Here is a 57,671-nt window from a genome sequence, read left to right as displayed (position 1 = left end):
CCAAGGCACCTCCGAGATCTCCGGCCTGCCCTTCGACCCCGACGACGAGGCGAGCATCAACGCGCTGGTGAACGCGCTCGGGCCGGCGAAGGCCTACGTGGGCGCCACGCTGCGCACGGGCTGCAACCTCACCTCGTTCAACGGCGGTTACATGCAGAACGTGGTGCCGGGCAGCGCGGAGGCGACGGCCGACGTGCGGGCCATCCCTGGCACCGAGAGAGAGGTGGCACGCCGCATCGAGGAGCTGACCGAGGGCATCGAGGTGGGCTGGCTGTCGTCCATGGACGGGTATGAGTCCACCACCGAGGGCTCGTTCGTGGAGGCGATGACGGCCGCGGTGCTGGCCAAGGACCCGGGCGCGCACGTGCTTCCCTACCTGCTCTCGGCAGGCACGGATAACAAGGCGCTCGGCTCGCTTGGCATCGAGGGTTACGGGTTCTCGCCCGTGCGCCTGCCAGAGGGCTTCGACTTCCCGGCGATGTTCCATGGGGTGGACGAGCGCGTGCCGGTCGACTCCCTCGCCTTCGGCGCCGAGGTGTTGCGCGAGTTCATCGACCGGCTCTAAGGAGTTTGCGGTACAGAAAATCGCCGGTGTGAGCTAGGCTTTCAGGTATGGCTAACGAAACACAAGCGGCATTTGATCGGCTGATCTTTGCACTTCAGGAGTTCAACGCGGCGGCGATCTCGGCGCGCGATCCAGAGGATCCTTCCGTCGTGGCGGCGGCCGATGCGCTTGCGGACGCCTACACGGTCTACGACGACGCCCTCTACACCCAGTACGGCGTGGAGACCCCGCTCGATACGTACGACTACGACGATCACGACGACGATTTCGACGAGTCGGACGACGACGATGACGATCTCGACGACGAGCTAGATGATGACGATTTCGACGACGACGATCACTTCGACGACTTCGATGATGACGAGGACTTCGACGAGGACGACCTGGAGGAGTTCAACCTCTAAATCTCGGAGATCGCCTGCGCGACCGGCCCGGGTAGCGGCTCGATCGGCAGGGACAGGACCTGGTCAAACTGGGCGTGCGTGCGCGCGCCGATGAGCGCTGTCGTCACCTGCGGCTGATCGAGGAGCCAGGCGAGAGAGACGTCGGCCGGTGTGCGCCCCAGGCCGTCGGCGGCTTTGGTCACGGCCTCGACGATGCGGCGAGGCTTGTCGGTGAGGTAGGGATCCACGGTCGCGGACAGGTGCTCGGTGGCCGCCCGCGATGTCGCAGGAATCGTGTGGCGATACTTCCCGGTCAGCACCCCGCCGGCAAGCGGCGCCTGGGCGATAATCCCCAGGTCGAACTCACGCGCGACTGCCGTCAGGTCTCCGCCCGGCTGGCGGTGCAGCACTGAATACTTGGCCCCGATCGCGGCGAGCCGCGGCAGGTGAAGGTCAGCCAGGTACTGCGCGGCACGGGCCACCCGCCACGCCGGATGGTTGGCCAGGCCAATGTAGCGCGCGGCCCCGCTTCGCACGATCTGCGCCAGGCTCTCCAGCTGCTCCTCGATTCCGACGCGCGGGTCGGGCGCCGCCACCTGCAACACGTCCACGTACGTGGTGCCGAGCTCGGTCAGCGTGGCGTTGAGCGAGGCGGTCAGGGCCGCGTGTCCGCCGTTAAACCGCACCCCGTCGTCGTGATAAAACTCTCCTGCATGGGCGATGATGACTACCTCTGAGCGGTCCACGCCGCCGGAGAAGATCGAGCCGAGCACCTGCTGGGCCAGGCCGTCGCCGTAGACGGGGGAGACGTCAATCGTGGTGCCGCCGTGGTTGAGCAGAGCCGTGACCATCTTGGTGGCGTCCTCGACGTCCGTGTCGCGCCCCCAGGTGAGGGTGCCGAGCCCGAGGCTGCCCATACGCAGGCCACTGCCGCCCAAAAACGTGTGCTTCATATCCCTGAGCCTAACGTACGATCGCGCCGCAACTGGTTTAGGCTTGGGCGCGTGGGTATTTTCGAAGCCATCATATTAGGAATTGTTCAAGGGCTCACCGAGTTCCTGCCGATCTCCTCCTCGGCGCACCTGCGCATCGTGGGCGAGCTGTTCCCCTCGCTAGGAGACCCGGGCGTCACCTTCACGGCCGTCACCCAGATCGGCACCGAGGTGGCGGTCCTCCTGTATTTCCGGAAGGACATCTGGCGGATCATCGAGCGCTGGGTCACCTCGCTGCCCGGCCCGTGGAAGCGCACGCCCTCCACCGATCCCGACGCCCGCATGGGCTGGATCGTCATCCTCGGCTCGATCCCGATCGTCATGCTCGGCCTGCTCTTAGAGACCTGGATCGACACGACGTTCAGGAACCTCTACATCACGGCGCTCATGCTCGCCGTGTTCGCAATCTTGCTCGCCCTCGCCGACCGCTACGGCAAGCGCCGCCTGAGCCTGGAGCAGATGAGCCTGCGCGACGGCATTACGCTCGGCTTCGCCCAGGCGATGGCCCTGGTGCCGGGCGTGTCGCGCTCCGGCGGCACGATTACGGTGGGCCTCGCGCTCGGCTACACGCGCGTGGCCGCCGCCCGCATCTCCTTCTTCCTAGCCGTCCCGGCCGTGCTCGGCTCGGGCTTCTACCGACTCTTTACCGACGACGGCACCGGCCCCCAGGCCGGCGCGATGTCCACGTTCGTGGCCACCGCGATGGCGTTCGTGGTGGGATACGCCGTGATTGTGGGCTTCCTCAAGCTGGTGGAGACCAAGAACTACCTGCCATTCGTCATTTACCGACTCCTGCTGGCCGGCCTGCTGGTCTTCCTGCTCGGCCAGGGAATGATGAGCGCGTAAGGAGCGTCATGTCTTTGCCATGGGGGATCCTGTTCGACATGGATGGGACCCTGACCGACACCGAAAAACTATGGTTCCAGGCGGAAACCGAGGTGCTAGGCGAGCTGGGTCGGCCCTGGCGCGCCGGGGACGAGATGGACATCATCGGGCTCAACCTCATCGACGCCGCCACCCACCTTGCCACCATGCTCGAGATCGACATCGAGCCGGCCGAGCTGGGGTGGATGCTGACCGAGCGAGTCGCCGCGATTGGGCGCGAGCAGGGGATGCCCTGGCGTCCGGGCGCCTACGAGATACTTGAGTTGGTGGCCCGCCTAGGGATTCCGAGCGCGCTGGTGACCGCCTCCCACATGGCCTTCGCCCAGCTCGCCTTGGAGCAGGCCCCGGCCGGCACGCTCGAGGTGGCCGTGACTGGCGACCAGACCCTCATCGGCAAGCCTGACCCGGAGCCCTACCTCATGGGCATCGAGCGCCTGGGCGTGCCCGCCGAGCGCACGCTCGCCTTCGAGGACTCCGTGCACGGGCTGACCTCCGCGCTCGCCGCCGGGTGCGTGACCGTGGGCGTGCCGCTCAAGGTGGACATCTCCGGCGTGGACGGAGCGATCCTCATCGACTCACTCGCAGACGTGGACGAGGCCTTCCTCCGCGCCGTCATGCCCTAAACCGCCACCCTCGAGCCCTTCACGACGCCGCGACCCGGCTTACAGCCCGCTCAGCCCACCTCGGCCGTCAGCAGGTCCTTCGCCCCGGCCTCGCTCATCTCCGGTGCCTGGTTGCCGAAGGCCGGGCAGATGCTTTGGAAGTGACACCAGTTGCACAGCGGGCCCTTCTTCGCCTCGAAGCCGTCCTCCAGCCGGGCGCGGATGCCGGACCACAGCGCATCGACCTCCATGGCCAACGCGTCCACGTCCGCCGGCACTGGATCGTAGGTGAGCACGCGCCCGTCCTTGAGGTAGATGAGCTGGGTGCGGGTAGGCAGCGTGCCCTCCGCGAAGTAGAGCGCGGCCGAATAGAACCTCATCTGGAAGATCGCCTCGCCCTGGAATCGCGGGGAGGGTGACTTGCCCGTCTTGTAATCCACCACGCGGATCTGCCCGTTCGGGGCCCGATCGATCCGGTCAATGATCCCACGGATCGCCAGGCCCGAGGGCAGGGTGGCGTTCACGAACTCCTCGCGTGCGAAGGGTTCGAGGAAGACGGGGTTTTCCAGCTTGAAGTAGTTCGCGATCAGCGGCCGGGCGCTTCCGAGCCATTCCTCCAGCGCCTGCTCTGAATCGAACAGCTCCCGCGCCTGTGGCTCCTTCTCCAGGTGCGTGGCCCACATCGGATCGAGGAGCTCTTGGGCGCGTTCGGGCGTGCGCTCGAGCGCAGGCGAATCGTACAGGTGCTCGAGCACGGCGTGGATGAGCGTGCCGCGCAGCGCTTCCACCGACGGGGGCTCTCGCAGCTTATCGATCACCCGGAAGCGAAATTTGAGTGGGCAGGACTTAAAATCGTTGGCCCGTGAGGGCGAAATGGCAGCGTGACGTTTCATGCTCCTAACCGTAGCGACTGGCTCCGACAATTTTCCGTAAGATGAATCCAATGAGTACCTATCCACATCCGCTCGGCGCCGACCGCCGCCGCGGCCCGTTCCGCGCTGGCGAGCGCGTCCAGCTCACAGACACCAAGGGCCGCAAGTACACCACGCTCCTCACCCACGACGGCTACTTCCAGTCCCAGCGCGGCAATTTCCGCCACCGGGAGCTCATCGGCAAACCTGAGGGAACGGTCTTCGAGACCGAGACCGGCCACGTGCTCCAGGCCCTGCGCCCGCTGGTGGCCGACTACGTGCTCTCCATGCCACGCGGCGCCACCCCGGTCTACCCCAAGGACGCCGGCCAGATTATCCAGCAGGGCGACCTCTTCCCGGGTGCCCGCGTCTTCGAGGCCGGGGTCGGATCGGGTGCCCTGTCGCTGTCCCTCCTCGCCGCGATCGGCCCGGAGGGCCACCTTACCTCCTGCGAGCGCCGCTACGAGTTCGCCCAGATCGCCCAGGCCAACGTCGAATCCTGGTACGGGCCTGCCGTTCCGCCCTGGGAGCTGCTCGTGGGGGAGGCCGCCGCCGCGCTGGAAGAGATGGCCGAAGAATCCCTCGACCACGTGGTGCTCGACATGCTCGCCCCCTGGGAGGTCATCAAGCCCGCGGCTCGGGCGTTGCGCTCGGGCGGCGTCGTCGTCGGTTACGTCACCACGACGACCCAGCTGTCCCGCTTTGTCGAAAAGTTGCGCGACAGCCAGTACTTCACCGAGCCGGACGCGTTCGAGACCATGCTACGTAGCTGGCACCTGGATGGGCTGGCGGTGCGCCCGAACCATTCGATGGTCGGGCACACCGGCTTCCTCGTGATCGCCCGCAGGATCGCCCGTGGTTCGTCCCCGCTCGTGCCCACGAGGCGCCCGGCCCCGGCCGCCCGCCCGGACCTGCCCGAGTGGGAGAACTGGGACCCGGCCGACCTGCCCCAGCGCGCGATCTCGGAAAAGAAGCTACGCAAGGTCCGCCGCGATGTGGCGCACCGCGCGGACGTGGAAGTTTCCGGATACTCGGAAGCGGGGGACAATAGTGTGAAGATGCGCCGCGAGTTGGATGAGGAGGCGGCCGAGCGCAACCGCCAGCGGGAGGAAGACAAGTGAGCGACCAGGGAGAAATCTTCGGGCTGCAGACCGCGATCGCCTCGCTCGAGGAAAAGAACGACCGGCTTGCCGGCGCACTACAAAAGTCGCGCAAGCGGATCCAGGAGCTGTCCGAGCAGGTAGAAAAGCTTTCCCAGCCGCCGGGCTCCACCGCCACGTTCCTCGGCGCCAACCATGAGCGCCACGAGGTCACCGCGCTCGTCAACGGCCGCAAGATGATCCTGTCCGCCTCCACCCTGGTCGAGCTCGGCCGCATCCGGCCAGGTCAGGAGCTGTTGCTTAACGAGGCGCTCGTCGTCGTCGGCGCTACCACGTATGAGCGCACGGGTGAGATCGTCACGGTCAAGCTGGTGATTGACGCCTCGCGCGTGCTCGTGCAGGTCCATGCCGACGACGAGCGGGTGCTCCGGATCTCCGGCCGCCTCCAGGACCAGGGGGTTCAGGTTGGTGACACGGTGCTGGCGGACCTGCGCTCGGGCTTCATCCTCGAGCACGTGGAGCGCCCCGATGTCGAACACCTCCTGCTCGAGGAAGTGCCGAACGTGTCCTACGAGGACATCGGCGGCCTGGACGCGCAGATCGTGCAGATCAAGGACTCGGTGGAACTGCCCTTCGAGCAGCCCGAGCTCTACCGGGAGCACGGTCTCAAGCCACCCAAGGGTGTATTGCTCTACGGCCCGCCCGGCACGGGCAAGACCCTCATCGCGCGGGCCGTGGCCACTTCGCTGGCGGAGAAGATCTCCCGGCGCGACGGACAGGCAAAGTCCCGCTCCTACTTCCTCAACATTAAGGGCCCCCAGCTGCTGGATAAGTACGTGGGCGAAACCGAGCGCCAGATCCGCGAGATTTTCTCCCGGGCGCGTGACAGGGCGGCGTCGGGAATCCCCGTCGTCATCTTTTTCGACGAGATGGAGGCGCTGTTCCGCACGCGCGGCTCGGGCATTTCCTCAGACGTGGAGACGACCGTGGTCCCGCAGCTGCTGGCCGAGATCGACGGTGTCGAGCAGCTGGACAACGTCATCGTCATTGGCGCCTCGAACCGCGAGGACATGATTGACCCCGCGATCCTGCGCCCCGGGCGCCTCGACATCAAGATCCGCATCGAGCGGCCGAACCAGCACGGCGCGTGGGACATCATCTTGAAGTACCTCACGCCCGACCTACCGATCCACCCCGCGGAGATCGAGGCCCACGGCGACGCCGCGGCGGCGGTCCGCGCGATGGCCCGCGCCACGGTCGAGCGCCTCTTCACCCGGGACTCGGATAACGAGTTCGTGGAGGTCTCCTACGCGGACGGCTCGAGCGAGGTGCTCTACGTGTCCGACTTCGTCTCGGGCGCGATGCTGGCCGCGATCGTGGACCGGGCAAAGAAGCTGGCGATCAAGGACCTGCTGGCCTCCCGCGAGCGCGGGATTCGCACCTCCCACATGCTCACCGCGCTGGCCGAGGAGATGCGCGAGAACGAGGACCTGACCCAGATGACCAGCCCCGATGAGTGGGCCCGCATCCACGGACGCGGTTCGGGCAAGCGGGTCACGTTCGTCAAATCGCTGGTTACCCGGAAGGTCGAAAGTGACCAGGCCCCGGCGCCCGAGCGGCCGGTAACGGAATGGGACGGTGTCGTGAGGAAGGGACTGATATGAGCGTGAGGCGAGGGATCGGGCTCGAGACAGAGTTTGGGATCACGGACGCGGGCAATCCGCGGGCGAACCCCATCGTGTTGTCCACCGAGGTAGTGGACGCTTACGGCGGGCGCGGCAGCGCCTCGGGCGGGGCGGGCGCGATCCGCTGGGACTATCACGGGGAGGACCCGCTCAACGACGCCCGAGGTTACCGGCTCGACCGGGCCGCGGCCCACCCGTCGCTCCTGACCGACGATCCGGCCGCACCCGCCCCGTCGGGCGACGCGTTGGAGCGGGTGGCGCGCCCATCGGAGGCCGAGCTCGCCCTGCCGCACGCGGCCAACGCGGTGCTGACCAACGGCGCGCGCCTCTATGTGGACCACGCTCACCCTGAATACTCGGCGCCGGAGGTGACGAACCCGCGCGAAGCGATCTTGTGGGACCGGGCGGGGGACTACATCGCGGCGGAGGCGATGGACCTGCTGGCCGAGGCCGGCCGCCACGTCGTCATCTATAAGAATAACGTGGACGGCAAGGGCGCGGCTTATGGCACGCACGAAAACTACACGGTGGACCGCTCCCTCGACTTCACCGACATCATCCGCTACATGACGCCGTTCTTCGTCACCCGGCCGATCCTGTGCGGGGCCGGACGGCTGGGTCTAGGGCAAAAGTCGCAGCAGCCGGGCTTTCAGATCTCCCAGCGCGCGGACTACGTGGAAAACGATGTGGGGCTGGAGACCACCTTCAACCGCCCCATCATCAACACGCGCGACGAGCCGCACGCGGAAGCGGCCCGCTACCGGCGCCTGCACGTGATCGGCGGGGACGCGAACCAGTTCGACGTGTCGAACCTGCTCAAGGTGGGCACCACTTCGCTTGTGCTTTGGATGCTCGAGCAGGAGGCGTTGCCGCTCGGCATGGATGCGATGATGCTGCTAGAGCCGGTGCGCGCTACGTGGGAGGTCTCACACGACCCGAGCCTCACCCGCCTCATTGACATGCAGGACGGCTCCCAGCGCACGGCCATCGATATCCAGCAGATTTACCTCGACGCCGTACGCACGGCTCTCGAGGGGCGCTGTGAGGTGGACTTCGACACCCGCGAGATCCTGGCCACCTGGCAGGAGGTGCTCGACCTGCTGCGCACCGACATCTTTGCCGCCTCGGGCAAGGTGGAGTGGGTGGCCAAGTACCAGATGCTCGATTCGATGCGCCAGCGCACTGGCGGCTCGTGGGATAACGACAAGCTGCGCGCCTTCGACCTGCAGTGGCACGACCTGCGCCCGGAGCGCTCGATCGTCAACCGGCTCGACCAGGCAGGACGCATCGAGCGGCTCTTCGGCCCGGAGCAGGTGATGTGGGCGGTGCGCCACGCGCCCGAGTCCACGCGCGCCTACCTGCGCGGCGGGCTCATCCGCCGCTTCCCGGAGCGGGTGGCGGCCGCCGGCTGGGACGGGGTGACGTTGGACGTACCCGGCTACGATTCGCTGGTGCGCATCCCGCTCATGCACCCCGAGCGTGCCACGCGCGAGCTCGTGGGGGAGATCCTCGAGGGCGCAGTCTCGGTCGAGGATTTCCTCGTGAGGCTGACCACGGCCTGAGCGGCGCGCTCGCCCTAGAATTGATCCGGAAAGGAAACTATGTCTGAACAAGAGTTTATGCAGCCTCGCCGCCGCGAGGAGGAAGAGGCCCAGGAGCTGCCGCAGGTGAACGTGCCGGCGGCCGACTTCGACGTCGACGACCTGCTCGACGACATCGATTCGATCCTCGAGGAGAACGCCACGGGCTTCGTGCAGGGCTTCGTGCAAAAGGGTGGTCAGTGAAACCTCGCCGGATCATGGGCATCGAGACCGAGTACGGCCTCCTGTATGCCTCCACCACCACGGGCGAGCAACTGCTCGACCCGGAGGAGACGGCACACCACCTTTTTGAGCCGCTGCTCCACAAAGCGCGTTCCACGAACGCGTTTTTACCCAACGGCGCCAGGCTTTACCTCGACGTCGGGGCCCATCCAGAGTACGCCACCGCCGAGTGCGATCAGCTGGCCGATCTGCTGGCCAATGACCGCGCGGGCGACGCCCTGTACGCGCAGATGGCGGCCGAGGCGGAGGTCAAGCTTTCGGGCGGGCGGATGCACCTGTTCAAGAACAACCTCGATTCCTACGGCAACTCCTTCGGCTGCCACGAGAACTACTTGGTGCGCCGCCGGCGCGACTTTCGCCAGCGCATCGACGGCCTCATTCCGTACTTCGTCACGCGCCAGATCATGGTGGGTGCCGGCTACCTGCACGTGGGCCCGGAGGGCGCCAGCTACCGCATCTCCCAGCGGGCGGACAAGATGAACGACGCCGTCTCGGCGGCCACCACCCGCTCCCGGCCGATGGTCAATACCCGCGACGAACCCCACGGGGACGCAGAGCTTTACCGGCGCATGCACGTGATTGTGGGGGACTCGAACATGTGCGATGCCACGGCCGCGCTCAAGATGGGCGCCACGGAGGCCGTGTTGGACGCGGTGGAGGACGGGCTGCGCCTGCCGAACCGTGCCCTGGCTGACCCGGTGCGGGCGATCCGCGAGGTCTCGGCGGACACGACGTGCGGGGCGGTGCTCAAGCTGGCCGACGGCACCACGATGCGCGCGATCGACATCCAGCGCGAGGTCCATGACCTCGTGCGCGCCCACTTCGAGGCCAACGGCTGGATGGGCCTCGATCCGCTGCGCGCCTACGTTTTTGACCTGTGGGGCCGCACGCTCGACGCCCTCGAGCGCGGCGACCACGACTCGCTTTCCACCGAGATCGACTGGATTGCCAAGCGCAAGCTGTTGGGCCGCCTGGCCGAGCGCCTGGGCACCGGCCTTGACGACGCGCGGGTGCAGCGCCTCGACCTGGCCTGGCACGACATCACGGGCGCCGGCCTGCGCCACAAGCTCGAGGCCAGCGGCGGGCTGAAGAAGCTTATCTCTGACGACACGATCGCCCAGGCGATGGGTATCCCACCGCAGACGACCCGGGCGAAGGTGCGTGGGGACTTCGTGGCGCTCGCCATGGAGCACCGGCGCGATTACATGGTCGACTGGATGAACATCCGCCTGCTCGAGGACGCGGGCGCCCACCAGGTCCTTCTCAAGGACCCGTTCAACCCGGTGAGCGCCGAGGTTGAGGAGCTGATGGAGATCATCGGTGAGTAGGTGGCAGCGCGTCGGGCTGGCGATCTTCGGCGTCATTCTGGGACTCACGATGGGCTTCGCCGTTGCCAGCGCCCAGTACCGGATCGCGTTGGCGCGCGAACCGATCTCGGTGGAGGTGGCCGGCTCGTTCGGCGCCTCGGTGGCGGTGATCGTGAACGGCAACGCGAGTTTTTCAACGGATGAGGGGCTGGCGGACGCCTTCTCGAGTGTCGACATCGCTGGCACGGGTCGCACGATCGAGGAGGGCGGCCAGGTTCTTGCCCGGGTGAGCACGTTCTACCTGCGCGAGGATGGGCTGACCACGGAGACCGGTTCGCGCTATTACACGGGCGCGACCGGCTCGGAGTCGCTGGGCTACTATGCCGGCTACGTGATCGGCGAAGCCGAGGGCAGCCGCATCGTGCTCATCGAGCCCGAGACCCCGCGGGCGGGCATCATCTCGGTTATCGACATCCTTCCCACCGTCCTGCCCGGCGAACCGGGCGACCTCCAGGCGGGCGGAGGCCTGCCCGGCGTCAGCACGGACGAGGCCGGCCGTCCCGTCGTCGTCGCTGGCGGAGGCGAGGTGAGCGCGCTGACCTCTGCGGCGATCATCCGGGGTGGCGGGGAGCAGGTGGAGGCCGGCGACACGGTCGTCGTCAACTACCTGCTGATCTCGGTCGACGGCGCCGTCATTGAAAACACGTGGGACGCGCCGCGCCCGGTGGTCATGCCCGTCGACGATGTCTTCGACGGCCTTCGGGACGGGCTCAAGGACGCCCGGGTGGGCTCGCGCCTGGCGCTGGGAATCCCGGCGGAGATGGCGCAGGGGGACGCGGACGTGGCGATCGTCATCGACGTGCTGGCCAAGATTACGGATGAATGATCACCGCAGAATGAGGTCGTTGCGCGCGTTCGAGGGGAACTGCGCGAGTAGGGCCTCCTCCTGGCGCGCCCAGGTGTCCCAGTGCGCTGACCAGTCGTAGGGGTCGCGAGCGCGCACACGTTCCCGGCGCACGGCTTCGGGGGCCTCAATCCAGACGGTGAGGTCGAGGTGCTCGCGTACGGGCGCGGACGTGGCGCCGCATCCGGTGATGATCACGACGTCGGCCTCGCCGGTCTGCGGGATCCACACGTTTCGTCCCCAGCGGCCCTCGTGCCAGTCCCATGCCCGGGCGGTAGCGTGGCCGCGGCGGAGGTCCCGGGCGAGCTCGGCTACGCGCCCGATGTCGGAGGTGAGTGCGTCCCAGCCGCCGATGAAGAGCTCAACTTCGATGATTTCGACGCGCCGCTCGAGAAGGACCGCGAGCGCGCGGGCGAGGGTGGTTTTGCCCGAGCCGGAGCGCCCGTCGATGCCTACCAGGCACCGCCCTGGCCCGATCTGTTCGGCCACAATGCAGGCGCGGGCGGCGGTGTTCGCTGGGTGGTCGTTCACGGCTCACATCCTAAATCGCGTTACGATAGACGGCAACGAAAGGAGTGGCATGGGGGTTGCAATCAGGGTCATTCCGTGCCTGGACGTCTCGCACGGGCGAGTGGTCAAGGGCGTGAATTTTGAAAACCTGAAGGACGCCGGGGACCCGGTGGAGCTCGCGAGCCGGTACAGCCAGATGGGCGCCGACGAGGTCACCTTCCTCGATGTCTCGGCGTCGGTCGAAGAGCGTGGGACCATGATCGACGTCGTGAAGAAGACGGCCGCCGACGTGTTCGTGCCGCTGACGGTAGGCGGGGGCGTCCGGTCCGTGGAGGACGTGCGCGCGCTGCTCGAGGCCGGCGCGGACAAGGTGGGGATCAACACCGCCGCGCTCGCCCGCCCCGAGCTGCTGACAGAGGTCGCCAGCCAGTTCGGCAACCAGGTCATCACCTTGTCGGTCGACGCGCGGCGGGCCGCCGGCATGCCCTCCGGCTTCGAGGTCACCACGCACGGTGGCACGCGCAGCGCCGGGGTGGACGCCGTGGAGTGGGCCATGCGCACGGCCGAGCTCGGCGCGGGGGAGATCCTGCTCAACTCGATGGACGCGGACGGCACCACCGACGGTTTCGACCTGGAGCTGATTGAGAAGGTGCGCGCCGCCGTCGCCGTCCCGCTCATCGCCTCGGGCGGGGCGGGAACCGCGCAGCACTTCGTAGAGGCCGCGCAGGCGGGCGCCGACGCCGTCCTGGCCGCATCCGTCTTCCACTTCGGCGCGCTCACCGTCCGCGAGGTCAAGGAGGCCCTGGACGCCGCAGGCATCGAGGTGCGCCTGTGATCGAACGCGTGAAGTTCGACGGTCAGGGCCTGGTCCCGGCCATCATCCAGGAAGAGGCCACGGGCGAGGTCCTCATGCTCGGCTACATGAACGACCTGGCCCTCGAGCGCACGCTCATCACCGGGCGGGTCTGGTTTTGGTCGCGCTCCCGCCAGGAATACTGGCGTAAGGGCGACACGTCGGGCGCGATCCAGCTGGTCAAATCGGTGGCCGTGGATTGCGACGGCGACACGCTGCTGGTGCGCGTGCACCAGCGTGGTGCAGCCTGCCACACGGGGGAGCGCACGTGCTTCCTGGCCGGGGGAGAGCTGCCGGTTGCCATCCCCGACCACATCGAGGGGCTGTGAGACTCCCTTTTCGTACACGGCGCGAGCGCCGGTAGAGTGAAGTCAAGGGGAAGGACGAACCATGACAGTGCTCGATGACATCATTGCTGGCGTGCGCATCGACCTCGCCAGGCGCGAGGCCGCCGTCAGCCTGGACGAGCTGAAGGAGCGCGCGGCGAAGATGCCAAGCGCGCGCAACGCCATCTCTGCCCTCAAGCCCCACGATCACCGCTCCGTGCAGGTCATCGCGGAGGTCAAACGCAAGTCGCCGTCAAAGGGAGAACTGGCCGACATCCCGGACCCGGCCTATCTTGCCGGCCTGTACGAGGAGGGCGGCGCGGCCGTGATCTCGGTGCTGACCGAGGAACGGCGATTCAACGGGACGCTCGCGGATCTGGACGCCGTGCGAGCCCGGGTGGAGATCCCGGTGCTGCGCAAAGACTTCATTGTCACGCCCTACCAGGTGTGGGAGGCCCGCGCGCACGGGGCTGACCTGGCGCTCATCATCGTCGCGGCCCTCGAGGACACGGTGCTGACCTCGCTCATCGAGCGCGTGCACTCCCTGGGCATGACGGCGCTCGTCGAGGCCCATAGCCGCACCGAGGCCCTGCGCGCGCTCGACGCCGGGGCGCAGGTGATCGGCATCAACGCCCGGAACTTGAAGACGCTCGAGGTCAACATGCGAACGTTCGACGAGGTGGTCGACGTGGTGCCCGATTCGGTGATCCGCGTGGCCGAATCCGGGGTGGCCTCCGCTCAGGACATGCTGAACTACGCCCGCTCGGGCGCCGACGCGGTGTTGATGGGCGAGGTACTCGTGACCAACGGGGACCCGCTGCGGACGGTACGGGACATGGTGGCCGCCGGCCAGCACCCCTCTCTTTTTTCGATTTAAGAGGTGAACAATGCGACTAGCTGAGGTACAGGGACCCTACTTTGACGAATTCGGGGGCCGTTACATCCCCGAGGCGCTGGTGAAGGCGCTGACCGAGCTCGAGCAGGCCTGGCTCGCCCTCAAGGTGGACCCGGACTTCATCGCCGAGCTCGACCACCTGCACCGCACCTACTCGGGCAGGCCGTCAATCATCACCGAGGCCCCGCGCTTCGGTGCCCAATACTGCGGCGGCGCGCGCATTATCTTGAAGCGCGAGGACTTGAACCACACGGGTAGCCACAAGATTAACAACGTGCTCGGCCAGGCCCTCCTCACCCGCGCGCTTGGCAAGAAGCGCGTGATCGCGGAGACGGGCGCCGGCCAGCACGGGGTGGCCACCGCGACTGCGGCCGCGCTGCTCGACCTCGAGTGCACGATTTACATGGGGGCCAAGGACGCCCGCCGCCAGTCCCTCAACGTGGCCCGCATGGAACTGTTGGGGGCGAAGGTCGTGGCTGTCGACAACGGCTCGCGCACTCTCCGAGATGCGATCAACGAGGCCTTCCGCGACTGGGTGACGAACATCGATTCGACCAACTACATCTTCGGAACCGCCGCCGGCCCGCACCCGTTCCCCACGCTCGTGCGCGACCTGCAGAAGATCATCGGCGAGGAGGCCCGCGCCCAGATCCTGGAGCTCACGGGTGAGCTGCCGGACGCCGTCGTCGCCTGCATCGGCGGCGGGTCAAACGCGATTGGCATGTTCAACGCCTTTCTTGACGACCCCACGGTCCGCATTATCGGCGGCGAGGCCGGGGGCGAGGGCATGGCGACCGGGCGCCACGCGGCCTCCATCACGCAGGGCGACGTAGGCGTGCTGCACGGCTCGAAGACGTACGTGCTTCAGGATGAGGACGGGCAGACGATCGATTCCACCTCGATCTCGGCGGGCCTTGACTACCCAGGGGTGGGCCCCGAACACGCTTGGCTCGCCCAGACCGGCCGCGCCGAGTACTGGCCCATCAACGACGCCGAGGCGATGGATGCCTTCCGTGGTCTGGCCCGCACCGAGGGCATCATCCCCGCCATCGAATCCGCCCACGGGCTCGCGGTTGCGATGAAGCTCGGCAAGGAGGCGGCCGAGAAGGGTGAGAAGATCACGATCGCCGTCTCGCTCTCGGGGCGCGGGGATAAGGACATGGAAACGGCGATGACGTACTTTGACCTGGCCAAGGAGAACGAATGATGTACTCGGCACAAAAGATTGAGCAGGCGCGCGAGGCTGGCCACGCCGCGTTCGTGGCCTACCTGTCGGCGGGATACCCAGACGTGGATTTTTCGCTTGACGTCGCGCGCGCCGTTGTCGACGCCGGCGCTGACATCATCGAGGTCGGCTTCCCATACTCCGATCCCACGATGGACGGGCCGATCATCCAGGAGTCGGGTACGAAGGCGCTCGAGCGCGGCCTCAAGCGCGCGGATGTGTTCAAGATGGTCGAGACCGTGGCGGACGCGGGCGCGGCGGCCGTCGTCATGTCCTACTACAACCCCGTCTTCCACTACGGCGTGGACAACTTCGCGCGCGACCTGGCCAACGCCGGCGGCGCCGGCATGATCATCCCCGACATCATCGTCGAGGAGTGCGGGGAGTGGATCGAGGCCTCCGATAAATACGACCTCGAGCGCATCTTCCTCGTGGCACCCTCGTGCACCGACCAACGGCTGCGGGTCAACGCCGAAGCCGCGCGCGGTTTCGTCTACGCTGCCTCGCGCATGGGCGTCACGGGCCCGCGCGCAACCCTGTCCTCCGACACGGAGTCGCTGGTCGCGCGCACGCGTGCCGCGGGCGCGAAGAACGTCTGCGTCGGTATCGGGGTCTCCACCCACGACCAGGCCGTGGAGGTGGCCCAGTTCGCCGACGGCGTCATCGTCGGTTCGGCTATCATCCGTGCCCTCATCGATAACGACGGCGACCGCGCGGCGAGTCTGCGCGCCGTCTCGGCCATCACGGCGGACATCGCCGCCGGAGCCCACACCCCCAGGAGCCGCTAGTGCTGACTGCCATCCCCTCACCGTCGATCAGCGCGATCCCGCTCGGGCCGCTGACCATCCACTTCTACGCCCTCGCCATCCTCACGGGCATCATCGTCGCCTGGAAACTGGCCGACCGGCGCTATGTGCGCTGGGGCGGCCCGGAGGAGGTCTCGATCGACGTGGCCGTGTGGATGGTGCTCTTTGGCATCGTGGGCGCGCGCATCTACCACGTCATCACCACCCCCGATCCGTACTTCGGCCCTAACGGCGACCTGCTCAAGGCCCTGCGCGTCTGGGAGGGCGGGCTCGGCATCTGGGGTGGCATCGCCGCGGGCGCGATCGGCGGCTTCATCGCGCTCCATCGGCGCGGCCTGCGCTTTGCTCCGTTCGCCGACGCCGTGGCCCCTGGCGTGCTCATCGCCCAGGCGATTGGCCGGTTCGGCAACTATTTCAACCAGGAGCTCTTCGGTGGACCCACCGAGTTGCCGTGGGGCCTGCGTATCGACGACGCCCACCTGCCCGCCGGCTACACCTCGGGAACGCTCTTCCATCCCACCTTCCTCTACGAGGCGATTTGGTGCGTGGCGATGGCGGGGATCCTTATCGCCCTGGAGAAGAAGTTCCGCTTCAAGGGCGGGCAGACCACCCTCATGTATGTCATCCTCTACGTGCTCGGCCGGATGTGGATCGAGAACATGCGGATCGACACGGCTCAGATCGTTGCGGGCCTGCGGCTGAACGTGTGGACGTCGCTCATCGTGCTCGCGGCCGCCATCCTTGGCTTCCTCGTGCTCACCAAGCTCCACCGTACCCGGCCCGAGCTGGGCGATATCCATTTGCCCGGCCGCGCGCCCGAACAGGTGGAGTCCGCCGGCGAGGAGGCGGAAGGCAGCGAGCCCGCGTCCGAGGAGACCGGGGCGGACGGCGTCGTCGGACCCGCATCCACCTCGCCCGCCGAACACGACTAGCCTCGGCTCTTCGAAGGCGAGCTTAATCGGGTAGGATGGAGGCCATGCGCAGAGCAAAAATTGTTTGTACGTTAGGTCCAGCCACCGACACCAAAGAGCGAATAGTCGAACTCGTCAAGGCGGGCATGAACGTCGCCCGCATTAACGCCTCTCACGGCACGCACGCCGAGCACGAGCAGCGAATCGACATGGTGCGCGAGGCGGCGGACGAACTCGGGGCGGCTGTTGCGATCCTCGTTGACCTGCAGGGTCCGAAGATCCGCCTCGGCACGTTCGAATCGGGTCCCGTCCTCCTCGAGCAGGGCGATATTTTCACGATCACCACGGAGGACGTGCCGGGTGATAAGGACCTGGTCTCCACCACGTTCAAGGGCCTGCCGGGTGACTGCAGCCCGGGCGATCTCATTCTGATCGACGACGGCAAAGTCCAGGTGCGAGTCGTGTCGGTGGATGGCCCGGAGGTCACCACCGAGGTGGTTATCGGCGGAACCGTGTCGAACAACAAGGGCGTCAACCTCCCCGGTGTGGCCGTGTCCGTCCCCGCGTTGTCGGAGAAGGACAAGGTGGACCTGGAGTGGGCGCTGAATTACGGCGCGGACATCTGCGCGCTGTCCTTCGTGCGCTCGGCGGAGGACGTGAAGGACGTCCACCAGGTCATGGACATGGTCGGCCGCCGCATCCCGGTCATTGCGAAGATCGAAAAGCCGCAGGCGGTCACCGCTCTAGAGGAGATCGTCACCGCGTTTGACGGCATCATGGTCGCTCGTGGCGACCTGGGCGTGGAGCTCCCGCTCCAGCAGGTGCCGATCGTGCAAAAGCGCGCCATCAACATCGCGCGCCGCAACGCCAAGCCGGTGATCGTGGCCACCCAGGTGCTCGAGTCGATGATCACCGCCCCCACGCCCACGCGCGCCGAGACCTCGGACTGCGCGAACGCGATCCTCGACGGCGCGGACGCGGTCATGCTCTCGGGCGAGACCTCGGTGGGCAAGTACCCGATTGTGTGCGTGCAGACGATGGCCTCCATCATCCAGTACACCGAAGAGCACGGGCTGGAGTCGATCCCTACGATCGGCAACCTTCACCGCACCCGCAACGGCGTCATCACCCGATCGGCGATGGACATCGGCGAGGCGCTTGGCGTGAAGTACCTGGCGGTATTTACCTCTTCGGGCCAGACAGCGCGGCGCATGGCCCGCCTGCGCGCCCGCATCCCGCTGCTGGTCTTCACCCCGAACAATGACATCCGCCAGCAGCTGGCGCTCACGTGGGGAACCCAGACGATCATCGTGCCCGAGGTGGAGGACACCGACCACATGATCGAGCAGGTCGACCACGCCCTGCGCGACCGCGGCTACGCGGTGGACGGGGACCGGGTCGTCGTCGTGTCGGGCATGCCCGCCGGCAAGGTGGGCTCCACGAACACGATCCGGGTGCACAAGATGGGGGAGACCTTCGCCTCGGCGATGTGACGAATCTCCGCATTTTGCGGGGATGAAGCGGCCTTGCTGTAAGGTGAGGTCGCACGCTCCTGTGGTGGAATTGGCAGACACACTGCACTCAAAATGCAGCGCCGAAAGGCATGCGGGTTCGAGTCCCGCCGGGAGCACTTAGGGTAAATGCACGCGCCGTCGCCTGCCACTTTGTAAGATTGGTGTGAGCCGCGGCGAGCGGGAAGAGATCGGAGGAAGTCGTGAATGAGGAAGTAGCCGGGCGCCGGGTGGAGAAGATTGAGACGGACACGGATCCTGCAACTGTGCGGGTGCTCGTGGTTGAAGATGAGACCCTCATTCGCCTGGACATTGTAGAGACCCTGCAGGATGCCGGCTACACGGTGGTGGCCGAGGGTGCCTCGGGGGATGAGGCTGTTGAGCTAGCAGCCGAGTACAACCCGGACCTCATCGTCATGGACGTGAAGATGCCCGGCATGGACGGACTGACTGCGGCGGAGAAGATCCTGTCCGAGCAGCAGATTGCGATCGTCATGCTCACGGCATTCTCCCAGCGCGAGCTTGTGGAGCGGGCGCGCGACGCGGGTGCGATGGCCTACGTGGTCAAGCCCTTCACCCCGGAACACCTCATCCCGGCGGTCGAGATCGCGCTCTCGCGTTCGCAGGAGATCGCCTCGCTGGAGAGCGAGGTGTCCTCGCTGACGGATAAGTTTGAGACCCGCAAGCGCGTGGACCAGGCCAAGGGCCTGCTCCAGGAGAAGATGGGCCTGACGGAGCCGGAGGCGTTTAGGTGGATCCAGAAGACGTCGATGGATCGGCGCCTGACCATGCGCGAGGTTGCGGACGCCGTCGTCGAGCAGGTGGGCCAGAAGTAGCCTAGGCGCTGATAAACACGCAAGTGAGCCGCCCGGCGGCGGTCATCTCCCCGCGCTCGTCCGAGACGATCACCGAGGTGATGACGGACGAGCGCGTTACTTTGAGGACGCGCGCCGTGGCACGCACCAGGGCGGTGGCGTTGGGCGCCACGTGCGAGACGGACAGCTCGGTGCCCACCGCGATCTTGCCTTCGGGGGCGTTCGTGAGCGCGAGGAGTGATCCAGCGTGCTCGACCAGCACCCCGTTGATGCCCCCGTGCACGACGCCGTAGGGCTGGTGAGCGTGGGCGGTGGGCATGGAGACGGTGCAGATATCGGCTGTGTGGGCCTCGACTGTGATGGCGAGGGTCTTGTCGAGTGTGGTCATGGTGCCAGCGTAGCAAGGGCGCGCAGGGTGAACCGTCATGTTTGTCGGTGGTCCGCGATAGGCTGGTGGCGTGAATCAAGAAACTCTGCTTCTGCTCGATGGCCACTCGCTGGCATTCCGCTCGTTCTTCGCGCTGCCCGCCGATTCCTTTTTGACGGCGCAGGGCCAGTACACGAACGCCGTGCACGGCTTTACTTCCACCTTGCTCAAGCTGGTTGGTGACTACCAGCCCACGCACGTGGCGGTGGCTTTTGACCTGCCGGGCGGTACGTTCCGCACGCGCCAGTACGCGGAGTACAAGGGCGGGCGTGCCGAGACCCCGCAGGAGTTCAAGGGCCAGATCTCGGTGATCCAGCAGGTGCTGGACGTGCTGGGCGTGGCGTGGCTGACGGTGGAGGACTTCGAGGCCGATGACATCGTGGCAACCCTGGCCACGCGCGGCGAAGAGCGGGGGATGAAGGTCTTTATCTCCTCCGGTGATAAGGATACGTACCAGCTGGTGGATGACGCGATCACGCTGGTCTACCCGATGCCACGCTCGCAGATGGCGGTGCTCGATCCGGCGGGGATCGAGGCGAAGGCGGGCGTGAAGCCGGAGCTGTATTCGGATCTGGCGGCGCTGGTGGGGGAGGGAGCCGATAACATCCCGGGCGTGCCGCTGTGGGGTGCGAAGACTGCGGCGAAGTGGCTCAACCACTACGGGGGCCTGGAGAACCTGCTCGAGCACGCTGATGAGATCGGCGGCAAGACGGGGGCGAACCTGCGGGAGAACGTGGAGATGGTGCGCCGTAACCGCGCGCTCAACACCCTGGTGCGGGACCTGCCGATTGTGGAGGACTTTGACGAGTTGCGCCCGGTGGGCGTTGCTCGCGAGGAGATGCACGAACTGTTCGACACGCTTGACTTCACGCGCCTGCGCGAGCGGGTGTTGCGCGAGCTGCCGATGCGCGGCGGGGAGGAAGCGGTGGCGTCCGAGCCTGCGGTGGAGGCCACGCTGGTCGCGGCGGGCAGCGTGCCGTTTGAAGAGTTTTTGGCCGGGCACGAGGGCCCGTGGGGTATTGAGATTGACGGGGACCGGCGCCCCATGCGGGGCGATGTGGCAGGCTACGCGGTGGCCTCTGCCGATCACCACGTGTACTACGGGGACCGGGCCGGGCTCGACGCGGCGGACGAGGAGGCGCTCGTGGCCTTCCTTGAGGACGCGGATCAGCCCAAGGTGGGGCACGGCACGAAGGGCCTGGCCCACGCGTGGAAGGGCGTGGGGGTGAGCCTGGCCGGCGTTGTCGGGGATACGGAGATCGGCGCCTACCTGCTCCACCCGGACCAGCGTGCGTATGACTTGACCGACCTCGCCCAGCGTTACCTGGCCGTGGATATCGCCGCGGCTGAAGATGACACGCTGGGTATCGGTGCGGATGGCGCGATTGTCCACTCAGCCACGGCCCAGCGCGCGGGCGTGCTGCTCGATCTGCGCGACGCCTTCGATCAGGACCTGCGTAAGGCAGATCCGGAGGGCGCGCTCATGGCGCTGGAGCTGTCGGTGGCCAAGGTGTTGTTCGAGATGGAGAGCGTGGGCATAGCGGTGGATGAGGACCTGCTTGAATCGCTCTACCACGCCTTCAACACGCGCGTGGAGGACGCAGCCCGCAAGGCGCATGAGGCCATCGGCGATGACTCGGTCAACCTCTCCAGCCCCAAGCAACTGCAAGAGGTGCTCTTTGAGCGCATGAAGCTGCCGGTGACGAAGAAGACGAAGTCTGGCTATACCACGAACGCGGACGCGCTGGCTGAGCTCCTGGCGAAGATCGCCCACCGGGAGGATGACGTGGCGCTGTCCGCCCAGGAGTTCCTGGCCGGCCTGCTCGAGCACCGGGATGCGCTCAAGCTGCGCCAATCGGTGGAGGGCCTGCAGCGCTCTGTGATGTCGGGCCGGATCCACACCACCTACCAACAGACCGTGGCGGCCACCGGCCGACTGTCCTCCACGGATCCGAACTTGCAGAACATCCACGCCCGCACGGAGGAGGGCCGCCAGATCCGCGGCGTCTTCGTGCCGGGTGAGGGCTATGACTACGTGATGACGGCCGATTATTCCCAGATCGAGATGCGCCTCATGGCGCACCTGTCGGGGGACGCGGACCTCATCGACGCCTTCCGCCAGGGCACGGACCTGCACAGCTTCGTGGCCTCGCGCGTGTTCGGCGTGCCGCAGGAGTCGGTCACGGGCGAGCAGCGCTCGAAGATCAAGGCGATGAGCTACGGGCTCGCCTACGGCCTGTCCTCCTATGGGCTCTCCCAGCAGCTCCACATCACCGTGCCAGAGGCCGAGGCGCTCATGAAGGATTACGACGCCCGATTTGGCAAGGTGCGCCAGTACCTCACCGCCGTCGTCTCCCAGGCGCGCAAGGACGGCTACACGTCCACGATCTGGGGGCGGCGTCGTTACCTGCCGGGGCTGGACAACCCTAACCGGCAGGTGCGCGAGGCGGCCGAACGCATGGCACTGAACGCCCCCATCCAGGGGTCGGCGGCGGACATCATCAAGTTCGCGATGGTCGCCGTCCACGAGGCGCTCGCAAGCGCGGGCCTGGCCTCGCGCGTCTTGCTCCAGGTACATGACGAACTCGTGCTCGAGGTCAAGGCCTCCGAGGCCGAGCAGGTGGAGCAGATCGTGCGCGAGGAGATGGCGAAGGCGGCGGAGCTCTCGGTGCCGCTGTCGGTGAGCGTGGGGGTGGGGCGCAACTGGCGCGACGCGGCCCACTGACGCTGTGGTCAATTCGGCATTTAGGCCCGCAAGTCCGCTTGAATCACGGCGGTTTTTCCCCGTAAACTTGGCAGGTGGTGCCGCCCGGCACCATGTCCGTAACAATCATATAATCCGGAGTCACCAACTCTATGACAACTAACAACCAGACCTCCACTGAGGTCGCAATCAACGACATCGGCACCGAAGAAGATCTCATCGCCGCTGTCGACGAAACCATCAAGTACTTCAACGATGGCGACATCGTTGAAGGAACCGTAGTCAAGGTCGATCGGGATGAGGTCCTGCTCGACATCGGCTACAAGACCGAGGGTGTTATCCCCTCCAAGGAACTTTCCATCAAGCACGACATCGATCCCGATGATGTTGTCGAAGTTGGTGACCAGATCGAGGCTCTCGTTCTCCAGAAGGAGGACAAGGAGGGTCGTCTTCTCCTGTCGAAGAAGCGTGCGCAGTACGAGCGTGCGTGGGACAAGATCGAGGAGATCAAGGAAGCCGACGGCGTCGTGACCGGCACGGTCATCGAGGTCGTCAAGGGCGGCCTCATCCTCGACATCGGCCTGCGCGGCTTCCTCCCGGCCTCGCTCGTGGAGATGCGTCGCGTGCGCGACCTGCAGCCCTACATCGGCCGTGAGCTCCAGGCGAAGATCATTGAGCTGGACAAGAACCGCAACAACGTTGTTCTTTCCCGCCGCTCCTGGCTGGAGCAGAGCCAGTCCGAGATCCGCGCGCACTTCCTCGACACCCTGCAGAAGGGCCAGGTTCGTGAGGGCGTCGTGTCCTCGATCGTTAACTTCGGTGCGTTCGTTGACCTGGGCGGCGTGGACGGCCTCGTGCACGTCTCCGAGCTGTCCTGGAAGCACATCGACCACCCGTCCGAGGTTGTCGAGGTCGGCACCCCGGTCACGGTCGAGGTGCTGGATGTGGACATGGACCGCGAGCGCGTCTCCCTGTCGCTCAAGGCCACCCAGGAAGATCCGTGGCAGACCTTCGCCCGCACCCACCACATCGGTCAGGTTGTTCCTGGCCGCGTGACCAAGCTGGTCCCGTTCGGTGCGTTCGTTCGCGTGGAGGACGGCATCGAGGGCCTGGTTCACATTTCGGAGCTGGCGCAGCGCCACATCGACCTGCCGGAGCAGGTTGCCAAGGTGGGCGACGAGGTCTTCGTCAAGGTCATCGACATCGATCTCGAGCGTCGTCGCATCTCCCTGTCGCTCAAGCAGGCGAACGAGGGCGTGGACCCGCACTCGGAGGACTTCGATCCGTCGCTGTACGGCATGACCGCCGAGTACGACGAGGAGGGCAACTACAAGTACCCGGAGGGCTTCGACCCCGAGGCGAACGAGTGGCTCGAGGGCTACGAGGAGAACCAGGCTGCCTGGGAGGCCGAGTACGCGAAGGCCGAGGAGCGCTGGATTGCTCACAAGAAGCAGGTCATGGCTCACATGGAGGCCGACGCCGAGGCCGCTGCCGCGGGCGATTCTTCCGCTCCGGCCGAGGCCGCTCCGACTTCGTTCTCGTCCGGTAATGACTCCGCTGGCACGCTTGCGTCCGATGAGGCGCTCGCCGCTCTGCGCGAGAAGCTGACGGGCAACTAAGCATCAGCTGACAAGCTAGAGCAACTGGCTGGGGAGCACCGTGGGGTGCTCCCCAGTTTTTGTTTGCGCGGCACGTAAGCTGGGTGCATGCGAATCTTGCTCACCGCCTTCGGGCCATTTCACACGAATTCCTTCAATCCCACTGAGCACGTGGCGCGGCTCGTGCGGGAGGAGTGGCAGCGCGCGGACGAGCTGACGGTCGAGATCCTGCCGGTTGAGTACGGTGCCGCCCGCGCCCGCGTGGCCGAGCTCGGCGCTTTCGACGTCCACATTGCCCTTGGCCTCGCGGCCGACCGCACGGTTCCCACGATCGAACGCTTCGCGATGAACCGTCGGGATGCCCGGGTTGCTGATAACTCCGGCTTTATCGCTACGGGGGAGGAGGTCGACGCCGGCGCTCCGCTCGCGCTGGAGACTACGCTGCCGTTCAAGGAGATGATCACCCGGGCCCGCGAAGCCGGCTTCCCGCTTGAGGAGTCGCGCAGCGCGGGGCTGTACGTGTGCAACACGGTGATGTTCACGGCGATCCAGAATTCGGCCCGCGCTGGCTTCCTCCACCTGCCACCGCAGGAGCACTTCTCCCTTGACGACGGTGCGGCCTTGGTGGACTTACTGCTCGAGATCGCGGGGGAATAACCATGCTGACGCTTGCGCTCACCGGCGGGATCGGGTCGGGCAAGTCGCACGTGGCTACCATCTGGGCGGGGCTTGGAGCGCGCGTCATCGACGCCGACCGCACGGCGCGCGCCATCCTCGAACCGGGCAGCCCGGCGCTCGCGCAGATCGCCGATCGTTGGGGGGAGCGCGTGCTGGATGGCGGCGCGCTCAACCGGCAGGCCCTGGCCGACATCGTCTTCGCCGACCCGGCCGAACGCCAGGCCCTTGACGACATCACGCACCCCGCGATCTGGGCGAGCGTGGACGAGCAGATCGCGGGGGCTCGTCGTGAAGATCCGGACGGAGTGATCGTCTATGATATCCCGTTGCTCGCTGGCTACGGCCGTGAGTTCGAGATGGTTGCCAACGTCTCCATCGCGGCGGCGCCGGAGGTGCGCGCCGAGCGCCTGCTGCTCACCCGCGGCATGTCCGAGGCCGACGCCCGCGCCCGCATCGCCGCTCAGTCCAGCGACGAGGAGCGGGCCGACATCAGCGACCTCGTCATCGTCAACGAATCCGACGAGGCGAGCCTGGAGTCAGCTGCTATGGCCGCGTGGGAGGGCTGGGTGCTACCTTTTGCCGAGAATCTACGCTCGGGCACCTGGAGCCCGGCGCGGCCGTGGGACCCGGCGCTCGCCGTCAACGACGACGTCGGCCTGCAGCTCGACCGCCTGCGCTACCACGGGGTGCGCCCGCGCGCGGAGGCAGGGCTCGCAGTCACCGGCAGCGAGGAGGCGATGGTGCGCGCCGGCTGGGTCTGGCAGGGCTCGTCGTGGCGTCTGGCCAACCCCGCCCTTGACCTACGGGCGAACCTGTCAGGTGGCCAATATTAATTGTCGGAGGAAGGCGCTACCCTGAGGGCATGCGACCTATCACCGATATCGTCCGCCAGGATGCTCCGTTTGAAGTCATTTCCGAGTACACGCCCTCGGGCGATCAGCCGCAAGCGATCAAGGAGCTGGCCGAGCGGATCAACAATGGTGAATCGGACGTGGTTCTGCTCGGCGCCACGGGAACAGGTAAGTCGGCCACCACGGCGTGGCTGATCGAACAGATTCAGCGCCCCACCCTCATCCTCGAGCCGAACAAGACCCTGGCGGCGCAGATGGCCGCGGAGTTCCGCGAGCTGTTGCCGAACAACGCGGTAGAGTACTTCGTCTCCTACTACGACTACTACCAGCCCGAAGCCTACGTGCCGCAGTCGGACACGTTCATCGAGAAGGATTCCTCGATTAACGACGAGGTGGAACGACTGCGCCACTCAGCCACGAACTCGTTGCTGACCAGGCGGGACGTGGTGGTGGTCGCCTCCGTGTCCTGCATCTACGGTCTCGGCACCCCGCAGGAGTACGTGGACCGGATGGTCCAGTTGAAGGTGGGCGATCAGCTAGATCGCGATCAGCTGCTCAAGCAGTTCATTCAGATGCAATACACGCGCAACGACATGGCGTTCACGCGCGGCACGTTCCGCGTGCGTGGGGACACGGTGGAGATCATCCCCGTCTACGAGGAGCTGGCCGTGCGCATCGAGTTTTTTGGCGACGAGGTCGACTCGATCTCTCTGCTTCACCCGCTCACCGGCCACGTCATCCGCGAAACCGACCACGCACACATCTTCCCCGCCTCCCATTACGTGGCGGGCCCGGAGCGCATGGAGCGTGCGATGGCTTCGATCAAGGAGGAGCTCGACGAGCGGCTGGAGGTTTTGCGCGAGCAGGGCAAGTTGCTCGAGGCCCAGCGCCTGGAGATGCGCACCACCTTCGACCTGGAAATGATGCGCAACCTGGGATCGTGCGCGGGGATCGAGAACTACTCGCGCCACATCGACGGCCGCGGCCCGGGCACCCCGCCAAACACGCTCCTGGACTTTTTCCCGGAGGACTTCGTGCTGGTCATCGACGAATCGCATGTGACCGTGCCGCAGATCGGGGCGATGTACGAGGGCGATATGTCGCGCAAGCGCACGCTGGTCGATTACGGCTTCCGGCTCCCCTCGGCGATGGACAACCGGCCGCTGAAGTGGGATGAGTTCTTGGAGCGCATCGGGCAGACCGTCTACCTGTCGGCCACCCCCGGCAAGTACGAGCTGGAGAAGTCGGATGGCTGGGTGGAGCAGATTATTCGCCCCACTGGCCTGGTGGACCCGGAAATCATCGTCAAGCCCACGAAGGGCCAGATTGACGACCTGCTGGAGGAGGTCCGCATCCGAACGGCGCGTGACGAGCGCGTGCTCGTCACCACGCTGACGAAGAAGATGGCCGAGGACCTCACCGACTACATGGCCGAGCGCGGCATCAAGGTCGAATACCTCCACTCTGACGTCGACACGCTGCGCCGCGTCGAGCTCCTGCGCGAGCTGCGACTGGGCAAGTTCGACGTGCTTGTGGGGATCAACCTCCTGCGCGAGGGCCTCGACCTGCCCGAGGTCTCCCTCGTGGCGATTCTCGACGCCGACAAGCAGGGATTCTTGCGCTCCACCACCTCGCTCATCCAGACGATCGGGCGCGCCGCGCGTAACGTGTCGGGGCAGGTGCACATGTACGCCGACACGATCACGCCGAACATGAAGGAGGCGATTGACGAGACGAACCGGCGTCGGGAAAAGCAGATCGCCTACAACACCGAGCACGGGATCGACCCGGCGCCGCTGCGGAAGAGAATCTCGGACGTCACCGACATGCTCGCGCGCGAAGACGTGGACACCGAAACCCTGCTCGAGGGTGGCTACCGCAAGGAGGCCTCGATCTCCGAGCGCCTGCCGAAGGACGGGCGGGAGATCCACCAGCTGCTTGAGGACCTCACCGAGCAGATGCACGCGGCCGCTGAGCAGTTGCAGTTCGAGCTGGCGGCCCGGCTGCGTGACGAGATCCTGGATGTGAAGAAGGAACTGCGCCAGATCGAGAAGGCGTAGGCCCCGGGTGTTGTCCACCCCACGCGGGCGCAGCGTTCGCCGGGCGGGCCGCGTACGCTAGGATCGACTGAGACGGAGGGGAGTACTCCCACTCAATAACGGTTCGTCAGTACGGCGTCACGCCCGGGCCGCGGCCTGATTCGTCAGGCGGGAAGAGACCTCCGGTACCTGATCGTTCGTACCGGAAAGGCATACCGTGTTGGCTTCAACGCTCATTTACACCGCACCCGTCGCATCTCAGATGCATGTGGCTCCGTGGGAGTGGGTGCTGCTCGGCGTGATCGTGGTGGGACTCATTGCGGTGGACCTGTTTGGGCACGTGCGCCGTGCGCATGAGCCCACCCTGGGGGAGGCCGCGCGGTGGACTGCGTTCTACGTGTCGCTCGCGCTCGTGTTCGGCGTCTTGACCTACCTGCGTCACGGCGGCACGTTTGCCACCGAGTTTTTCGCGGGTTACCTCACCGAATACTCCCTGTCGCTGGACAACATTTTCGTCTTCATTATCATCATCGCTTCCTTCCAGGTGCCGCGCATTTATCAGCAGAAGGTGTTGCTGTATGGCATCATCATCGCGCTCGTGTTGCGCCTCATCTTCATCCTTATTGGCGCCAAGCTCATTGAGAGTTTTATCTGGGTGTTCTTCATCTTCGGGGCGTGGATGCTGTACACGGCGATCAAGCAGGTGATTGACGGGATTCAGGAGGGCCGCAAGCGCAAGGCGCATGACGACGCGGGCGAGGAGGGCTATGAGCCGACTCTTGTCACCCGGATGGTTGCTCGGGTGGCGAACGTGACTGACGGCTACGTGGGCGACCGCCTGTTGGTCCGCCGCAGTGGCAAGACGTGGATCACGCCGCTCATGCTGTGCATCATCACGGTGGGCACGATCGACCTCATGTTCGCGCTCGATTCGATCCCCGCAATTTTCGGCCTCACCCGCGAGCCGTTCATCGTCTTCTCGGCGAATGCGTTCGCCCTGCTCGGGTTGCGCCAGCTGTTCTTCCTGGTGGACGGGCTGCTTGAACGCCTCATTTACCTCCACTACGGCCTGGCTGTCATCCTCGGCTTCATTGCACTCAAGCTACTCGTGCACGCGTTTCATGGCTACGACATTCTGACCGCGATCCCCGAGCCTACGATCGGCGTGTCGGTGGGCGTGATCCTGGGGACGATCCTTATCACCGTGGTCGCCTCCCTGATCGGCTCGCGCAAGTACGCGGGCCAGGAGACCCCGGCGGTCAAGGCGGCTAGCATCGAGCCGCGTGAGCGCCGCAAGCCGAGTATTGGCGAGCCCGAGCAGGCCGAGCGCGCCGAGGGCTAAGCGCTTCACGACGACGACGCCGCGGCTTCCTCCGCCTCCGCCTGGTCGCCGAGCCGGCGCGCGATCATCGCACACACCATCAGCTGGATCTGGTGGAAGATGATGACGGGCACGACCACGGCACCCACGATTGCCGGGTCGAAGAGCGCCTTGGCCATGGGAAGGCCGGTGGCGAGCGACTTCTTCGAGCCGCACATCAGTAGCACGATGCGCTGGGGGCGCTTGAAGTGCAGGGGCTTGCCGCCGTACCAGGTCACTGCCAGCATGATGGCGAGCATGGCGCTGAGGACGATAAAGAGCACGATGAAGCCGCCGAGCGTGACCGAGCTCCAGGCGTTGTCGGCCGTGGCCTTGAGCACCGCCACGAAGACCACGAGGATGATGGCGCAGTTGTCCGTGTACTTGGTGATGTTGCGGTGGGCGCGCATCCAGTCGCCCAGGCGCGGCTGGAGTAGCTGGCCAATGATGAACGGCAGCAGAAGCTTGAGGAGCACGGATTCGATGCCGCCGGTGTGGGCGTCCTCGAGGTTCATGAAGAGCAATACGAGGAGCGGGGAGAGGAACATGCCCAGGATGTTGGACACGGTCGCGGAACACACTGCCGCCCCGATGTCACCGCGCGCGATCGACACGAAGGTCACCGAGGACTGTACGGTCGAGGGCAACAGGCTGAGGTAGAGCAGGCCCGTGGCGAAGGACGCCCCGATGATCCCGCCCAGCGTGTAATACATGGCCAGACCAACGAGCGGGAAGATAACGTAGGTGGCCACGAGCACGGACACCTGCAACTTGATGTTGCGCATGCCCTCGATGACCTCGCTGGTGCGCAGGCGCATGCCGTAGACAAGGAAGACCATGCCCACACCGATATCGGCCAGCTCCGAGAGCCAGGAGATGTGGCGTTCCGGGACGGGCACCACCAGGCCCAAAATGAGGGCGGTGATGATGCCCGTCAGGAGGAAGTCAGGACGAAGGAAACGCTTAAGCCCAAGGGCCATAAACTTGGGTCCACTCGAGGGCTTCGCGGTCGGTGATGAGGGAAGCCTGGTTGAACGGGTCCGCATCGACGAGCGCGAGTGCGGCGACGGCGTCGTCGGCCTCCACAATGATGAGCGCACGGTTGCCCTCGAGGGGGCCGGAGGCGAGGAGCACGCCGTCGTCGAAAAGGGACTTGAGGAACTCGCGGTGCTTGGGGCGCACGGCGGCGAGCGCCTCGGTATCGCTGACGTAGGTGTATCGAATCGCGTAAATTGCCATGCGCTCATTCTAGTGGAGTGGTCAAGGGGCGGGCTGTGGCAAAAACGTCAAACAAGCGTTCGATTGTGTCGGAGGCATTGTTTAGACTGAGGTCGTGCATGACGACATTCGCATTCAAGGCGCCCGCGAACACAACCTGAAGAACGTCTCGTTGGAGATTCCACGCGACAAGATGGTGGTGTTCACGGGCCTGTCCGGCTCGGGGAAGTCCTCCCTGGCGTTCGACACGATTTTTGCCGAGGGCCAGCGCCGCTATGTCGAGTCGCTGTCGGCGTACGCACGCCAGTTCCTCGGGCAGATGGACAAGCCGGATGTGGATTTCATTGAGGGCCTGTCGCCCGCGGTGTCGATCGACCAAAAATCCACCAACCGCAACCCGCGCTCCACGGTGGGCACGATTACGGAGGTCTACGACTACCTGCGTCTGCTGTACGCGCGCGCGGGCACACAGTATTGTCCGGTGTGCGGGGAGAAGATTGAGGCGCAGAGCGCGGAGAAGATCGTCGATCGCCTGCTGCAGTTGGATGAGGGCACGCGCTTCCAGATCCTCGCGCCGGTCATTCGCGGCCGCAAGGGTGAGCACGCGGACGTGTTCCGCACGCTGAGCGCGGACGGGTATTCGCGCGCGCGGGTGGATGGACAGCAGGTGCGGCTCACCGATCCGCCCACGCTGGCCAAGACGAAGAAGCACAACATCGACGTGGTGGTGGACCGGCTCGCGATTCGCGAGGGCATGCGTTCGCGCCTCAATGACTCGGTGGAGACCGCGCTGCGGCTGGCCGACGGGCGGCTCATCGTCGAGTTCGTGGACCGGGATGCGGACGATCCGGAGCGCGAGCGGAAGTTCTCCGAGTACCGCTCCTGCCCGAATGACCACGTGCTGGAGATCGAGGAGATCGAGCCGCGCACGTTCTCCTTCAACGCCCCCTACGGCTCGTGCCCGGCGTGCGATGGCATCGGCTACACTGTGCAGGTTTCGGAAGACCTGGTGATTGCGGATGAGGACATGACGCTGGAAGAGGGTGCGATCATTCCGTGGACCACGACGGCGTCCGGCCCGGCTCGCGACTACCATATGCGCCAGCTCGAGGGCCTGGGCGAGCAGCTCGGATTCGACCTCAACACGCGGTGGAAGGACCTGTCGGGCGAGGCGCGGGACGCGATCTTGCACGGTCTGGATTACAAGGTCAAGATGACCTACCGCAACCGCTGGGGCCGGGAGAAGGTGTACTCCACGGGCTTCGAGGGCGTGTTGCACTTCGTCAAACGCAAGCACGATGAGACCAGCTCGGAGTGGTCGCGCGAACGGTACGAGGGCTTCATGCGCGAGGTCACGTGCGAGGTGTGCGGGGGAGCGCGCCTTCGCCCCGAGGTGCTCGCGGTGCGGGTGGGGGAGCTCAACATCTTTGAGCTGACCGAGCTGTCGATCGTGGACGCGCTCGACTACCTGTCGCACATCGAGCTCGGGCAGCGCGAGCGCAAGATCGCCGACGCCGTCCTTAAGGAGATCCTGGCCCGGCTCACCTTCCTGGTCAACGTGGGCCTGGACTACCTCACGATGTCACGCTCCGCGGGATCGCTCTCAGGTGGTGAGGCCCAGCGTATCCGCCTGGCCACCCAAATCGGCGCGGGGTTGGTGGGCGTGCTCTATGTACTCGACGAGCCGTCGATCGGCCTGCACCAGCGCGACAATGAGAAGCTGCTCTCCGCCCTGCTACGCCTGCGGGATCTGGGTAACACGCTCGTCGTCGTCGAACATGATGAGGACACGATCCGGGCGGCGGACTGGGTGGTGGACATCGGCCCGCGCGCCGGCGAGCACGGCGGCCACATCGTCTATTCGGGCGAGCCGGCTGGAATCGTGGACTGCGAGGAGTCGCTGACGGGCGCCTACCTCAAGGGCGCGCGGGAGATCGCGGTGCCCACGAGCCGGCGTCGCGTGTACAAGACCAAGCAGATCGAGGTGACGGGCGCGCGGGAGAACAACCTGCGCGGCATCGACGTGAAGTTCCCGATCGGCGTCATGACGGCGGTGACGGGCGTGTCCGGATCGGGCAAGTCCTCACTCGTTAACACGATCTTGTACCGGGTGCTGGCCAACAAGCTTAACCGCGCCCAGACGTTGCCCGGCAAGCACGGCAAGGTCAAGGGCCTGGCGGAGTTGGACAAGGTGGTTCACGTGGACCAGTCGCCGATCGGGCGCACCCCGCGCTCGAACCCGGCCACGTACACCGGCATGTGGGACCCGATCCGCAAGCTGTTTGCCGAGACGGAGGAGGCGAAGGTGCGCGGGTACGGGCCCGGGCGCTTCTCCTTCAACGTCAAGGGCGGGCGCTGCGAGTCCTGCTCCGGGGACGGCACGCTGAAGATCGAGATGAACTTCCTGCCTGACGTGTACGTGCCGTGCGAGGTGTGCCACGGCACGCGCTACAACCGCGAGACCCTGGAGGTGCACTACAAGGGCAAGAACGTGGCCGAGGTGCTCGACATGACCATCTCGCAGGCGCGCGAGTTCTTCGGCTCGGTCACCCGCATCACCAAGTACCTCGAAGTGCTGGAGAACGTGGGTCTGGGCTACATCAAGCTCGGCCAGCCGGCCACCACGCTCTCGGGAGGCGAGGCCCAGCGGGTCAAGCTTGCCTCCGAACTCCACCGGCGCTCCACGGGCCGCACGGTCTACATGCTCGACGAGCCGACCACCGGCTTGCACTTTGAGGACGTGCGCAAGCTGCTCGGCGTGCTGCAAGAGCTGGCGGATAAGGGCAATACGATCATCGTCATCGAACACAACCTTGACGTCATCAAGTCGGCCGACTGGGTGATCGACCTGGGGCCGGAGGGCGGCAAGGGCGGCGGGCTCGTCGTCGCCGAGGGCACGCCGGAACAGGTGGCCATGGTGGCCGACTCGCACACGGGCCACTACCTCAAGCCGATCTTGGATAAGGCGGGAACCTTGTAGATGGCCAATCCGGAAAGCTATCGCCCGAAGACGGGCGATATTCCCAGGGACCCGGGCGTCTATCGTTTTATCGACGATGACGAACGGGTCATCTACGTGGGCAAGGCCAAGAACCTGCGCCAGCGCCTGCAGAACTACTTCCAGGATCCGGCGTTGCTCCACCCGCGCACGCGCCAGATGGTGTTCACGGCGGTGCGGGTGCAGTGGGTGGTGGTCGCCTCCGAGATCGAGGCGCTGACGCTGGAGTATTCGTGGATCAAGGAGTTCACGCCGCGCTTCAACGTCATGTACCGCGACGACAAGTCCTACCCGTACCTGGCGATCACGATCAGCGAGGAGTTCCCGCGGGTGATGGTCACCCGTAACGCTCACCGGCGTGGGAACCGCTACTACGGGCCGTATACGAAGGTGTGGGCGGTGCGCGATTCGCTCGACCAGCTCTTGCGCGTGTTCCCGATACGTTCGTGTTCGGCGGGCGTGTTTCGCGGGGCAGAGCGCTCGGGACGCCCGTGCCTGCTGGGCTACATCGGCAAGTGTTCGGCCCCGTGCGTGGGGCGGGTGAGCGGCGACGAGCACCGGGACATCGCGCGGCAGATGGTGCGCTTCCTTGACGGCACGGGGGAGGACCTCATCTCGCAGAAGAAGAAGGAGATGGCGGCGGCCTCCGCCGATCTTGACTTCGAGCGCGCGGCCCGGTTGCGCGACGACGTGCGGGCACTCGAGGTGGTGGCCGAGCGCAACACCGTGGTGCTGGATGCGGACGTGGACGCCGATGTCTTTGGGCTCGTGTTTGACGAGCTGGAGGCCTCGGTGCAGGTGTTTTACGTGCGCGGCGGGCGGATTCGCGGCCAGCGCGGCTGGATCTCCGCGATCGAGGACGAGGGCGCCGAGGGCCTGGTGAACCACCTGCTGGTGCAGGTGTACGGCGAGCACACGGGCGGGAAGGCGAAGTCGCGCGCCAGGTCTGTGGACGACGTCGACCACACGGCCGCATCCGCCCTCCCGCGCGAGATCTGGGTGCCCACCATGCCCGACGACGCCGCCACGATCGCCTCGTGGCTGACCGAGCTGCGCGGGGCGAAGGTGGCGATCAAGACCCCGCAGCGCGGGCCGAAGGCGCAGCTGATGGAGACGGTGAAGACGAATGCGGCGCAGGCGCTCCAGCGTCACAAGTTGGCCCGGGCGGGCGACATCACGGAGCGCTCCCAGGCGCTCGAGGAGTTGCGTGTGGGGCTTGACCTGCCCCGCGCGCCGCTACGTATCGAGGGCTACGACATCTCGCACACGCAGGGCACGCACCAGGTCGGCTCGATGGTCGTGTTTGAGGACGGGCTGGCGAAGAAGGCCGACTACCGGCATTTCGTGGTGCGCGGCGAGGACGGGCTGGGGGCGCGTGATGATACGGCGGCGATGGATGAAGTGTTGCGCCGCCGCCTCAAGCGGCTCGTAGCGCCCGCGCCGGAGCCGGGTGCGCCCGGGGAGCTTGACGCACCCGAAGCCGAGGCCAACGAAGTCGTGTCCCCCGAGCCCAAGCCGCGCTTTGCGTACCGGCCGGACCTCATCGTCGTCGACGGCGGCCTGCCGCAGGTGAACGCCGCCCAGCGGGTGGTTGACGAGCTGGACGCGGACGTGACCGTGATCGGGCTGGCTAAGCGCCTGGAGGAGATCTGGGTGCCGGGGGAGGAGTTCCCCATTATCCTGTCGCGTACGTCCCCGGCGCTGCGGCTGCTCCAGCACCTGCGCGATGAGTCACACCGTTTCGCCATTACGTTCCATCGCAAGCGGCGCTCGGCGTCGATGACGCGCTCGGCCCTGGATGAGATCCCGGGTCTGGGGCCGGTGAAGCAGGCGGCGTTGCTCAAGCAGTTGAAGTCCGTGGCCCGGATCAAGGCGGCAAGTGCGGAGGACCTGCAGGCCGTGCCGGGTATTGGGCCGGCGATGGCCGCCGCGATCGTCGCTCACTTTTCAGGAAAGTCGGAGTGAAAACTGGCACGATAGTGTTATGACGATCTCCCACGATGACATTAATGACACGGGCAAGATCCCGCGCCTGGTACCCGAGCTTGACCGCGAGGTGAGCCTTCCTGCCGCGGATATCCCCGAAATCCTCATTATCACGGGCATGTCCGGGGCGGGCCGGTCGCGCGCGGCTGCCACGCTTGAGGATATCGGTTGGTACGTCGTCGACAACCTGCCCCCGCGCCTGCTGAGCGCGCTGGCGGGCCTCATCTCGCCGGTGGACGGGCAGGCGGTGCGCCGGCTGGCCGCGGTCGTTGATGTGCGTTCGCGTGAGTACTTCCGGGAGTTGGTGGAGGTGCTCGATCAGCTGCAGGAGCGCAGGCAGGATTACCGGATCATGTTCCTTGACGCCTCGGACGAGGTTCTGGTGCGCCGGTACGAGTCCGTGCGCCGGCCGCACCCGCTGCAGGGGGACGGGCGCCTGCTTGACGGGATTCGCCTCGAGCGCGAGGTGCTCGCCCAGTTGCGCACGCGCGCCGACATGTTGATTGATACCTCGTCGCTCACGGTCCATGACTTGGCGCGCAAGATCCGACAGAACATGCAGGAGGCCGGGGAGGACGATCCGCACCTGACGATCATGTCCTTCGGCTTCAAGTACGGCCTGCCGATGGACGCCGACCACGTGGCGGACGTGCGCTTCCTGCCCAACCCGTATTGGGTCTCCGAGCTACGGCACCTGACGGGCAAGGACGAGCCTGTGTCCAACTTCGTGCTCAGCATCGATGGCGCGGAGGAGTTCATCGGAGGATACGCCAACCTCATCGATCCGATCCTCGAGGGCTACAAGCACGAGCTCAAGCCGTATGTGACGATCGCGATCGGGTGCACGGGCGGTAAGCACCGCTCGGTGGCGATGACGGAGCGGCTGGCCGAGCTCATGCGCGCGCGGGGGCATTCCGTGCGGGTTTTCCATCGAGACTTGGGGCGCGAATGACCAGCGGGGCGCGCGGCGCGAAGGTGGTAGCGCTGGGCGGGGGACACGGCCTGTTCGCCACGCTCAGCGCGTTGCGCCTGCTCACGCGCAACATCACGGCGATCGTGACCGTGGCCGACGACGGCGGCAGCTCCGGCCGGCTGCGCGAAGAGTTCGACATCCTCCCACCCGGCGATTTGCGCATGGCGCTGTCGGCCCTGTGCGACGACGGCGAGTGGGCGCTGACCTGGCGTGACGTCATGCAGTACCGGTTCACCTCCGAGGGCCCGCTCAACGGCCATTCGCTCGGCAACCTCCTCATCACGGGCGTGTGGGATCTGCTGGGGGACCAGGTCAAGGGGCTGGATCTTGTGGGGCGGCTGCTCGATGCCGCGGGTACGGTGTTGCCGATGTCGTCCACGCCGCTGCGCATTGAGGCAGAGGTGTGCGACGATTCCGGTCCGCACACGATCTTTGGCCAGGCGGGGGTGGCCACGTGCAAGGCGGAGATCAAGCAGGTGCGCCTCATCCCGGAAAACCCGCCCGCGGTGCCCGAGGCGATCGCGGCGATTCATGACGCCGACTGGGTGATTTTCGGCCCCGGCTCCTGGTTCACCTCCGTCATCCCGCACTTGCTCGTACCGGAGCTGTACGAGGCGCTGGCGGCCACCCCGGCCAAACGTGCACTGCTCATCAACCTTGTTCCCGACGACGAGACGCGTACGCTCTCACCCGCCGATCACGTGCGCTCCTTCCACGAGCACGCCCCGAGCCTGGCGCTTGACCGGATTGTTATCGACGACGGCCCCGGTACTCACTGGGGCAAGCTGTCGCGGGAGGCGGAGGAGTGCGGGGCGGAGATCCTGGCCCGGCCGCTCGCGGATCGCCGTGATCCCGCGCGCCACGACGTGCTTTTCCTCGCCTCGGCCCTGCGCGAGTTGCTCGGCTCAAGTCCGCGCTGGTAAAAGCCTTTACGTATAATGGATGTCCCGCACACATCTTGGGAGGAATCATGCCGCCGTTGACCGTCACCTTGAAGGACGAACTGTCCGCGGTGTTTCCGCGGACGGCGTCGTCGATGACCGCCGAGGTTTCGGTGATGTTCCGATTTGCCGGCGGGCTCCAGATTAACGACGGCGTGGTCACGCTCCAGGCTGAGCTCGATCACCCGGGCGCGGCCCGGCACATGTGCGAGCTCATCAAGGCGGTGTTCTCCGTTGATGCGGACCTCGTGGTGGTGAAGAACTCCGGGCGGGCGGGCAACACGTACGTCGTGCGGATTACGAAGAACGGCGAGCGAATCGCGCGCAGGCTCGGATTGCTCGACACGCTGGGACGGCCTGTGCGCGGGCTGCCGGCGCAGATCGTGGGTGGGTCAAAGGCCGACGCGGCGGCTGCCTGGCGCGGGGCGTTCCTCGCGCGCGGGTCCCTCATGGAGCCTGGCCGGAATGCGGCGCTTGAGCTGACCTGCCCCTCCCTGGAGGCTGCTTACGGGATCGGCGGGCTCGCCCGTCGTTTGGAGAGCCCCTACCGGGCGCGCGAGGCCCGCGGCGCCTACCGGGTGGACATCCGCGAGGGGGATGCGATCTCGGACATGCTCAGTCGCATGGGATCGAACGACGGGGTGTTGCTGTGGGAGGATCTGCGTACCGAGCGCGAGGTCCATGGCCAGGCTAACCGTCTGGCCAACTTTGACGATGCGAACATGCGCAGGTCGGCCGACGCGGCCGTCGTCGCTGTCATCCGTGTCAAGCGTGCCTTCGAAATCCTGGGGGAGGAGGTGCCCGACAACCTGCGCGAGGTGGGCAAGTTCCGCATGCAGTACCCGGAGGATTCGCTCAACATGCTGGGTGGGCGGCTCAACCCGCCGGCTACGAAGGACGCGGTGGCCGGGCGCCTGCGCCGGCTCAACACGATGGCCGACAAGCGGGCGGCCGAGCTCGGAATCCCTGACACGATGGATGCCGTCTCCGACGTCCAGCATCGGCTGTAGCGGCGTCCTTTTCACACGCGGGCAGGGCGCGTCGAGCTTGTCAGCTATGTGTGAAGAAACGGCTTAGGTCCCTGCGGGCCTTGCGCGATTCGTTGTAGAATCTTTACGAAACGTGAGCGGCCACGCGAGACGCGCGTCCAGCGATCGTTGCGGGAACTTCCCGCTAATCCATTCACAACGTGTGGTGCGTCCACACAAGGAGGACAAGAGTGACCATTAAGGTTGGAATCAACGGATTTGGCCGTATCGGCCGTAATTTCACGCGTGCAGCTCTTGCGCAGGGTGCGGACATCGAGATCGTTGCGGTCAACGATCTGACCGATAACAAGACCCTCGCTCACCTGCTGAAGTACGATTCGATCCTCGGTGCCCTTGAAGAGGAGGTCACCTACACGGACGAAGAGATCAAGGTTGGCGACCGCGTCATCAAGGCTTTCGAGGAGCGCGATCCGGCGAACCTCCCGTGGGGCGAGCTCGGTGTTGACATCGTCATTGAGTCGACCGGCCGTTTCACCAACGCGGATGACGCCAAGAAGCACCTTGAGGCTGGCGCCAAGAAGGTCCTCATCTCCGCCCCGGCGAAGAACGAGGACATCACGATCGTCATGGGCGTGAACCACGGCGATTACGATCCCGCCAAGCACAACATCATCTCCAACGCTTCCTGCACCACCAACTGCCTCGCTCCGATGGCAAAGGTTCTGAACGAAGAGTTCGGTATTGTCAAGGGCCTCATGACCACGGTTCACGCCTACACGGCTGACCAGAACCTCATGGATGGCCCGCACAAGGATCTGCGCCGCGCCCGCGCCGCTGCCCTGTCGATCATCCCCACCTCCACCGGTGCTGCCAAGGCTGTTGCCCTGGTCCTGCCCGAGCTCAAGGGCAAGTTCGACGGCTACGCTCTGCGCGTCCCGGTTCCGACCGGCTCCGCTACCGATCTCACCTTCGAGGCCGAGCGCGAGCTCACCGTTGAGGAGATCAACGCCGCCATCAAGAAGGCTGCTGAGGGCGAGCTTAAGGGCATCCTGAAGTACACCGAGGATCCGATCGTGTCGAAGGACATCGAGACCGATCCGCACTCCTCGATCTTCGATGCCGGCCTGACCAAGGTCATCGGCAACCAGGTCAAGGTTGTTTCTTGGTACGACAACGAGTGGGGTTACTCGAACCGTCTCGTTGACCTCGCCGTTCTTGTCGGCAAGTCGCTCTAAGCGCGTCGCCAAGTAGAGTGCCCGCACATGCGCGACATGTGCGGGCACTTTTACAGAAAATGTCTTCCTCCGGGCGCCCGCGCGTCTTCGTGCTCGCGCGCGCCCGATCAGAAAAGGAGAATTCATGAGGACCATCGATTCGCTCGGCGATCTCGCCGGCAAGAAGGTTTTTGTCCGCTCGGACTTTAACGTCCCGCTGGACAAGGAAAAGAACATCACGGACGACGGCCGTATTCGCGCCGCCCTGCCCACCCTCACCCGCCTCATTGACGCGGGCGCCAAGGTCATTGTCTCGGCGCACCTGGGCCGTCCGAAGGGCGAGGTCAACCCCGACTTCTCGCTGGCGCCCGTGGCTGCCCGCCTGTCGGAGCTGCTGGGCAAGGACGTGAAGCTGGCTGAGGACACGGTTGGCGAGTCCGCGAAGGCGCTGACCGCCGATATGGCAAACGGCGACGTCGTCCTGCTGGAGAACGTCCGCTTCGATGCTCGCGAGACCTCGAAGGTGGATGCGGAGCGCGAGGAGCTTGCCTCCGAGTATGCGGCGCTGGCTGACGCCTTCGTGTCCGACGGCTTCGGCGTTGTTCACCGCAAGCAGGCCTCGGTTTACGACATCGCGAAGAAGCTGCCGAGCGCTGCCGGCGAGCTCGTCTTCAAGGAGATCGACTCCCTGTCGAAGGCCACGAAGGACCCGGCTCGCCCCTACACGGTGATCCTGGGCGGCTCGAAGGTTTCGGATAAGCTCGGCGTGATCGACAACCTGCTCGACAAGGCCGATCGTCTGCTCATCGGCGGCGGCATGGCCTACACCTTCCTCAAGGCGAAGGGCAACGAGGTGGGCACCTCCCTCCTCGAGGAGGACTTCGTGGAGAAGGCTGGCGAGTACCTGAAGAAGGCTCGTGAGGCCGGCGTCGAGATCCTCGTCCCGGTTGATAACGTGACCGCCCCGGAGTTCAACGCTGACGCCCCGGCCTCCATCTACGACACCGGCGAGATGCCGGCTGACGAGATGGGCCTGGACATCGGCCCGAAGACCCGTGAGGGCTATGCCGCCGCGATCGCCGATTCGAAGACGATCGTGTGGAACGGCCCCATGGGCGTGTTCGAGTTCCCGGCGTTCGCCAACGGCACGAAGGCCATCGCCGATGCGATGGAGAAGGCTGAGGGCTTCACGATCGTCGGCGGTGGCGATTCCGCGGCCGCGGTTCGCACCCTCGGCTTCGACGAGGCCAAGTTCAATCACATTTCCACCGGCGGCGGCGCCTCCCTCGAGTACCTCGAGGGCAAGGAGCTTCCCGGCATTGCAGTTTTGGAGGACTAAATGACCCGCACCCCGCTTATGGCAGGCAACTGGAAGATGAACCTCGATCACCTCGAGGCGATCTCCCTGGTTCAGAAGCTTGCCCTCACCCTCAAGGATCTCAAGCACGATTACGCCACCACCGAGGCGGCCGTGATCGTCCCCTTCACCGACATTCGCTCGGTGCAGACCCTCGTCGAGTCGGAGGAGTTTGAGATCGGGTACGGCGCGCAGGACGTGTCGATCCACGACAAGGGAGCCTTCACCGGCGAAATCTCCACCGGCATGCTCACCAAGCTCGGCTGCACCTACGTGGTGGTTGGCCACTCGGAGCGCCGCGAGTACCACGGTGAGACCTCCGAGCTCGTGGGCAAGAAGGCCAAGAAGGTCCTGGATGCGGGCATGACCCCGATCATGTGTTGCGGCGAGGCGCTGGACGTGCGCAAGGCCGCCAACCAGGTCGACTTCGTGCTCGGCCAGATCGAGGAGATGCTCGCGGGTCTCACCGCTGAGGAGGTGGCCAAGTCGGTCATCGCTTACGAGCCCATTTGGGCCATTGGCACCGGTGAGGTCGCCACCCCGGAGGACGCCCAGGAAGTCTGCGGCGCGATCCGCGTCAAGGTGGGCGAACTTTACGACGACGCCACGGCGCAGGCCGTTCGTATCCAGTACGGCGGCTCGGTGAAGTCTTCCAACGTCAAGGACATCATGGCTCAGCCGGATGTGGACGGCGCGCTCGTGGGCGGCGCTTCGCTTGATGCCACGGAGTTCGCGAAGATCGTGACCTTCCTCGTCTAAGCGATAGGTCTCACACCCGGGAGGGGAGCGGCATTCACGCTGTTCCCCTCCCGTGCTATACACTGGTACGGTATGTGGCGCCAGGCGCCGGTCCCGACCGAAAGAGAATATCGTGAACGTTCTCCTTATTCTTTGCATCATTGTGCTCGTGCTTTCGAGCCTCCTCCTTATCGGCTCGATTCTGTTGCACAAGGGCCGTGGCGGCGGTGTGTCTGACGTGTTCGGCGGTGGCATCTCCACCTCGATGCGTTCCTCGGGCGTGGCTGAGCGCAACCTGAACCGCATCACGGTGGGTGTGGCGCTGGTGTGGGTGACGTCGATCGTGCTGATTGGCCTCATCACGAAGTTCCAGGGCTAGACCGAGGAAAGCTCAAGAACGCGCCCTTTCCCGGGCGCGTTTTTCGTGCCGCGAGTCAGAGGTGAGCCGGCGATTAAAATACTTTGGACGAATCCGGGGCGATCTTCGTATATGAGGAGATCGCCCCGAAAACGTCCAGTACATTCAAATCCCTCCCAGCACCCGGACGGCCAGCACCCGGACGGATGCTGGCCTCTAGTCCTCGGCGATCGCCGCGAGCACCACCGCGAACTCCGAATCCTCACCCACGGTGCGCAACTCTTCGATCAGCTGAGACTGCAGGGAGCGCATGGGCATGGAGATCTGGAGGTCGGACCTGCCAGGGCGGCCAAGCACGGCGATGTCGCCGTGGCTAGGCCGGCTGATCGACAGCGGGCCCGAGGGCCGGTGGAGGATCGCGTACTCGATACCGGGCGTATCCGTGTGCGTGAGCTCGACGGGCACGCCCAGGCGCAGGCGCAGCCAGGCCGCGAGCATGTGCGAACCCACCCGGCCCGTGTTGCCCCCGACCTCGGCGTGCTCCACGTCCTCGTGGGGGCCTTCGTTGAGGAGCGCGGCCAGCTGGGAACGCCAGATGGTGATGCCCGCCCAGTTGATGTCAGTGTCCCCGGCCTCGCGCTTGGCGGCCAGCTCCTTGAGCGCCCCGAGCGGGTTGTCCGCCGCATTCGCGTTCGTGATACGCCGGGACGCGATCTGACCCAGGGTCCTATCCGTGGGGCAGGTGGGCGCCTCCTGCACCCACCAGGTGAAGACGGGCGCGTCGGGGAGCAGGAGCGGGGTCACGAGCGACACCCTGCTAGTGCCCGCACCGTTGAAGGGGCGAAGGATGACCACTTCCGCCGGGCCCACGTCCTCGTTGCCGAGGATCTCGGCGTCGAGGCGGGCGTCGCCGTCGTCGGTGGCATCGGGCAGGACGACGATGATGCGCAGCGGGTGGGCCTCGGCCACGGCGAGGGCGGAGTCGACAACCGCGCGGACGCCGTCGTCGTCGACGACCACCGCGATGAGGTTCAAGACCTTGCCAAGCGCGTACGTGCCCTCGCCGCGCAGCTCGTTGAGGCGGCGGGCCAGGCGGGCCGACGTGGTGTGTGAAATCTTCTTCATCATTCCTCCTAGGGCCTGCGCCAGGCGTTACCGTCCTGGCCGAGCATCGCGTCCGAGCCGAGCGGCCCCCACGATCCGGGCTCGTACGTTTCGATGGGGCGATCCGTGGCATCCCAGTAGCCGGTGACCTCGTCCACGAGCTTCCAGCCGAGCTCTACCTCGGTCTGGCGGGGGAAGAGCGGCGGGTCGCCGAGCAGGACGTCGAGGATGAGGCGCTCGTAGGCCTCGGGGGCGTACTCGGTGAAGGCGTGGCCGTAGCCGAAGTCCATCGTCACGTCGCGCAGCAGCATTTGGGCGCCCGGCACTTTGGAGGCGAAGCGGAAGGTGACGCCCTCGTCGGGCTGGATGCGGATGACCAGCGTGTTCGCGCCCATACCCGCCATCTGCTCCTTGGTGAACGGCAGGAAGGGCGGGCGGCGGAACTCGAGCGCCACCTCGGTCACGCGCCGGCCGAGCCGTTTGCCGGCCCGCAGGTAGAAGGGCACGCCGGCCCAGCGGCGCGTGTCGATCCCGAGCCGGAGGGCTGCGTAGGTGTCGGTGCGCGAGTTGGCAGCCACCCCGTCTTCTTCGAGGTAGGAGCGCACGCGCTCCCCGCCCTGCCAGCCCGAGGCGTACTGGGCGAACACCGAGGACGTGTCAGGGCCGCCAATGAGGTGGGTGGCCTTGAGGACCTTCTCCTTCTCGCGGCGTAGGGCGTCCGCCTCGAACGACGTTGGCTCCTCCATCGCCACCAGCGCCAGCAGTTGGAGGAGGTGGTTTTGGATGACATCACGAGCCGCGCCCACGCCGTCGTAATAACCCGCGCGCGATCCGATCCCGATGTCCTCAGCCATGGTGATCTGGACGTGGTCCACGTGAGCGTTGTTCCAGATCGGCTCGAACAGCTCGTTGGCAAAGCGCAGGGCGAGGATGTTTTGCACCGTCTCCTTACCCAGGTAGTGGTCGATGCGGAAAATCGAAGACTCGTCAAAAACGCCGGTGACGATCCGATCCAGCTCCTGGGCGCTCGCCAGATCGCTACCAAAGGGCTTTTCGACGACGACGCGCCGCCACCCCTCCTCCTGGCTGGCCAGCCCGGCGTCCTTAAGCTCGGTGAGGACTTGGGGGAACAGCGCCGGGGGAATGGCGAGGTAGAAAGCATAGTTGCCGCCCGTGCCACGCTCCACGTTCGCCGCCTCGAGCTCGGACTTAAGCGTGGCGAAGGTTTCCGGCGAATCATAATCGCCCTGCACCACCCGGAAACCGGCCATGAGCTGACGCAGCGCCGTCTCGTCAATCCCCGTCTTCGTGCCCGCGCGGATCGCATCCTCCACCCAGGTGGCGAGGTCTGGGATGGAGGCCTTCGGGCGCGCCACCCCCACCAGCGTGAACGACGCCGGTAGCAGGTCACGATGCGACAGGTCGTAGATGGCGGGCAGGATCTTGTTCTTTGACAGGTCGCCCGTAATGCCGAAAAGCACCAATCCGCACGGGCTGGCCACCCGTAGGAGCCGGGTGTCGCCGTCGGACAGGAGCGGGTTCGTCCACTCGTGCATGTAGCACCTCCATAAAGTGAGGCAGGGTCGCCCGAGCGGGCAACCCTGCCTTCCTTACTTTACCCCTAGTTCGCGTTCATCGCGTCGGTGACCGTGTCGATGAGTTCCTCCCACGCGGTCTCGAACTTCTCCACGCCTTCCTCCTCGAGCTTGGCGGCGACGCCGGGGACGTCGATGCCAAGGAGGGTCAAATGCTTCATCGTGTTCGACGCCGCGTCCAAGTTCGGACGCACCGTGTCGGCGTCGAGCTGCGCGCCATCCTTCGTGGCCCACAGGGTCGCCTCCGGCATAGTGTTAACCACGTGGGTGGTGGCGAGCTGGTCCACGTACATGGTGGGGGAGTAGTCGGGGTTCTTCACGCCAGTCGACGCCCACAGCGGCCGCTGCAAGTTGGCGCCCTCGTCCTCCAGGTCGCGGAAGCGCTCCGACTCGAAGTGCTTGAGGAAGGCCGCATACGCGTTGCGCGCGTTCGCGATTCCTGCCTTACCGCGCATGTCGAGCGAAGACTGGCCGCCGATTTTCTCCAGGCGCGCATCGATTTCCGTATCCACGCGGGAGACGAAGAAGGAGGCGACGGAATGGATGGTCGACAGGTCCTTGCCCGCGGCGCGGGCTGCCTCGAGACCGCTCAAGTACGCGTCGATGACCTCCTCGTAGCGCTCGACTGAGAAGATGAGCGTGACATTGACCGACAGCCCCTCGGCGATCGCGTCGCGAATCGCGGGCAGGCCCGCCTTCGTTGCCGGGATCTTAATCATGACGTTCGGGCGGTCAACCTTCGCCCACAACTCCTTGGCCTGGGCGAACGTGGGGTTGGGGTTGTGGGCCAGGCGGGGGTCGACCTCGATCGAGACGCGCCCGTCATAGCCCCTGCTCGCCTCGAACGTGGGGGCGAACAGGTCGCACGCCCGCCGCACGTCGTCGGTGGTGAGCTCGGTGATGATCTCCTCGGCGGTCTTACCCGCCTCCGCGAGCCGCGCCACGTCCTCCCGGTAGGCGTCCGACCCGGAGATCGCCGCCTGGAAGATGGACGGGTTGGTGGTCACGCCCACAACGTTGTAGTTGCGGATGAGGTCCTCGAGGTTGCCCGAATCGAGCCTGGAGCGGGACAGGTCGTCGAGCCAGATGGACACGCCCAGCTCGGACAGCTTTGCAAGATTAGACACGTTGCCTCCTACTTGGCAGCGGCGATGGATTCTTTGGCGGCCTTGACCACGTTCTCCGCGGTCATGCCGTACTTCTTCATCAGCAGGTCACCCGAAGCGGACTCGCCGAAGTGGTCGATGCCGACCATGCGGCCAGCGTCACCCACGTAAGCGCGCCAGCCGAGCGTGGAACCCGCCTCGACAGACACACGCGCCTTAACGTCCGAGGGCAGGACCGACTCGCGGTAGTCCTCCGGCTGCTCGGCGAACCACTCCAGACACGGCATCGAGACGACGCGCGCTCCGATGCCCTCCTTGGCCAGCTCCTCGCGAGCCTCGAGAGCCACGGAGACCTCCGAGCCGGTGGCGATGATAACGACGTCGACCTTCTCGGCATCCGCCAGCACGTAACCGCCCTTGAGCACGCCCTCGGCCGAGGCCAGTTCGCCCTCGCCGCGCGCGGGAACCGGCAGGTTCTGGCGGGAGAGGATGAGGCCCGCCGGGCGGTCGGAGCGCTCGAGGATTCCACGCCAGGCGTAGGACGTCTCGTTCGCGTCCGCCGGGCGCACGATGTCGAGGCCCGGGATTGCACGGTAGGCCCACAGGTGCTCGATCGGCTGGTGGGTGGGGCCGTCCTCGCCCACACCCACCGAGTCGTGGGTCCAGACGAACGTCGAGGGGGTCTTCATGAGCGCGGCCAGACGTACGGCCGGGCGCATGTAATCGGCGAATACGAAGAAGGTGGCGCCGTACGGGCGGGTCAGGCCATCGAGCGCGATGCCGTTGACGATCGAGCCCATGCCGTGCTCGCGGATGCCGAAGTGCAGGTTACGCCCGTACTTGTTGCCCGGGAACATCGCCGAGGAGCGCTCCTCGGGGAAGAAGGACGGCTCGCCCTTCATGATCGTGTTGTTCGACCCCGCAAGATCAGCGGAGCCGCCCCACAGTTCGGGTAGCGTGTCCTTGATCGCGTTGAGCACCACGCCGGAGGCCGCACGGGTGGCCACGGCCTTGCCCGCCTCGAAGGTGGGGAAGGCGTCCGCGTAGCCCTTGGGTAGTTCGCGGGCGAGCACGCGGTCAAGCAGCTTCTTGCCCTCCGGGTTGTCCTTGGCCCACTGCTCGAACTTCGGCTCCCACGCGGCGCGAGCCTCCGCAGCTCTGGCCTTGGCCTGGGCGCGGGTGTGCTCGAGCACCTCGGGATCGATGAAGAAGGTCTTATCCGGGTCAAGGCCCAGGATCTCCTTGGTCTGGCGGATCTCCTCTTCACCAAGGGCCGAGCCGTGCGAGGCGCCGGTGCCCTGCTTGGTGGGGGCAGGCCAGGCAATGATGGTGGACAGCTTGATGATCGAGGGCTTGTCGGTGACCTTCTTGGCCTCTTCGATCGCCACGTAGAGCGCTTCCACGTCCTCGCGGTACTCGCCCTCACCCAGCCAGCTCACGTGCTGGGTGTGCCAGCCGTAGGCCTCGTAGCGCCCGAGCACGTCCTCCGAAAAAGCGATCGACGTGTCGTCCTCAATCGAGATGCGGTTGTCATCATAAATGACGATAAGGTTGCCCAGGTTCTGGGTGCCCGCAACAGACGACGCCTCGGAGGTCACGCCCTCCTGCAGGCAGCCATCGCCGGCAATGACGTAAACGAAGTGGTCGAACACCGATTCTCCGGCCGGCGATTTCGGGTCAAACAGGCCGTGCGCGCGGCGGGAGGCCATCGCCATGCCGACCGCGGAGGCCAGACCCTGGCCAAGCGGGCCAGTGGTGATCTCCACGCCCTTGGTGTGGCCGTATTCGGGGTGACCGGGGGTGAGGGAGCCTTCGGTGCGCAGTGCCTCGAGGTCCTCCATCTCCAGTCCGTAACCGGCCAGGAAGAGCTGTACGTACTGGGTGAGCGAGGAGTGGCCGGCGGACAGGACGAAACGATCGCGGCCGAGCCAGGAATCATCTGCCGGGTCATTCTTCATGACCTTCTGGAAGAGCAGGTAGGCCGCGGGCGCCAGCGACATGGCCGTACCCGGGTGGCCGTTGCCAACATTCTGGACGGCGTCGGCAGCCAGCACGCGGCCGGTATCAACGGCCTTCTGATCGAGGTCGCTCCATTCGAACGTCATGAAAAACTCCTTCGTTTAGGGTACGGATGAGCGGTTATAGTAAAGTCTACGCGGTCATCTCACAAAGGGAGCGTAAGACGTGGACAAACGCGCTAAAGTGCATGACGACCCTTTTGCGCGCGATATCGCCCAATTCCTCGCCCATTTAGGCGTGGAGCGCTCGCTCTCGGCAAACACCCTGGCAGCCTATCGGCGAGATATCGCGCACTACGTGGACCACCTCCGCTCGCGCGGCGTCACTAGCTTTGCCGGCGTGTCCGACGACGACGCGGCCAGCTTCGTCGACTACCTGCGCGGCGGCGCAGCGGGCACGGTCTTCGCCACCTCCTCGGTAGCCCGCATGGTGACGGCGATCCGGCGCCTACACCACTTTCTTTACCTCGAGGACCGCACGTCCACCGACCCCACCGTCGATCTGCGCCCGCCGAAGATCGGTCAACGCCTGCCCAAGGCGATCACGGTCGAGCAGATGGGCGCCCTCATCGAGGCCGCGTCGTTTGGGGACGGTCCGCTCGCCCTGCGCGATCGCGCCCTGGTCGAAATCCTCTACGGCACGGGCGCGCGCATCACGGAGGCGGTGGGGCTCACCGCCGACGACATCGACCTCGATTCGGCCACAATACGCCTGTTCGGCAAGGGCCGAAAGGAGCGCATCCTCCCGCTCGGCCAGTACGCGATCGATGCACTTCAGGCCTACCTGGTGCGGGGCAGGCCCGCGCTGGCCGCGAAGGGGAGTGGGACGGCGTCGTTATTCCTCAACACCCGCGGAAAGCCGCTGACCCGGCAGCTGTCCTGGACGGCGATCCAAGCGATAGCCGAGCGCGCAGGGATCGAGGGTGTCTCCCCGCACACCTTCCGCCACTCGTTTGCCACGCACCTGCTCCAGGGCGGGGCGGACGTGCGGATCGTACAGGAGATGCTGGGGCATTCGTCGGTGACCACCACGCAGATCTACACGAAGGTCACCACGCAGACCATGCGTGAGACGTATGCCAGTTCCCACCCTCGCGCCTTGCAGGCTTAAGAAGTTACCGACATCAGGTAGATTAGTGCCGTGACTCCTGTACAGACTGATCTCCTCGACGAACTAGATCCGGACCGCGACTTCCCGCTACCCGGCGATCTGGATTCCCACGGCCCTGCCCGAATTATCGCCATGTGCAACCAGAAGGGCGGCGTGGGCAAGACGACCACCTCGATCAACCTCGCCGCGGCACTGGCCGAATATGGGCGCAAGGTGCTGATCGTGGACTTCGACCCGCAGGGGGCGGCATCGGCGGGCGTGGGCATCAACGCGATGAGCCTGGAGCGGACCTTGTACGACGAGATGCTCTCCGCCAAGCCTGATATCACGCGGATTATTCACCACACCTCTACCGAAAACCTCGACATCGTGCCTTCGAACATCGAGCTGTCGGCGGCTGAGATTCAGCTCATTAACGAGGTGGCGCGCGAGCAGTCGCTCCTTCGCGTGTTGCGCCCGGTGGTCAATGACTACGACATTATTATTGTCGACTGCCAGCCTTCCCTCGGCCTGCTCACTATCAACGCGCTGACGGCCGCTCACGGCGTGATGATCCCGCTGGAGGCGGAGTTCTTCGCCATGCGCGGCGTGGCGCTTCTTATCGACCAGATCGAGCGCGTGCAAGACCGGCTCAACCCGCAGCTGTCGATCGACGGCGTGCTGCTCACCATGGTCGACACCCGCACGCTGCACGCCCGCGAGGTTATCTCCACGATCCGCCAGCAGTTCGGGGACCGGGTGTTCGAGACCCAGATCCCGCGCACGGTCCGCTTCCCCGATGCCACGGTGGCGGCCGAGCCGATCACCAGCTACGACCCGAAGTCGAAGGGCGCCCAGGCATACCGCCGCCTTGCCCGCGAACTGATTTCCCGCGGCGGCGCCCCCTAGTGAGCGCGGGCGAGGATCTCTTCAGCTCCGATGGATTCGCAGTCGATCTCGACATCTTTTCGGGGCCCTTTGAGGTCCTCCTGTCGCTGATTTCGCGTAAGAAGCTCGACGTGACCGAGGTGGCGCTTGCCGAGGTCACGGACGAGTTCTTGGCGTTCGTGCGCGCCCAGGATGCCGACCTGTCGCAGATGTCCCAGTTCGTGGTGGTCGCGGCCACTTTGCTGGACATGAAAGCGGCGCGGTTGCTGCCGCAGGAGGAGGTCGAGGAGGATGAGGACCTGGAGATTCTCAGCGCCCGGGACCTGCTCTTTGCCAAGCTCCTCCAATACAAGGCGTACAAGGACGTGGCCGCGCACATGGCCGCCACCCTCGCCGTACAGTCGCTTGCCCACGGGCGCGACGTGCCGATGGAGGAGGGCTTGCGCAGTCTTCTGCCCGAGGTCGAGTTGCGGATCGGGGTGGAGGACCTGGCGTTGCTCGCGGCGCGGGTCTTCACGCGCACGCCCGACGAGGTCACGTTCGACCACCTGCACGACCCGCTCGTTCCGGTGGAGACCCAGGTGGACTACCTGCGCCAGACCCTGGTTGTGGGGGACCGGGTGTCGTTTACCGAGCTGTGCCGGCAGGCGCATTCGGTGGCAACCGTCGTCTCACGCTTCCTCGCGGTGCTTGAGATGCTGCGCGGCGGGGAGGTCGACGTCGAGCAGGACGGCCCGTTGGCCACGCTCTTCGTCACGCGTACGGCCACGCCGGTGCAGGCGGGAACGACGACGCCCGGCCCGGCTGCGGACGTAAGCGGGTCAACGGCGTCGTGGAAGAAGGAGAGTGAGGAAAGCGATGAGTGACCTTCAGCGCGGGGCCCTCGAGGCGATTTTGATGGTGGCGCCCGAGCCGGTGCCGGTGGCGAACCTGGCCGCCGCGATCGACCTGCCCGAGGCTGAGACCGAGGCCCTCCTGCACGCCATGGTCCGCCAATACGCCGATGACCAGCGCGGATTCGAGCTGCGCGAGGCGGGTGGCGGGTGGCGCTTCTACTCCCACCCGCGCTACAGCGAGATCGTGGCCGGTTTCGTCACCTCGGGCCAGTCCTCCCGATTGTCGGCCCAGGCACTTGAGACGCTGGCCGTCATCGCCTACCGCCAGCCGTGTACGCGGGCACAAATCGCTTCAATCCGTGGTGTTGAGGTAGACTCTGTTGTTCGAACTTTGGTCACCAGGGGGCTGGTCGAGCAGGTGGGAACCACGGCGGCAACGGGCGCGAGCCTGTATTCTACCACCGCGCTTTTTCTTGAGAAGATGGGCATGAACTCGCTCGACGACCTCGCCCCCTTGGCACCCTACCTTCCCGATGACGCCGACCTCGACGAGGTCGAAAAGGAGCTACGATGACGCGCACACAGGACCTGCACGACTCCAGCGGTGAGCGCCTGCAAAAGGTGCTTGCACACGCCGGCATCGGGTCGCGCCGCGCCTGCGAAGAGCTCATCACCCAGGGCAGGGTGACGGTTAACGGTTACGTCGTCCAGCAGCTCGGCATCCGCGTGCGCCCCGATGCGATCATTCACGTGGACGGCAACCGTGTGCAGCTGGACGAGACAAAGGTGACGCTCGTGTGCTACAAGGAGCGCGGCGTCGTATCCACAATGAGCGACGACCAGGGCCGGTCCACGCTTGCGGACTACATTGAAGACCGCACCGAGCGGCTCTACCACGTGGGGCGCCTCGACGCCGACACGGAGGGCATCATTCTTTTGACCAACGACGGCGAGCTCGCCCACCGCCTCACCCATCCCTCCTACGAGGTGCCGAAGACGTACGTGGCCCGCGTGGAGGGCACGGTGCCGCGCGGCCTGACCAAGGTGCTGGAGAAGGGGATCACCCTGGACGACGGCCCGGTCAAGGTTGACCGTTTTGTGTTGCGGGAGGCGGGCAAGAAGCACTCGATCGTGGAGCTGACCCTGCACTCGGGGCGCAACCACATCGTGCGCCGGATCATGGACGAGGTGGGCTTCCCGGTGATTGACCTGGTGCGCACGCAGTTCGCCAACATCACCATCGGGCGTCTCAAGCCGGGCCAGGTGCGCCAGGTGGCCGGCACCGAGCTCGGCGCGCTCATGAGCATGGTGGATCTGTGAACGACACGGTCCTGACTGCCTCGCCGGTGCTGGTGATCGGCACCGGCCTGCTCGGCACGTCGATCGCGCTACGCCTGCGGCGGGCCGGGGTGGAGGTTCACATCGAGGACGCCTCGCCGGTGGCCGCCGCCCTCGCGCGCGACCTGGGGGCCGGCACACTGGAGCCGGTGTCCGCGCCGTCGATCGTCGTCGTCGCCATTCCGCCGGACGTGACAGCCGGGGCCGTGGCGAGCGCGCTGGAACGCTTCCCGGACGCGGTGGTGACGGACGTGGCGTCGGTGAAGGACAAGATCGCCGCGGCGCTGGAGCGGCACCCCGGATTTGAGCGCTGGGTGGGCTCGCACCCGATGGCGGGCAAGGAGCGCTCGGGGGCGATCGCCGCGGACGCCGACCTGTTTGTAGGCCGCCCGTGGGTGCTCACCCCGAACGAGCGCACGTCGCAGGCGGCGGTGGGCACCATCCGCACGCTCGCGGTGGACATGGGCGCTTCCGTGTCGATGCTCAGCGCCGCCGAACACGACCACGCGGTTGCGCTCGTGTCCCACATGCCCCAGCTCATGAGTTCGCTCGTGGCCGCGGCCCTGCGCGACGCGCCCGCCGAAGCCCTCGATTTGGCCGGGCAGGGCCTGCGTGACGTCACACGCATCGCCGAATCGGACCCGCTGTTGTGGACCTCGATCATCAACGGCAACCGCACCGAGATCGCCAATGTGTTGCGCGGCATTTCGGCCCGGCTGGGCGCGCTGGTTGTCACACTCGACCGCGAATCGGGGCTGGACCGCATCTCCTCCGTGATCGCTGACGGCAACAAGGGCGTCGCCCGTATCCCAGGCAAGCACGGCGGGGCACGCACGTCCTACGCCGAGGTCATCGTCCTCATCCCGGATCAGCCGGGCATGCTCGGACGGCTGTTTGCGGAGATCGGCGAACTCGGAATTAACATTGAGGACCTGGAGATGGAGCACTCGGCACGCCAACAGGTGGGCCGGGTCATCGTCAAGGTCAACCCGCATCAGGGTCTACCCCTGGAGCGCGGCCTGGAACAGAAGGGATGGCAAGTGGTGAGAAGTGAAAGCCCCAAGCCGTTGGTAATCGCCATCGACGGGCCATCGGGCTCGGGCAAGTCCACGGTGGCCAAGCGCGTGGCCCGCGAACTCGGGCTGTCCTACCTCAACACGGGCGCGATGTACCGCGCGGCCACATGGTGGGCCATGCACGAGGGGATCGACCTCGACGACGCCGACTCCGTGCTCGCCGCCACCCAGTCTATGCCGCTGTCGATTGACCTGGCCCCAGACAACCAGCGCTTCATGTGTGCCGATCATGACATCACAGCCGCTATCCGCACCTCGGAGGTGGCGAAGGTGGTCTCGAAGCTGGCGGTCAACCTCGGCGTACGAGCCGAGATGGTGCGCATGCAGCAGGCGATCATCGCCGAGGAGACCACGGCGTCCGGCCATTCGCAGGGCCGGGGGATCGTGGCCGAGGGGCGCGACATCACCACCGTCGTGGCCGCGGACGCACCCGTGCGGGTGTTGCTGACGGCGTCGGAGGAGGCGCGCCTCGCTCGTCGTGCCAAGGAAAACCTTGGGGCCGCGGACCAGGCCGCCATCGCCGCCACGCGTGACGAGGTGTTGCGCCGCGACCGCGACGACTCCACGGTCATCAACTTCACCGTGGCCGAGGACGGGGTGACCACCATCGATTCGTCAGCCCTGGGCATTGACGAGGTCGTGGCCGCCGTCATCGCACTGATCCCGGAGGGTTACCGTGACTGAGGACGTCCACTACGAGCTCATGCGCTCCACCCTAGAAGACTACCAACTCGAGGAAGACGACGCCACGCTGCTCGACCTCGACCCGCAGCTGGCGCCAGCCGAGCCCGCGCCGACGAACCCGGTGCTCGCCATCGTCGGCCGACCGAACGTGGGCAAGTCAACCCTGGTCAACCGTGTGGTGGGCCGCAGGGTCGCTGTCGTGCAAGACACCCCCGGGGTGACGCGCGACCGGGTGTACTACGACGCCGAATGGAACGGGCGCGCCTTTACGGTGGTCGACACCGGCGGGTGGGAGATCGACGTGACCGGCATCGACCGCTCGGTGGCCGACCAGTCCGAGATCGCGATCCGGGAGGCCGATGCCGTCATGCTGGTCGTCGACGCGAACGTGGGAGTGACCGACGACGACGAGCGGATCGTCGAACTCATCCGCCGCTCCGGCAAGCCCACCGTGCTCGCCGCAAACAAGGTCGATTCGCCCGCGCAAGAGGCGGACGTGGCCTACCTGTGGTCGCTCGGGCTGGGGGAGCCGTTCCCGGTCTCGGCCCTGCACGGGCGCGGATCGGGGGAGCTGCTGGACGAGGCGATGCGTGTCCTGCCGAAGGTGTCGGGCGTGCGCCGGGAGCGGCCGGGCAAGGGGCCGCGCCGCGTGGCACTGGTGGGCAAGCCGAACGTCGGCAAGTCCTCCCTGCTCAACCAGCTGGCGGGGGAGAACCGCGTGGTGGTCGACGACCTGGCGGGCACCACGCGCGACCCTGTGGACGAGATCGTGGAGCTCGACGGACGTACCTGGACCTTCGTGGACACCGCGGGCATTCGGCGTCGTGTGCACATGCAGTCCGGGGCCGACTACTACGCTTCGCTCCGCACGCAGCGCGCGATCGACAAGGCCGAACTCGCGCTCATGCTTATCGACGCCTCGCAGGAGCTGACCGAGCAGGATGTGCGCATCATGCAGCAGGTGATCGACGCCGGGCGCGCCATGGTGCTCGTGTGCAACAAGTGGGACCTGGTGGACGACGACCGGCGGGCCCATCTTGACCGCGACATCGAGCGCGAGCTTGTGCAGATGCCGTGGGTGGAGCGCATCAACATCTCCGCCAAGACGGGCTGGCATACGAACCGGCTGACACGCGCGATGGTGAAGGCGCTCGATTCGTGGGACAAGCGCGTTACCACCTCCAAGCTTAATTCGACGCTCGGGGAGCTGGTGGCCGCGAACCCGCACCCCGTCCGGGGCGGACGCCAACCGCGCATCCTGTTCGCCACCCAGGTGGCGGCCCAGCCGCCACGCTTCGTGCTCTTCACCACGGGATTCCTCGACCATGGCTACCGGCGCTTCATCGAACGCCGCCTGCGCGAGACCTTCGATTTCCTCGGTTCGCCCGTGGAGATTTCGGTGCGGGTGCGCGAGCGGCGCCAGCGGAAGTAGCCTGGCGCGGGTGTGGGCGCCCGCTCACGCGGACTGATCGCCCACATGTTGTGCGGCCATGGGCCATAATTGAGGTATGACTAAGAGAATTGGAATCTTGACCGCGGGCGGCGACGCGCCCGGTTTGAACGCGGCGATCCGAGGCTTTGGCAAGGCCGCGATCAGCAACTACGGCTGGGATCTCGTCGGTTTCCGCGATGGCATGCGCGGGCTCGCGGAGAACCGCTACGTGGAGCTTGAGGCCAAGGAGCTCTCGGGCATCCTCACCACGGGCGGCACGATCCTTGGCACCTCGCGTGACAAGGTCCACCGCATGATGGTCGACGGCGAGCGCAAGGACATGATCCCTACCATCGTGAACAACTACGACGCCGCCGGGCTCGACGCGCTCGTCTGCCTCGGCGGCGGTGGAACGGCGAAGAACGCTCACCGGCTTGCCGAGGCCGGGCTCAACGTCATTCACCTGCCGAAGACGATCGACAACGACATCCTTTACACGGATTCTTCCTTCGGCTTCTCCACGGCGCTCGAGATCGCCACCGAGGCGATTGACCGCCTACATTCCACGGCTCACTCGCATCACCGCATCATCGTGGTGGAACTCATGGGCCACCGCGCGGGCTGGCTCGCGCTCGGCGCGGGTATCGCCGGCGGCGCCGACGTCATCCTTATTCCAGAAATCCCGTACTCGGTGGAGGCGATCGCCGCGAAGATCGAACGACGCCGGGCGAACGGTCTGAGCTTCTCGGTGGTCGCCGTCGCTGAGGGCGCCATGCCGATCGAGGAGGCCAAGCAGCTCGAGTACGCGCGTGCCCTCGTCAAGGATGCTTCCACGCCGGAGGCGAAGGCGATCGCGAAGCAGTCGGTGAAGGCGATCGAGAGCTCGCACCGAGGCACCTCACTCGCACTCGCCCAGGAGCTCGAGGCGCTGACGGGCCTGGAGGCGCGTGTGACGATCCTCGGCCACGTCCAGCGCGGTGGCACCCCGAACGGAGCGGATCGCCTGCTCGGCACCCGCCTCGGTGTGGCGGGCGCGGCTGCGGTCGCCGAGGGTCACTTTAACGTGATGGTGGCCGACCGTGGGCACGGCACCGAGTTGGTGGACCTCGAGTCGGTGGCCGGCAAGGTCAAGTACGTCCCCGCTGATCACGAGTGGATCGAAGCGGCCCGGGAGGTCGGCACGGCGATGGGTGACTAGGCCAAGTCGCCGACAGGCCAGATGGCCACGCCGAATTTTCATTCACTGGATCGTGTAGGTGGCAGCTCGCGACGGCGAGCTGCCACCTAACTGTTGTTCACACATACGTCATGGTAGGCCAGAATCTGCGGGACGATCTGAGCCAGGTCTGAATATATGTGCAAATGAAGTCGAAATTGTGCCGCAAATATCGGGTTTCGGCCCCGCCCCCTGGGAAAACAAAAGCCCCGGCGCTGTGCGCCGGGGCTACTGGTCGGGCTAGCGGGATTTGAACCCACGACCCCTTGACCCCCAGTCAAGTGCGCTACCAAACTGCGCTATAGCCCGTGTCGCGTTGGACGTATAGATCTTAGCCGAAAGCTCAGCCATTTTACCAAATCTGGGCCGAGGTGGTGCGGCTCACCACAGTGCCTGACTACTGCCGGATTCGCACGGACAGGCAGGTGCACGATCCTTCCATCTTCTCAATCTCGGTCAGTTCGCACTCAACCACGTCGTAGCCGAGCCCGCGCAGGTAGTCGGCGGTCTTTGGTGCGGAGGCTGAGATCAGCAGGCTGTCCCCGCCGAGCAGCACCACCTGCGTGCCGAGGAACTCGGGAACGTAGCGCAGCCCGGGGAAGTACTCGGCGGGCGGCGCGTAGCCCTTGTGAGAGATGAAGGTGCCGTCCGGCAGCGCGGTCAGGCACGACTTCAGGTGCAGCGCGTGCTCGACCGGCACGCCCACGACCTCCACACCCTGGGGCACGAGGATCTCCCGCAGGGCCGCCAGCCCGGCGTCGTTTGTGCGCGTGGACAGGCCCACCCACACCTTGCCGCCGAACTTCAGCACGTCGCCGCCCTCGAGTCGGGCCTCGGCCGGCAGGCCGACGACGTTGAATCCGCGCCCCTCGAGCACGGCGACCAGGCTGTCCTGTTCGGCGACGCGCGTGGGGTGCATGTTCGTGCGTACGGCCACGTTACCGTAGGTGAAGACGGTGTCCTCCACGAAGATTGAGTCCGGCAGCTCGGGCGTCGGCTCTACCTCCACCACGTCGGTGTAGCGGGAGAGCACCTCGCAGTAGTCCTGCCACTGTTTGAGCGCGAGTTCGTAACTTATCGCCGTGGGCTGAAGGTGGGTCAGCTGGCCACGCGCCATGAGGGGAGAGGGACGGCGTACAAGCACATAGTCAAGGTTCATAGCCCTAGACTAGCCGGTCAGCGCGCCGCGCGGACTTGTCAGTACCATGTGCAGGGGTGAGAATTGAGCAGTGACTGAGAATCTGAAGCGTGAAGAAGCCCGCCGCCGCGCCGAGCTGTTGAGCTTGGACGGCTACACCATCGACCTCGACGTCTCCGAGGCAACCGCCGACACCGCCACGTTCGGCGTGGTCTCCCGCATCGAGCTGACGGCGGGGGAGAGCGCCTCGACTTTCCTCGACTTCATTGGCGTCGAGGTCTCCAGCGTCAGTATCGACGACGCCGCGGTGCCGTTTACGTTCGATGGCGCGCGCGTGTCCGTGGAGATTCCGCAGGGACGGCACGTGGTGGAGGTTGCAGGCCGCGGCACGTATTCGACCACGGGGGAGGGGCTGCACCGCTTCCGTGACCCGGTGGACGGCCAGACCTACCTGTACACCCAGTTCGAGCCCGCTGACGCTCGCCGCGTCTTCCCGAACTTTGAACAGCCCGACCTCAAGGCCACGTTCACGATTTCGATCACGGCGCCTGCCACGTGGGTGGTGCTCTCGAACGGCGAGGCCACGAAAAGCGCCGATGCGGGCACGAACAGCCGGGGCGAGGCCACGAGCCGCACGCAGTTTGCCACCACAAAGCGTATGTCGACCTACCTCACGGCGTTCATCGGTGGCCCCTACCACGCCTTCACTGAC

General features: G+C 65.9%; 53 protein-coding genes and 2 tRNA genes (2 of these 55 only partly in view). 43 read left to right on the top strand and 12 right to left on the bottom strand.

Translation table 11 applies throughout. The features are described 5' to 3' along the window. Positions 1–565 carry the 3' end of a M20/M25/M40 family metallo-hydrolase gene (locus AQZ59_RS01825; RefSeq protein WP_062612590.1) on the top strand. It extends 761 nt beyond the left edge of the window, so 565 of the gene's 1,326 nt are visible here — the last part of the coding sequence; its start codon lies off the left edge, out of view; its stop codon occupies positions 563–565. A gap of 47 nt (positions 566–612) precedes the next feature. Then, positions 613–969, top strand: coding sequence for a hypothetical protein (locus tag AQZ59_RS09620; protein ID WP_062612589.1), 357 nt, complete (start codon positions 613–615; stop codon positions 967–969). On the opposite strand, the gene AQZ59_RS01815 is transcribed toward AQZ59_RS09620, so the two are convergent. Beyond that, positions 966–1,901 carry an aldo/keto reductase gene (locus AQZ59_RS01815; protein WP_062612587.1) on the bottom strand — a complete coding sequence of 312 codons (936 nt, stop codon included), beginning with the start codon at positions 1,899–1,901 and terminating at the stop codon, positions 966–968. The genes AQZ59_RS09620 and AQZ59_RS01815 overlap by 4 nt on opposite strands. Before the next feature lie 51 nt (positions 1,902–1,952). Between AQZ59_RS01815 and AQZ59_RS01810 the strand changes: the two genes are divergently transcribed. Together AQZ59_RS01810 and AQZ59_RS01805 are read left to right on the top strand one after the other, a co-directional pair. Then, positions 1,953–2,786 carry an undecaprenyl-diphosphate phosphatase gene (locus tag AQZ59_RS01810; RefSeq protein ID WP_062612585.1) on the top strand — a complete coding sequence of 278 codons (834 nt, stop codon included), beginning with the start codon at positions 1,953–1,955 and terminating at the stop codon, positions 2,784–2,786. An 8-nt stretch (positions 2,787–2,794) separates the two neighbouring features. Continuing rightward, entirely contained in the window at positions 2,795–3,448 is a 654-nt protein-coding gene (locus tag AQZ59_RS01805) for an HAD family hydrolase (protein ID WP_062612583.1), read from the top strand. Positions 3,449–3,498: 50 nt separating this feature from the next. Here AQZ59_RS01805 and AQZ59_RS01800 read toward each other — a convergent pair whose 3' ends face one another. Then, on the bottom strand, positions 3,499–4,320 hold the full coding sequence (locus tag AQZ59_RS01800; RefSeq protein WP_062612581.1) for a RecB family exonuclease: 822 nt from the start codon (positions 4,318–4,320) through the stop codon (positions 3,499–3,501). A 50-nt stretch (positions 4,321–4,370) separates the two neighbouring features. On the opposite strand from AQZ59_RS01800, the gene AQZ59_RS01795 reads away from it, so the two are divergent. From AQZ59_RS01795 to AQZ59_RS01770, 6 genes are read left to right on the top strand one after another with little or no spacing between them, the layout of a single operon-like run. Further along, the gene (locus tag AQZ59_RS01795; RefSeq protein ID WP_062612578.1) at positions 4,371–5,459 is read left to right on the top strand and encodes a tRNA (adenine-N1)-methyltransferase; all 1,089 of its coding nucleotides are present in this window, start codon (positions 4,371–4,373) and stop codon (positions 5,457–5,459) included. Further along, positions 5,456–7,102 (top strand): proteasome ATPase, encoded by a 1,647-nt coding sequence (gene arc, locus AQZ59_RS01790; RefSeq protein WP_070445205.1) that lies wholly within the window; start codon positions 5,456–5,458, stop codon positions 7,100–7,102. The genes AQZ59_RS01795 and arc overlap by 4 nt, the downstream gene beginning before the upstream one ends. Then, positions 7,099–8,685: a depupylase/deamidase Dop gene (gene dop / locus AQZ59_RS01785; RefSeq protein ID WP_062612575.1), complete on the top strand. Its 1,587-nt coding sequence runs from the start codon at positions 7,099–7,101 to the stop codon at positions 8,683–8,685. Before arc ends, dop begins: the two co-directional genes overlap by 4 nt. A 39-nt stretch (positions 8,686–8,724) precedes the next feature. Next, on the top strand, positions 8,725–8,907 hold the full coding sequence (locus AQZ59_RS01780) for a ubiquitin-like protein Pup (RefSeq protein WP_062612573.1): 183 nt from the start codon (positions 8,725–8,727) through the stop codon (positions 8,905–8,907). Beyond that, positions 8,904–10,274 carry a Pup--protein ligase gene (gene pafA, locus AQZ59_RS01775; RefSeq protein ID WP_236698633.1) on the top strand — a complete coding sequence of 457 codons (1,371 nt, stop codon included), beginning with the start codon at positions 8,904–8,906 and terminating at the stop codon, positions 10,272–10,274. Before AQZ59_RS01780 ends, pafA begins: the two co-directional genes overlap by 4 nt. Further along, positions 10,267–11,139, top strand: a complete 873-nt coding sequence (locus AQZ59_RS01770; RefSeq protein WP_062612570.1) for an FKBP-type peptidyl-prolyl cis-trans isomerase — start codon at positions 10,267–10,269, stop codon at positions 11,137–11,139. Before pafA ends, AQZ59_RS01770 begins: the two co-directional genes overlap by 8 nt. Here the strand turns inward: AQZ59_RS01770 and AQZ59_RS01765 are convergent, their stop codons facing one another. Further along, positions 11,140–11,688 carry an AAA family ATPase gene (locus tag AQZ59_RS01765; RefSeq protein WP_062612569.1) on the bottom strand — a complete coding sequence of 183 codons (549 nt, stop codon included), beginning with the start codon at positions 11,686–11,688 and terminating at the stop codon, positions 11,140–11,142. Positions 11,689–11,737: 49 nt separating this feature from the next. Between AQZ59_RS01765 and hisF the strand changes: the two genes are divergently transcribed. The 9 genes from hisF to AQZ59_RS01720 all read left to right on the top strand — a co-directional run bounded on the left by hisF (position 11,738) and on the right by AQZ59_RS01720 (position 19,030). Next, positions 11,738–12,502, top strand: coding sequence for an imidazole glycerol phosphate synthase subunit HisF (hisF, locus tag AQZ59_RS01760; RefSeq protein ID WP_062612567.1), 765 nt, complete (start codon positions 11,738–11,740; stop codon positions 12,500–12,502). Next, positions 12,499–12,849, top strand: coding sequence for a phosphoribosyl-AMP cyclohydrolase (gene hisI / locus AQZ59_RS01755; RefSeq protein ID WP_062612565.1), 351 nt, complete (start codon positions 12,499–12,501; stop codon positions 12,847–12,849). The genes hisF and hisI overlap by 4 nt, the downstream gene beginning before the upstream one ends. Positions 12,850–12,910: 61 nt before the next feature. Further along, positions 12,911–13,723 carry an indole-3-glycerol phosphate synthase TrpC gene (gene trpC / locus AQZ59_RS01750; RefSeq protein ID WP_062612561.1) on the top strand — a complete coding sequence of 271 codons (813 nt, stop codon included), beginning with the start codon at positions 12,911–12,913 and terminating at the stop codon, positions 13,721–13,723. Between the two features lie 10 nt (positions 13,724–13,733). Further along, a complete protein-coding gene (gene trpB / locus AQZ59_RS01745) occupies positions 13,734–14,948 on the top strand; it encodes a tryptophan synthase subunit beta (protein WP_062612559.1) in 1,215 nt (404 codons plus the stop codon). Then, positions 14,945–15,754, top strand: a complete 810-nt coding sequence (gene trpA, locus AQZ59_RS01740; protein WP_062612557.1) for a tryptophan synthase subunit alpha — start codon at positions 14,945–14,947, stop codon at positions 15,752–15,754. Before trpB ends, trpA begins: the two co-directional genes overlap by 4 nt. Beyond that, a complete protein-coding gene (lgt, locus tag AQZ59_RS01735; protein WP_062612555.1) occupies positions 15,754–16,704 on the top strand; it encodes a prolipoprotein diacylglyceryl transferase in 951 nt (316 codons plus the stop codon). Before trpA ends, lgt begins: the two co-directional genes overlap by 1 nt. A gap of 44 nt (positions 16,705–16,748) precedes the next feature. Further along, complete coding sequence (gene pyk, locus AQZ59_RS01730; RefSeq protein WP_062612553.1) at positions 16,749–18,176, top strand: pyruvate kinase; 1,428 nt, start codon at positions 16,749–16,751, stop codon at positions 18,174–18,176. A gap of 55 nt (positions 18,177–18,231) precedes the next feature. Next, a tRNA-Leu gene (locus AQZ59_RS01725) sits at positions 18,232–18,313 on the top strand. A gap of 120 nt (positions 18,314–18,433) precedes the next feature. After that, positions 18,434–19,030, top strand: coding sequence for an ANTAR domain-containing response regulator (locus AQZ59_RS01720; protein WP_062612706.1), 597 nt, complete (start codon positions 18,434–18,436; stop codon positions 19,028–19,030). A gap of 1 nt (position 19,031) precedes the next feature. Here AQZ59_RS01720 and AQZ59_RS01715 read toward each other — a convergent pair whose 3' ends face one another. After that, the gene (locus AQZ59_RS01715; protein WP_062612551.1) at positions 19,032–19,397 is read right to left on the bottom strand and encodes a PaaI family thioesterase; all 366 of its coding nucleotides are present in this window, start codon (positions 19,395–19,397) and stop codon (positions 19,032–19,034) included. 70 nt (positions 19,398–19,467) lie between these two features. Here AQZ59_RS01715 and polA point away from each other — a divergent pair, with 70 nt between their 5' ends. The 6 genes from polA (at position 19,468) to AQZ59_RS01685 (ending at position 28,648) form a co-directional block, all read left to right on the top strand. Next, entirely contained in the window at positions 19,468–22,161 is a 2,694-nt protein-coding gene (polA, locus tag AQZ59_RS01710; protein WP_062612548.1) for a DNA polymerase I, read from the top strand. A gap of 131 nt (positions 22,162–22,292) precedes the next feature. After that, positions 22,293–23,759, top strand: coding sequence for a 30S ribosomal protein S1 (rpsA, locus tag AQZ59_RS01705; RefSeq protein ID WP_062612544.1), 1,467 nt, complete (start codon positions 22,293–22,295; stop codon positions 23,757–23,759). Between the two features lie 87 nt (positions 23,760–23,846). Further along, complete coding sequence (locus AQZ59_RS01700) at positions 23,847–24,395, top strand: pyroglutamyl-peptidase I (RefSeq protein WP_062612541.1); 549 nt, start codon at positions 23,847–23,849, stop codon at positions 24,393–24,395. A 2-nt stretch (positions 24,396–24,397) separates the two neighbouring features. Next, on the top strand, positions 24,398–25,249 hold the full coding sequence (coaE, locus tag AQZ59_RS01695) for a dephospho-CoA kinase (protein ID WP_062612539.1): 852 nt from the start codon (positions 24,398–24,400) through the stop codon (positions 25,247–25,249). Between the two features lie 29 nt (positions 25,250–25,278). After that, the gene (gene uvrB / locus AQZ59_RS01690; RefSeq protein WP_062612537.1) at positions 25,279–27,327 is read left to right on the top strand and encodes an excinuclease ABC subunit UvrB; all 2,049 of its coding nucleotides are present in this window, start codon (positions 25,279–25,281) and stop codon (positions 27,325–27,327) included. 241 nt (positions 27,328–27,568) lie between these two features. After that, complete coding sequence (locus AQZ59_RS01685) at positions 27,569–28,648, top strand: TerC family protein (RefSeq protein ID WP_082661085.1); 1,080 nt, start codon at positions 27,569–27,571, stop codon at positions 28,646–28,648. Between the two features lie 5 nt (positions 28,649–28,653). On the opposite strand, the gene AQZ59_RS01680 is transcribed toward AQZ59_RS01685, so the two are convergent. Both AQZ59_RS01680 and AQZ59_RS01675 read right to left on the bottom strand, forming a co-directional pair. Then, a complete protein-coding gene (locus AQZ59_RS01680) occupies positions 28,654–29,646 on the bottom strand; it encodes a bile acid:sodium symporter family protein (protein ID WP_062612535.1) in 993 nt (330 codons plus the stop codon). Next, a complete protein-coding gene (locus AQZ59_RS01675; protein ID WP_062612532.1) occupies positions 29,630–29,905 on the bottom strand; it encodes a YciI family protein in 276 nt (91 codons plus the stop codon). The genes AQZ59_RS01680 and AQZ59_RS01675 overlap by 17 nt, the downstream gene beginning before the upstream one ends. A 94-nt stretch (positions 29,906–29,999) precedes the next feature. Here AQZ59_RS01675 and uvrA point away from each other — a divergent pair, with 94 nt between their 5' ends. The 9 genes from uvrA (at position 30,000) to secG (ending at position 41,459) form a co-directional block, all read left to right on the top strand. Next, the gene (uvrA, locus tag AQZ59_RS01670; protein ID WP_062612528.1) at positions 30,000–32,864 is read left to right on the top strand and encodes an excinuclease ABC subunit UvrA; all 2,865 of its coding nucleotides are present in this window, start codon (positions 30,000–30,002) and stop codon (positions 32,862–32,864) included. Next, positions 32,865–34,847, top strand: a complete 1,983-nt coding sequence (uvrC, locus tag AQZ59_RS01665) for an excinuclease ABC subunit UvrC (RefSeq protein WP_062612526.1) — start codon at positions 32,865–32,867, stop codon at positions 34,845–34,847. Positions 34,848–34,866: 19 nt separating this feature from the next. Further along, complete coding sequence (gene rapZ, locus AQZ59_RS01660) at positions 34,867–35,820, top strand: RNase adapter RapZ (protein WP_062612523.1); 954 nt, start codon at positions 34,867–34,869, stop codon at positions 35,818–35,820. Next, positions 35,817–36,764 (top strand): gluconeogenesis factor YvcK family protein, encoded by a 948-nt coding sequence (locus tag AQZ59_RS01655; protein WP_062612521.1) that lies wholly within the window; start codon positions 35,817–35,819, stop codon positions 36,762–36,764. The genes rapZ and AQZ59_RS01655 overlap by 4 nt, the downstream gene beginning before the upstream one ends. 47 nt (positions 36,765–36,811) lie before the next feature. Further along, a complete protein-coding gene (gene whiA / locus AQZ59_RS01650; protein WP_062612519.1) occupies positions 36,812–37,792 on the top strand; it encodes a DNA-binding protein WhiA in 981 nt (326 codons plus the stop codon). A gap of 209 nt (positions 37,793–38,001) precedes the next feature. Then, positions 38,002–39,006, top strand: coding sequence for a type I glyceraldehyde-3-phosphate dehydrogenase (gene gap, locus AQZ59_RS01645; protein WP_062612517.1), 1,005 nt, complete (start codon positions 38,002–38,004; stop codon positions 39,004–39,006). Positions 39,007–39,130: 124 nt separating this feature from the next. Further along, the gene (locus AQZ59_RS01640) at positions 39,131–40,324 is read left to right on the top strand and encodes a phosphoglycerate kinase (protein ID WP_062612515.1); all 1,194 of its coding nucleotides are present in this window, start codon (positions 39,131–39,133) and stop codon (positions 40,322–40,324) included. Then, positions 40,325–41,101 carry a triose-phosphate isomerase gene (tpiA, locus tag AQZ59_RS01635; protein WP_062612513.1) on the top strand — a complete coding sequence of 259 codons (777 nt, stop codon included), beginning with the start codon at positions 40,325–40,327 and terminating at the stop codon, positions 41,099–41,101. A gap of 112 nt (positions 41,102–41,213) precedes the next feature. Then, positions 41,214–41,459 carry a preprotein translocase subunit SecG gene (secG, locus tag AQZ59_RS01630; RefSeq protein WP_062612511.1) on the top strand — a complete coding sequence of 82 codons (246 nt, stop codon included), beginning with the start codon at positions 41,214–41,216 and terminating at the stop codon, positions 41,457–41,459. Positions 41,460–41,654: 195 nt separating this feature from the next. Here the strand turns inward: secG and AQZ59_RS01625 are convergent, their stop codons facing one another. From AQZ59_RS01625 to tkt, 4 genes are all read right to left on the bottom strand, one after another. Beyond that, entirely contained in the window at positions 41,655–42,566 is a 912-nt protein-coding gene (locus AQZ59_RS01625; protein WP_062612509.1) for a glucose-6-phosphate dehydrogenase assembly protein OpcA, read from the bottom strand. A gap of 5 nt (positions 42,567–42,571) precedes the next feature. After that, complete coding sequence (gene zwf, locus AQZ59_RS01620; protein WP_062612507.1) at positions 42,572–44,098, bottom strand: glucose-6-phosphate dehydrogenase; 1,527 nt, start codon at positions 44,096–44,098, stop codon at positions 42,572–42,574. A gap of 65 nt (positions 44,099–44,163) precedes the next feature. Continuing rightward, positions 44,164–45,264, bottom strand: a complete 1,101-nt coding sequence (gene tal, locus AQZ59_RS01615) for a transaldolase (protein WP_148132138.1) — start codon at positions 45,262–45,264, stop codon at positions 44,164–44,166. Between the two features lie 8 nt (positions 45,265–45,272). Further along, the gene (tkt, locus tag AQZ59_RS01610; protein ID WP_062612503.1) at positions 45,273–47,348 is read right to left on the bottom strand and encodes a transketolase; all 2,076 of its coding nucleotides are present in this window, start codon (positions 47,346–47,348) and stop codon (positions 45,273–45,275) included. Positions 47,349–47,445: 97 nt separating this feature from the next. Here tkt and xerD point away from each other — a divergent pair, with 97 nt between their 5' ends. The 8 genes from xerD to AQZ59_RS01570 all read left to right on the top strand — a co-directional run bounded on the left by xerD (position 47,446) and on the right by AQZ59_RS01570 (position 55,803). Next, on the top strand, positions 47,446–48,372 hold the full coding sequence (xerD, locus tag AQZ59_RS01605; protein WP_082661075.1) for a site-specific tyrosine recombinase XerD: 927 nt from the start codon (positions 47,446–47,448) through the stop codon (positions 48,370–48,372). A 30-nt stretch (positions 48,373–48,402) separates the two neighbouring features. Next, positions 48,403–49,260: a ParA family protein gene (locus AQZ59_RS01600; RefSeq protein WP_062612501.1), complete on the top strand. Its 858-nt coding sequence runs from the start codon at positions 48,403–48,405 to the stop codon at positions 49,258–49,260. After that, positions 49,260–50,105, top strand: coding sequence for a segregation and condensation protein A (locus AQZ59_RS01595; RefSeq protein ID WP_062612499.1), 846 nt, complete (start codon positions 49,260–49,262; stop codon positions 50,103–50,105). Before AQZ59_RS01600 ends, AQZ59_RS01595 begins: the two co-directional genes overlap by 1 nt. Further along, positions 50,098–50,649 (top strand): SMC-Scp complex subunit ScpB, encoded by a 552-nt coding sequence (gene scpB, locus AQZ59_RS01590; protein WP_062612497.1) that lies wholly within the window; start codon positions 50,098–50,100, stop codon positions 50,647–50,649. Before AQZ59_RS01595 ends, scpB begins: the two co-directional genes overlap by 8 nt. Next, positions 50,646–51,395 carry a pseudouridine synthase gene (locus AQZ59_RS01585; RefSeq protein ID WP_062612495.1) on the top strand — a complete coding sequence of 250 codons (750 nt, stop codon included), beginning with the start codon at positions 50,646–50,648 and terminating at the stop codon, positions 51,393–51,395. Before scpB ends, AQZ59_RS01585 begins: the two co-directional genes overlap by 4 nt. Continuing rightward, positions 51,392–53,173 (top strand): prephenate dehydrogenase, encoded by a 1,782-nt coding sequence (locus AQZ59_RS09825; protein WP_070808032.1) that lies wholly within the window; start codon positions 51,392–51,394, stop codon positions 53,171–53,173. Before AQZ59_RS01585 ends, AQZ59_RS09825 begins: the two co-directional genes overlap by 4 nt. 19 nt (positions 53,174–53,192) lie before the next feature. Then, positions 53,193–54,605, top strand: a complete 1,413-nt coding sequence (der, locus tag AQZ59_RS01575; RefSeq protein ID WP_062612703.1) for a ribosome biogenesis GTPase Der — start codon at positions 53,193–53,195, stop codon at positions 54,603–54,605. Positions 54,606–54,681: 76 nt separating this feature from the next. After that, a complete protein-coding gene (locus tag AQZ59_RS01570; protein ID WP_062612493.1) occupies positions 54,682–55,803 on the top strand; it encodes a 6-phosphofructokinase in 1,122 nt (373 codons plus the stop codon). Positions 55,804–56,053: 250 nt separating this feature from the next. On the opposite strand, the gene AQZ59_RS01565 is transcribed toward AQZ59_RS01570, so the two are convergent. Next, a tRNA-Pro gene (locus AQZ59_RS01565) sits at positions 56,054–56,130 on the bottom strand. 88 nt (positions 56,131–56,218) lie between these two features. Continuing rightward, positions 56,219–56,980 (bottom strand): dimethylarginine dimethylaminohydrolase family protein, encoded by a 762-nt coding sequence (locus tag AQZ59_RS01560; RefSeq protein WP_070808031.1) that lies wholly within the window; start codon positions 56,978–56,980, stop codon positions 56,219–56,221. Positions 56,981–57,050: 70 nt separating this feature from the next. Here AQZ59_RS01560 and pepN point away from each other — a divergent pair, with 70 nt between their 5' ends. Further along, positions 57,051–57,671 carry the beginning of an aminopeptidase N gene (gene pepN, locus AQZ59_RS01555; protein ID WP_062612489.1) on the top strand. The gene runs 1,893 nt beyond the window's last position, so the window shows 621 of its 2,514 coding nt (coding positions 1–621); its start codon is at positions 57,051–57,053; its stop codon lies beyond the right edge, outside the window.

Origin of the sequence: Trueperella bernardiae, assembly GCF_001469025.1 — a bacterium.
GTDB lineage: Bacteria > Actinomycetota > Actinomycetes > Actinomycetales > Actinomycetaceae > Trueperella > Trueperella bernardiae.
This window is presented reverse-complemented; position numbering and strand designations above follow the sequence as displayed.

What these genes read in the sequence shown, in the direction of transcription:
- AQZ59_RS09620 (WP_062612589.1), top strand. Translation starts at nt 613, where the DNA reads ATGGCTAACGAAACACAAGCGGCATTTGATCGGCTGATCTTTGCACTT.
- AQZ59_RS01815 (WP_062612587.1), bottom strand. Translation starts at nt 1,901, where the DNA reads ATGAAGCACACGTTTTTGGGCGGCAGTGGCCTGCGTATGGGCAGCCTC.
- AQZ59_RS01805 (WP_062612583.1), top strand. Translation starts at nt 2,795, where the DNA reads ATGTCTTTGCCATGGGGGATCCTGTTCGACATGGATGGGACCCTGACC.
- AQZ59_RS01800 (WP_062612581.1), bottom strand. Translation starts at nt 4,320, where the DNA reads ATGAAACGTCACGCTGCCATTTCGCCCTCACGGGCCAACGATTTTAAG.
- AQZ59_RS01795 (WP_062612578.1), top strand. Translation starts at nt 4,371, where the DNA reads ATGAGTACCTATCCACATCCGCTCGGCGCCGACCGCCGCCGCGGCCCG.
- dop (WP_062612575.1), top strand. Translation starts at nt 7,099, where the DNA reads ATGAGCGTGAGGCGAGGGATCGGGCTCGAGACAGAGTTTGGGATCACG.
- AQZ59_RS01780 (WP_062612573.1), top strand. Translation starts at nt 8,725, where the DNA reads ATGTCTGAACAAGAGTTTATGCAGCCTCGCCGCCGCGAGGAGGAAGAG.
- hisF (WP_062612567.1), top strand. Translation starts at nt 11,738, where the DNA reads ATGGGGGTTGCAATCAGGGTCATTCCGTGCCTGGACGTCTCGCACGGG.
- trpC (WP_062612561.1), top strand. Translation starts at nt 12,911, where the DNA reads ATGACAGTGCTCGATGACATCATTGCTGGCGTGCGCATCGACCTCGCC.
- trpB (WP_062612559.1), top strand. Translation starts at nt 13,734, where the DNA reads ATGCGACTAGCTGAGGTACAGGGACCCTACTTTGACGAATTCGGGGGC.
- trpA (WP_062612557.1), top strand. Translation starts at nt 14,945, where the DNA reads ATGATGTACTCGGCACAAAAGATTGAGCAGGCGCGCGAGGCTGGCCAC.
- pyk (WP_062612553.1), top strand. Translation starts at nt 16,749, where the DNA reads ATGCGCAGAGCAAAAATTGTTTGTACGTTAGGTCCAGCCACCGACACC.
- AQZ59_RS01715 (WP_062612551.1), bottom strand. Translation starts at nt 19,397, where the DNA reads ATGACCACACTCGACAAGACCCTCGCCATCACAGTCGAGGCCCACACA.
- rpsA (WP_062612544.1), top strand. Translation starts at nt 22,293, where the DNA reads ATGACAACTAACAACCAGACCTCCACTGAGGTCGCAATCAACGACATC.
- AQZ59_RS01700 (WP_062612541.1), top strand. Translation starts at nt 23,847, where the DNA reads ATGCGAATCTTGCTCACCGCCTTCGGGCCATTTCACACGAATTCCTTC.
- coaE (WP_062612539.1), top strand. Translation starts at nt 24,398, where the DNA reads ATGCTGACGCTTGCGCTCACCGGCGGGATCGGGTCGGGCAAGTCGCAC.
- uvrB (WP_062612537.1), top strand. Translation starts at nt 25,279, where the DNA reads ATGCGACCTATCACCGATATCGTCCGCCAGGATGCTCCGTTTGAAGTC.
- AQZ59_RS01685 (WP_082661085.1), top strand. Translation starts at nt 27,569, where the DNA reads ATGCATGTGGCTCCGTGGGAGTGGGTGCTGCTCGGCGTGATCGTGGTG.
- AQZ59_RS01680 (WP_062612535.1), bottom strand. Translation starts at nt 29,646, where the DNA reads ATGGCCCTTGGGCTTAAGCGTTTCCTTCGTCCTGACTTCCTCCTGACG.
- AQZ59_RS01675 (WP_062612532.1), bottom strand. Translation starts at nt 29,905, where the DNA reads ATGGCAATTTACGCGATTCGATACACCTACGTCAGCGATACCGAGGCG.
- uvrC (WP_062612526.1), top strand. Translation starts at nt 32,865, where the DNA reads ATGGCCAATCCGGAAAGCTATCGCCCGAAGACGGGCGATATTCCCAGG.
- rapZ (WP_062612523.1), top strand. Translation starts at nt 34,867, where the DNA reads ATGACGATCTCCCACGATGACATTAATGACACGGGCAAGATCCCGCGC.
- AQZ59_RS01655 (WP_062612521.1), top strand. Translation starts at nt 35,817, where the DNA reads ATGACCAGCGGGGCGCGCGGCGCGAAGGTGGTAGCGCTGGGCGGGGGA.
- whiA (WP_062612519.1), top strand. Translation starts at nt 36,812, where the DNA reads ATGCCGCCGTTGACCGTCACCTTGAAGGACGAACTGTCCGCGGTGTTT.
- AQZ59_RS01640 (WP_062612515.1), top strand. Translation starts at nt 39,131, where the DNA reads ATGAGGACCATCGATTCGCTCGGCGATCTCGCCGGCAAGAAGGTTTTT.
- tpiA (WP_062612513.1), top strand. Translation starts at nt 40,325, where the DNA reads ATGACCCGCACCCCGCTTATGGCAGGCAACTGGAAGATGAACCTCGAT.
- AQZ59_RS01625 (WP_062612509.1), bottom strand. Translation starts at nt 42,566, where the DNA reads ATGATGAAGAAGATTTCACACACCACGTCGGCCCGCCTGGCCCGCCGC.
- zwf (WP_062612507.1), bottom strand. Translation starts at nt 44,098, where the DNA reads ATGCACGAGTGGACGAACCCGCTCCTGTCCGACGGCGACACCCGGCTC.
- tkt (WP_062612503.1), bottom strand. Translation starts at nt 47,348, where the DNA reads ATGACGTTCGAATGGAGCGACCTCGATCAGAAGGCCGTTGATACCGGC.
- scpB (WP_062612497.1), top strand. Translation starts at nt 50,098, where the DNA reads ATGAGTGACCTTCAGCGCGGGGCCCTCGAGGCGATTTTGATGGTGGCG.
- AQZ59_RS01585 (WP_062612495.1), top strand. Translation starts at nt 50,646, where the DNA reads ATGACGCGCACACAGGACCTGCACGACTCCAGCGGTGAGCGCCTGCAA.
- der (WP_062612703.1), top strand. Translation starts at nt 53,193, where the DNA reads ATGCGCTCCACCCTAGAAGACTACCAACTCGAGGAAGACGACGCCACG.
- AQZ59_RS01570 (WP_062612493.1), top strand. Translation starts at nt 54,682, where the DNA reads ATGACTAAGAGAATTGGAATCTTGACCGCGGGCGGCGACGCGCCCGGT.
- AQZ59_RS01560 (WP_070808031.1), bottom strand. Translation starts at nt 56,980, where the DNA reads ATGAACCTTGACTATGTGCTTGTACGCCGTCCCTCTCCCCTCATGGCG.